This is a genomic window from Sphingomonas daechungensis (genome assembly GCF_039543105.1).
GTDB classification, from domain to species: domain Bacteria; phylum Pseudomonadota; class Alphaproteobacteria; order Sphingomonadales; family Sphingomonadaceae; genus Sphingomicrobium; species Sphingomicrobium daechungense.
In genome coordinates this window covers 145,605-201,015 of the sequence record NZ_BAABJC010000001.1, presented here as the reverse complement: position 1 = coordinate 201,015, position 55,411 = coordinate 145,605, and the positions used below count along the sequence as shown (strand labels likewise).

The following is a 55,411-nucleotide window of genomic DNA, read 5'->3' as shown; positions in this document are numbered from 1 at the left end:
CATCCACCGGGTTCGCGGCACTGCGGTTTTCCTGTCGACCTCTCCGAATTCTGTCCCGTCGGCCCTGCTTCACAATCTGAAGCACAACCAGGTTCTCCACGAGCGAGTCCTGATTCTCAACGTGAAGGTCGAGGACATCCCGCACGTCCCGCAGAAGAAGCGGATCGAGACTCACAAGGTCGGCAACTGGTTCTACAGCGTGATCCTGCACTATGGCTTCATGGAGGAGGTCGATATTCCCGCCGATCTTGCCAACGTTCAGACCTGTGGCGAGCCGTTCAACATGATGAGCACGAGCTTCTTCCTCGGAAGGCAGAAACTGATCGCGACAAAGGAGCATCCCGGAATGGCCCTTTGGCGCGAGCGGCTGTTCGCCTGGATGATGAAGAGCTCCGAAAGCGCGATGGAATTCTTCAAGCTCCCGACCAACCGCGTCATTGAGCTTGGCAGCCAGCTGAGGATTTAACGGAGCGCCTTATTCGATCGCGACTGCGGAGTGCGTGTAGGTGATCTTGATCCTTACCCACTCGCCGATTAGCGGGCGGCCGTTCTTGATCGGAGGCTTCACCCGGAACTGCCAAGCCGCCTGCCGGACCGCGCTCGCGAGGTGTGAGCCGCGCGGGTAATTCTCCAGCTCGATGCAATCGTCGACGCGGTTTTGCGGGAGCGTCTTGCAGGCGATCAGCCCGTAGCCGTCGGGCGCGTTGGGCGGGAGGTAGCCGTTGAGCTCCGCGTGCGTCGGCTTGCGGGCCCAGTCGGCGGCGTACATCACGTCCCCGTTCGGGCCTCGGCCGACGGCTTCGGAGTCTCCCTCACCGGATTTGCCGGAACCGGCGCCGCTGTTGCTGACGGTCGGAATGCCGCGGATATCGGCGGCGGCCATTTCCTGCTTCGTCATCGGGATCAGGTCGAGCGGCTTTTCGACGGCGATCGGCGGCTTGATCGGGAGGATGTGCGGAAGCGGCGGGCGCGGCTTCGCGGCCTGCTTCTGCACCTTCGGCTGCGGCGCCTTGCTGGAGGAACTGGGCGATTCGGACAGCGTAACGACGAGAGTATCGGAAGGCTTCAGCGGCGGTCCTCGCTGGATGACGCCGATGCCGAGGAGAACGAACAGAATGACGAGATTGATCGCCACCGCGAGCGCGATGCCCGACGCGCGCTGGCGAAGCGGCGTTTCGTCTTGCGCGGAGCGGAGGCGATAGGAGGACAGGGTCGATGGTCTTGGCTGGTGCGTCGCTGGAACGGCCACTAGCCTGTTCAACCTTGAACCGCGAGTGAAAGCCGCTCTTCACCCGCACATTCCGGCTGCTAAGGGGTGCCGCGTCCTTGCGGGAGGCGGGCGAAGTCATGGCGACCATCAAGTTTTCGGCTGACTGACGCTTGCGGACGATCGTCGATCGCGATTGCCTGCTTGGGCACGGCCTGGCGCTGATCCGCCAGCAGTTTCAGCTGCCTGGCGACTTCCCGGCCGATGTGCTGACCGAGGCGAAAGCCGTCGCGCGGCGGCCGATCGGCGAGCATGCAGACGCGACGCAGGTCGATTTCGTCACGCTCGACCCGGCGCAGTCGCGCGATCTCGACCAGGCGTTCGCGATCGAGCCGGCGGGGAGCGACCTGCTGCTCCACTATGCGATCGCCGATGTCGGCTGGTTCGTCGCGCCGGGCAGCGCGCTCGACCGCGAGGCGTGGGTGCGCGGGACATCCTATTATTTGCCCGACGGGAAGGTGCCGCTGTACCCGCCGATCCTGTGCGAAGGCGCAGTGAGCCTGTTGCCGGACGGCGAAAGAGCGGCGGTCGTGTTCACGGTGCGGGTCGACCCGGCCGGAGAGGCGAAGCTCGACGGGGTAAAAAGGGCGCGCATCCGCAGCCGGGCCAAGCTGGCGTACGAGACGGTCCGCGAGGACGAGCTGCCGGCGGGCTTTGCAGAGCTAACCGACCGGGTCGAGGCGGCGGAGCTGGCGCGGGGCGCGGCGCGGGTCGAACCGCCGGAGCAGGAGGTCGTCCAGGACAACGGCCACTTCCAGCTGCAATTGCGGCCGCAAAGCTGGGCGGAGCGGAAGAACGCGGCCCTGTCGCTGGCGACCAACCTGGCGGTGGCCGACGCGTTGCTGCAGGCGAAGACCGGCCTGTTTCGCACCATGGGCAAGCCGCAGGACTGGGCGGTGAAGCGGCTCCGCCATACGGCGAGGGCGCTCGGCCTCGACTGGCCCAAGCCCGAGAGCCTGGAGCAATTGGAGCGGCGGCTCGACCCCGAACGCCCGGCCGACGCGGCGATAATGCTGGCGATCCGCCGCGCAAGCCCCGCCGCCGGCTACGAGCCGTACCGCGAGGGCGCGAAGCCGTGGCACGCGGCGGTCGCGGCGACCTATGCCCATGCGACGGCGCCGCTGCGCCGGCTCGCCGACCGGTACGTGGTGGAAGCCGCGCTTGCGGTCGCCAACGGACAGCCGGTCGCGGACCCGGGCGTGTTCGAGCGCCTGCCGGACGTCATGCAGAAGGCGGACGCCTTGTCGGGACAGATCGCCCATGCGGTAATCGACCTGGCGGAGGCGGTGGTCCTGACCGGCCGCGAGGGCAGCACGTTCGACGCGGTGGTGACCGACGTGGACGAGCGCGGCGCGCGCATCCAGAGCTGCTCCCCCGCGATCGTGGCGCGGATCAAGACCGACGGACTGAAGCCGGGCGACGCACTCCGCGTCCGCCTGGACAGCGCCGACGCGGAACGGCGCACCGTGCAATTTTCGATAGCGAGCTGACCGAATGGTCCCAATGTTCGCACTGACGGAGTGGTTTTCGCGGGCGGGAAGAGCGCGGCGTCTGCATCCGCGATCTTAAGGCACAGCCCTGGCGCTGTAGGACAGCGAAAAGCGAGGGCGGGTTGGGAAGCGCAGTGCCTTCATCGTAGAGAACGCGATGCCGTTGTGAGATGACAGCGCAAGTTCTGATCGAAACGTGCAGCTAATTCACTGATCCAGGAAGCTCCGCATTTTCCGGCTCCGGCTCGGATGCTTCAGCTTCCGCAGCGCCTTCGCTTCGATCTGCCGAATACGCTCGCGAGTAACCGAGAACTGCTGCCCGACCTCTTCCAGGGTGTGATCGGTATTCATGCCGATGCCGAAGCGCATGCGAAGCACGCGCTCCTCACGCGGGGTGAGTGACGCCAGCACGCGGGTGACGGTTTCCTTGAGGTTCGACTGAATCGCCGCGTCCACCGGGATGACGGCGTTCTTGTCCTCGATGAAATCGCCGAGGTGGCTGTCTTCCTCGTCGCCGATCGGCGTTTCGAGGCTGATCGGCTCCTTGGCGATCTTCATCACCTTGCGGACCTTTTCGAGCGGCATCGAAAGGCGCTCGGCGAGCTCCTCCGGCGTCGCTTCGCGGCCGGTCTCGTGCAGGAACTGGCGGCCCGTGCGGACGAGCTTGTTGATCGTCTCGATCATGTGGACCGGGATGCGGATGGTCCGCGCCTGGTCGGCGATCGAGCGGGTGATCGCCTGCCGGATCCACCAGGTGGCGTAGGTCGAGAACTTGTAGCCGCGACGGTACTCGAACTTGTCGACCGCCTTCATCAGGCCGATGTTGCCTTCCTGGATGAGATCCAGGAACTGCAGGCCGCGGTTCGTGTACTTTTTGGCGATGGAGATCACGAGGCGGAGGTTGGCCTCGACCATCTCCTTCTTCGCGATGCGGGCCTCGCGCTCGCCCTTCTGCACCATGTTCACGATGCGGCGGTATTCGGGGAGCGAAGTGCCGACCTGCTGCGCGATCGCGCTGATGTCGGTGCGGATGCGCTCGACGCTGTCGGCTTCGGCGGCGGCGAAGGCGGCGAACTTCTTGTCGATGCCGGCGGCGCGGTCGAGCCAGCCGTCATCGAGCTCATTGCCCGTGTAGCTGTCGAGGAAGGCGCGGCGGGGCACGCGGTGCCGCTCGGCCAGGCGCAGCATCTGGCCGCCGAGAGCCATCAGGCGGCGGTTGTGGCTGTAGAGCTGCTCGACGAGATACTCGATCTTGGCGCCGTGGAACTGCACGCTCTCGACCTCGGCCGTGAGCTGCTCGCGGAGCTTCTGGTACTTCTTCTCGTCGGCAGCGGGGAATTCGGCGCCGGTCTGGAGAGCGTCGAGGCGCGCGGCCTGGAGCTTCGAGAATTTCTTGAACAGCGAGGTGATGGCCGCGAACTTCTCGAGCGCCTGGGGCTTGAGCTGCTCTTCCATCTGGGCGAGCGAGAGAGCGTTCTCGTCGTCGTCCTCCTCGGCCTGCGGCTTGGTCCGCCGCTCGACCATGTCCTCGTCGTCCTCGTTCGCGCCCTCTTCGGGCTCGTCGGCGACGTCTTCCTCTTCCTTGATGGTGGGGCCGGCGGTCTTCTCGCTGATCTCTCCGCCTTCGCCGCCTTCCTCGCCTTCCTCGCTCTCCGCGATCTGCTCGGCGGTCGGACCCTTCGACAGCATGGCTTCGAGATCGAGGATCTCGCGCAGCTGCATGCGACCTTCGTTCAGGGCGTTCGACCAGTCGATGATGGCGTTGAAGGTCATGGGGCTTTCGCAAAGGCCCCAAATCATGATGTCGCGGCCCGCCTCGATGCGCTTGGCGATGGCGATTTCGCCCTCACGGGAGAGCAATTCCACCGCGCCCATTTCGCGCAGGTACATGCGGACCGGGTCGTCGGTGCGGTCGACGGCTTCCTTCTTGGTCGCGGCGGCAGGGCGGGGGCCGCCGTCGTCGAGGGGATCGACCTCGTCCTCGGCGGAATCCTCTTCCTGCTTGTCCTCGTCGTCGTCCGAGGCCTCGTCGTTCTCGACGACGTTGATGCCCATGTCGTTGATCGCGGACATGATGTCCTCGATCTGCTCCGAGGACATCTGGTCCTGGGGAAGGGCCTCGTTCAGCTCATCGATCGTGATGAAGCCGCGCTTCTTCGCGCGGGCGATCATCTTCTTGATCGACGCGTCGTTGAGATCGATCAGCGGTGCATCGCCGCTGTCCTGCGTCTCGGTGTCTACTGCTTCGTTTTTCGCCATTTGTGCCGCCGCTTAGTCACTGCCGGCGAGAGACGCCAGCCGCTCCTTGATTCCCTCACGCTCGGAGTGCAGCCGGAGCTGCTCCTCAAACGCATCCTCTTCGCCGTCCTTCAACCGCTCGGTCGCAGCCGCAAGGGCCGCGCCGATCTCCCCGTCCGCCATCAACGCGTCGATGGCGATCCCGAGGTCGCGCACAGCCCTTTCGGGCGCCGTGTCGCTTCGGGTGAAGGAAAAGGCCATTGTCCCAGTCCTGCGCGCTCGCTCGAGGTCCGGCGCAGTTCCACTGTCGCGCAATATGGTAGCAAGTCGCTCTCGATCAAGCTTTTCCCCCGAAACTGCCGCATCGACCAACTTGTCGCGCAGGCGGGCGAGGGGCGTTCCGGCGATTGGCAGGGACGCGAGCTGCTCGCAATGGTCCTGCAAGCTTTCGGGAAAATTGGCGAAACCGATGATGAGGGCGCGGGCGTGCTCGTCATCAATGCCGCCGCGGCTGATGCGCTTCATGACATCGCCGGGGCGCTTTTCGGGGGGCACGAAGCGGCCGCCTTGCTTCTTCCACTCGCGCCGGGGTGCGGGCGAGAATTGCTGCTGCGGGCGGACGAGCTCGTTGAAGCGGCGGAGCCAGTCCTCGCGGTAGAGGCGCGACAGGGCCTGGTCGCGGATGGCCTGCGAATGCTCGATCAGGCGCTGCCGAAGGCCGGCGCGGGCTTCGGGCGTCGTGAGAGGCTGGGCGGCGAGCTCGTGGCGCCAGAGGCGATCGACCAGCGGCTCGGGCTCGGCGAGGAGGCTTTCGAGGGCTTCGCGGCCGCCGCTGCGGACGACGTCGTCGGGATCCTGCCCGGCGGGAAGCTCGACGAAGCGAAGCGTGCGCTCGGGGGCGAGGAGCGGCAGAGCGCGGGAAGCGGCGCGGATGGCGGCCTTCTGGCCGGCGCTGTCGCCGTCGAAGCAGAGGATCGGGTTGGGATCGAGCCGCCACATGCGTTCGAGCTGGGCTTCGGTGACGGCGGTGCCGTTGGGCGCGACAGCCTCCGCCACGCCAGCGCGGTCGAGGGCGATGACGTCCATGTAGCCTTCAACGACGATCAGGCGCCTGGCCGAGCGGGTGGCCGGGCTGGCGAGGTCGAGGTTGTAGAGCGTGCGGCCCTTGTCGAAGAGCGGCGTGTCGGGCGAGTTCAGATACTTCGGCTCGCCTGCGCCGAGGATGCGGCCTCCGAACGCGATCACTCTGCCGCGCGCGTCGCGGATGGGGATCATCAGCCGGCCCCGGAAACGGTCGTAGGTCTCGCCGCCCTTGAACTCATTGGGGTCCGGCTTGATGAGCATTCCGGTTTCGACGAGCTTGTCCTCGCCGAGGTGCAGTAGAGCGCTTTTGAGCTTGTTCCGCCCTTCTGGCGCGAGGCCGATGCCGAAGCGGGCGACCGTTGCGGGTCCGATGCCGCGGTTCTTGAGGTATTCGCGCGCGTCGGCGCCGTCGACGCCGGCGAGCTGCTCGGCAAACCACTTCTGGCATGCCGCCATGACGTCAGTCAGCGAGGCGGTGCGTTCGGCGCGCTCGCGAGCCTGGGGATCGGGAGCAGGGACTTCGAGTCCGGCTTTTCCGGCAAGCTCCTTCACCGCATCCATGAAGGGCAGTCCGCGGGCGTCTGTCAGGAAGCGGATGGCATCGCCGTGAGCTCCGCAGCCGAAGCAATGGTAGAAGCCCTTTTCGTCGTTGATGGTGAAGCTGGGTGTCTTCTCGTTGTGGAACGGGCAACGCGCCTTCCACTCGCGACCGGCGCGGAGCAGCTTCACCGACGGCGAGATGATCGCCGACAGCAAAGTCCGGGCGCGAAGCTCGTCGAGAAAGGCTGGACTTAAACTCATGGACGGCGGGATTTTTCTCGCATTCGACTCGGCGCGCCGCAAGCGTTTGCGACGGAATTATCCACAAGTGCGAGTCGGCGCTCAGGGACGGATTCCCGCGGTGAATTTCTGACCGCTCCCGTAACGACCGGATTCTGAACGATTCATTCCGCTGAGAAATGCGGCGAAACAGGGTTAATCTTTCCTTGTTCCGGCGACCGCAAAGGAGAGATCGCAGGCCGGGACATTTTGAGGGGGGAAATATCATGATCAACAAGGTCGGCGGGCTTGCCCGCGTGCTTTACATACTTCTCGCAATCGTGGCGGCTTTCGTTCCGCTCGGCGGGCTGAATGTCGCGTTGGTGCTTCTTGTACTCGGCCTGATCGCCGGGCTTTCCATGCCGCGCGAAAGAATGGTGCTCGCGGGAGTCATCCTGATCGCGCTTCCGATCGTCGGAACGGCGCTTGGCACTTTGCCGGCGATCGGCGCTCAGCTGGCGGCAATTACGGTCAATCTGCAAATAGCGCTGGCCGGTGCAATGGCGACGGCAATCGCGATGCTCTGTTACGACCTGGTGATGGAAGGTGTCGGCGGAATGACCGGCACCGGTGCGGCCACTGGCGGAAGCGCCGCGGCGGCCAACTAGAAAGAACGATCCAACTGAGGCTCCGTCGCACTCCTGCGGCGGGGCCTTTTTCTCAGGCGAGCGCGGCGCGGACCATGGCGCTGGCACGAGCGGGATCGATCTGGCCGGCCAGCCGCGCTTTGACCTCGCCCATCACCTTGCCCATGTCCTTCATCCCCGATGCGCCCGTCTCGGCAATGATTGCCTGGATGGCGGCACTGGCCTCATCGTCGGTCATTTGCTTGGGCAGGAATCGCTCGATAACGGCGATTTCCGCCTCTTCGGTCGCGGCCAGCTCCTCGCGATTGCCCTTGCGGTAGAGATCGGCGGACTCACGCCGCTGCTTGATCATCTTCTGCAGGACTTCCGTCACGACCAGGTCGTCGTCGGGGGTCGAGCTCGACGTGCGCAGCTCGATATCGCGGTTCTTGAGAGCCGACTGGATGAGGCGAATCGTGCCGGTCGCGGCCTTGTCGCCGCCCTTCATGGCGGTCACCAAAGCGGTCTTGATGTCGTCGCGGATCATGCGGAGAGCACTAGCTGTGGATTTTGGCCCTTACCAGCGTTGACCCGGCGCGCATATGTGCCTAGCGGAAATGCCTTAGCGACATCGCTGCAAAACTCTTGACGGAAGGCTCTTTCGCCCATGGCCGACGCTCGACCCTTGTCCGCGCCTCAACCGAAGGGCGCGACGGGAGTCGTGGTCTTCGCCGATGGCCGGGTCGTCTGGGGCAAAGGCTTCGGCTCAGAGGGCGAGCAGGTCGGCGAGCTGTGCTTCAATACCGCCATGACCGGATACCAGGAAGTGATGACCGATCCTTCCTATGCGAAGCAGGTCATCGCCTTCACCTTTCCGCACATCGGCAACGTAGGAGCCAATGACGAGGACGTCGAGGCGGCGGACGCGCACGCGCTGGGTTGCCTGGTGCGCGAGGTCGTCACCGAGCCGAGCAACTACCGCGCCAACGAGGGCTTTGCGGACTGGATGCGCAAGTATGGGCGCATCGGCATTTCCGGCGTGGATACGCGGGCGTTGACGCGCCTCGTGCGGCAGGAAGGCCCGCCGACGGTCGTCATCGCGCACAACGCCAATGGCGAATTCGACGTCGAGCGGCTGCAGAAGTTGGCGGCGGACTGGCCCGGCCTCGAAGGCATGGACCTCGCCAAGGACGTCAGCAGGCTGCAGGTCGAGCGTTGGACGGGTGGCCGTTGGCAGTGGGGCGAGGGCTATGAGCTTGGCGGTGAGGACGAGAGTCGGCCGCACGTCGTTGCGGTCGATTATGGCAACAAACGCAACATCTTCCGCAACCTTGTTGAGGCCGGTGCCCGGGTGACGGTAGTGCCGGCGACGGCGACCTTCGACGAGATCATGGCGCACAAGCCGGACGGATTCTTCCTGTCCAATGGGCCGGGCGATCCGGCAGCGACGGGCGAATATGCGGTGCCGGTGATTCGGCAGATGCTGGAGACGAAGAAGCCTTTGTTCGGCATCTGCCTTGGCCACCAGATGCTGGCGCTCGCGGTTGGCGGGAAGACGAGCAAGATGTTCCAGGGCCATCGGGGCGCCAATCATCCGGTGAAGCGGCTGTCGGACGGGCAGGTCGAGATTACCAGCATGAACCACGGCTTCGCGGTCGAGCGCGAAGGCCTTCCGGAGAATGTCCACGAAACGCACGTGTCGCTGTTCGACGACAGCAATTGCGGGATCGAGTTGACCGACCGGCCGGCATTCAGCGTGCAGTATCACCCGGAGGCGAGCCCGGGGCCGATGGACAGCTTCTACCTGTTCGAGAAGTTCGTCGGGGCGATGAAGTGAGCAAGACGGCCGCGGCGATCATAATTTGTGCTTTTTGCATCTCTTGCGAGCCGGCGCCGGCAACGAAGATGACGCTCCATGACTTCCGCCAAGCCGAGTTGGACAGGATTGCGGATAAGTGCGGGATTGCTCGAAATACGTTCGATTTGCGCGGCGATGAAGAGCTGCACATGAAGCCGGACGTGAACGAGGCCTACGAACGCGTAGATTGCGCTCTGCGTGGAATCAACGAGAGCAAGATCCCGTTCAAGTTGGGCCTCGTGGGGAACGAAGCCTACATAACTGGAAACGTGGCTCTCGATGGAAATGTCGAATGATCTGGGGTCGCCGGTCATTGGTATGCGCTGGCGTCACCATGTCTCTGAGTGCTTGCGCTACCGCGCGTTTTCACACGCAGGCCGAGCTAAACGACGTCGGCCAGAGCTGCGGTCTCGCGCTTGGTGAGCTATTCCAGGATGAGAGCGAAAAGCGGCTTATCTTCCTGTTCCGTCCGGACTCCACCCCTCAAGAGCGTGACTGTGTCGCCAAGTTCGCTCGCAAGAACGGGCTGAAGGCCGTCTTCGTCAACGCCGTCAACTTTCCAGCGAGCTGATGCCAAAACGCACCGACATAAACTCGATCCTCATCATCGGCGCCGGCCCGATCGTCATCGGCCAGGCGGCCGAGTTCGACTATTCGGGAAGCCAGGCGGTCAAGGCCCTGAAAGAAGAGGGTTATCGGGTCATCGTCGTCAATTCGAACCCGGCGACGATCATGACCGATCCGGAGCTGGCGGATGCGACGTACATCGAGCCGATTACGCCGGAATTCGTCGCAAAGATCATCGAGAAGGAAAAGCCGGACGTCGTCCTTCCAACCATGGGCGGGCAGACGGCGCTGAACACGGCGCTGGCGCTGGCGAAGGACGGGACACTGGAGCGACTGGGCGTCGAGCTGATCGGCGCGAACGCCGAGGCGATCGAAAAGGCCGAGGACCGTCAGAAGTTTCGCGATGCGATGGACCGCATCGGGCTGGAGAGCCCGCGATCGGCGATCGTGCACTCGATGGATGAAGCGGTCGCGGCGCTGGAGCAGGTCGGGCTACCGGCAGTCATTCGACCGAGCTTCACGTTGGGCGGGACAGGCGGCGGCATCGCCTACAATCGCGAGGAATATGAGGCGATTGTCCGCGGCGGGCTCGAAGCCTCGCCCACCACCGAGGTGCTGATCGACGAAAGCCTCGTCGGTTGGAAAGAATATGAGATGGAAGTCGTGCGCGACCGCGCCGACAACGCCATCATCATCTGCTCGATCGAAAATATCGACCCGATGGGCGTCCACACGGGCGATTCCATCACCGTTGCGCCCGCACTGACGCTGACCGACAAGGAATATCAGCGGATGCGGTCAGCATCGATCGCTGTCCTCCGCGAAATCGGCGTCGAAACAGGCGGTTCCAACGTCCAGTTCGCGATCAATCCGAAGACCGGGCGAATAGTCGTGATCGAGATGAACCCACGCGTTTCGCGGTCGTCGGCGCTCGCATCCAAGGCCACCGGCTTCCCGATCGCCAAGGTCGCGGCCAAGCTGGCGGTTGGGTATACGCTCGACGAAATCAGGAACGACATCACCGGCGGCGCGACCCCGGCGAGCTTCGAGCCGACGATCGATTATGTGGTGACCAAGATCCCGCGCTTCGCATTCGAGAAGTTCGCGGGCTCGCCGGCGCTGCTCAGCACCTCGATGAAGTCGGTGGGCGAGGTGATGGCGATCGGCCGCTCGTTCGCCGAGAGCCTGCAGAAGGCGTTGCGGGGGCTCGAGACGGGTCTGTGCGGGCTGGACCGCCTAATGCAGTACGACGGGGTCGATCCGGTCGTGATCGAGAATGCGCTGGCCAAGGCGACGCCCGACCGGCTTCTGGTCGCAGCGGAGGCGCTTCGCCAGGGCTTCACGGTCGAACGGATCGCGCAGATCGCCGGTTTCGACCCTTGGTTCCTGCAGCGGCTGCAGGAGATCGTGGATGCGGAGGCACAGGTCCGGCGCGATGGCTTGCCGCAGGATCCGGCGGAGATGCGCCGGTTGAAGGCAATGGGCTTTTCCGATGCGCGGCTGGCGCAGCTGGCGCTCCGCTCGGCGCGTGTCGACCGCGAGATGAGCGAGATGATCGCCGGCGGTTCCGGCATCATGCACGACGCGCTGAAGCACATGACCGGCGGCGTAACCGAGGCGGAGGTGCGCGCGCACCGGCTGAAGCTTGGCGTTCGTCCGGTTTTCAAGCGCATCGACAGCTGCGCGGCCGAGTTCGATGCGGCGACGCCTTACCTCTATTCGACCTATGAGGCGCCGCTGTTCGGCGAGCCGGAGGACGAGGCCGAGGTTAGCGACCGCAGGAAGGTCATCATCCTGGGCGGCGGACCAAACCGTATCGGCCAGGGCATCGAGTTCGACTATTGTTGCTGCCACGCCGCCTTCGCGCTTGGCCGCGACGGGGTTGGGCTGGAGACCGTCATGGTCAACTGCAACCCGGAGACGGTTTCGACCGACCCTGACACCTCGGATCGCCTCTATTTCGAACCGCTGACGGCGGAAGACGTGCTGGAAATCGTCCGGCGCGAGCAGGGAAAGGGGGAACTGCTGGGCGTGATCGTCCAGCTTGGCGGGCAGACGCCGTTAAAGCTGGCGGCCGACCTGGGAGCGGCGGGGATTGCGATCCTCGGCACCAAGCCGGATTCGATCGACCTCGCGGAAGATCGCGAGAGGTTCGCGCAACTCGTTGACAAGCTTGGGCTCAAGCAGCCCGCGAACGGTCTTGCCCGTAGCCGCGAGGAAGCGATCCAGGTGGCGTCGCGCATCGGCTATCCGGTGCTGCTGCGTCCGTCCTACGTGCTTGGCGGGCGCGGCATGGAGGTCGTCGAGGGGCCGGAGCAGCTCGACCATTACATCGCGACCGCCGTTGCCGTGTCGGGCTCGAGCCCTGTGCTGATCGACCGCTATCTTCGCGATGCGATCGAGGTGGACGTCGATGCCATATCCGATGGGGTCGACGTCGCGGTGACCGGCATTCTGCAGCACATCGAGGAGGCTGGTGTGCACTCCGGCGATAGCGCCTGCTCGATCCCGCCGCGCAGCCTGTCCGATACGGTCGTGAGCGAGATTGAGCGGCAGGCGCGGGAGTTGGCGCTGGCACTAGGCGTGCGGGGCCTCATGAACGTGCAGTTCGCGGTCAAGGACGACGAGGTCTACCTGATCGAGGTCAATCCGCGCGCCAGCCGCACCGTGCCGTTTGTTGCGAAGGCCATCGGGCGGCCGATCGCGAAGATTGCGGCGCGGGTGATGGCCGGGGAGGCGCTTGCCGACCAGGGCACCATCGATCGCGATATCGGCCATGTCGCCGTCAAGGAATCGGTATTTCCCTTCGCGCGCTTCCCCGGTGCCGACCCTGTGCTCGGACCAGAAATGAAAAGTACCGGCGAAGTCATGGGAATCGATAGCGAATTCGACCTTGCATTCGGCAAGGCCTTGATCGCAGCCGGGATTGTCCTGCCGAACAGCGGGACGGCATTCGTGTCGGTGAAGGATGCCGACAAGGACAACATCGTTCCGGCAGTCGAGAAGATGATCGAGCTCGGCTATTCGATCATCGCGACCGGCGGCACCGCCGACCACCTGTCGTCGAAGGGGCTGGCGGTCGAGAAGGTGAACAAGGTTGCGCAAGGGCGGCCGCACATTGTCGACAGGCTGATGGACGGTGACGTGCAGGTAGTCTTCAACACCACCGAGGGCTGGCAGTCGATGAAGGACAGCTACTCCATCCGCTCGACGGCGCTGACGCGTAAGGTGCCTTATTTCACGACTGCTGCCGGAAGCCTTGCAGCCGCGAGGGCGATTGAGGCGTTGAGGGGGCACGCGCTTGAAGTCCGCTCTCTCCAATCCTATTATTCTGCCTCCAAAAACTGACAACCACCTGACAATCCGCCTGGCATCGCGAACCCTGAGACGGGCGCGGCGGGCGGCGTTTTGAAAGAGGAAAGGCCGAAAACAATGGCGAGTGCCGAAAAGGTACCGATGCTGGCCGAAGGTCATCGCAAGCTGAGCGAGCAGGTTCGTCAGCTGAAAACCGTGGAGCGCCCGGCGGTCGTGGAAGCGATCGAAGCGGCTCGCGCGCATGGCGACCTCTCCGAGAACGCCGAATATCACGCCGCCAAGGAGCGCCAGGGCCAGATCGAGGCGATGATCGCCGACATCGACGATCAGCTCAGCCGGGCAATGGTGATCGATCCGACCACGCTTTCCGGCGACAAGGTGGTGTTCGGTGCCACCGTCACCCTCCTCGACGAAGACGACAAGAAGGTTCGCTACCAGCTTGTCGGCCAGGTCGAGGCGGATGCGAAGGATGGGCGGATCAGCTACAACTCACCGCTCGGCCGCGCCCTCATCGGCCGTCAGGCTGGCGAGGAGGTCGAGGTCTCGACGCCATCGGGCGATCGCTACTACGAGATCAAGAAGATCGAGTTCCTCTGAGCGGTTCCGCGCTGATGCGCTACCCACGCACTGCTACCGCCGTTATTTCGATCGTCACGGTCGCCGCCTGGCTCCTTGCTGAGCTGGTCGATCCGAACGGCAGTGTCGATCTGCTGCTTGGTGTCATCCCCGCACGATTGAGCGAAGTCGTCCAGGTCGCATCGCCGGTGCCCGCGTGGTTGACGCCGCTGACGGCGACACTTGTGCACGGCGGACTTCTCCACGTCGCGGTCAACGTGCTGATGCTGGTGTGGTGCGGGACGCAGGTCGAGCGGGTACTGGGCCTCTGGCCGATGGTGCTGCTTTACGTAGTTGGCGCCTACACGGCCGCGATCGCGCAGTGGATGGTCGCCCCGCTTTCAACAACCCCGATGATCGGCGCCAGCGGTGCGATCAGCGCCGTCATTGGCGCTTTCGCCTTGAGCTTCGGTCAGCAGAAAAAGATTGTCGCGTCGCCAAGCCTCAATCGGTCGCTCAATGCCCTGTGGCTGCTCGCGGCGTGGATCGTCCTGCAGGTCATGAGCGGAATGCTCGCCGGAACGCAGGGCTACCTGCTGGCGACACCAGCGCACATTGGCGGGTTCATCGCCGGATTGCTGCTTCAGCGCCCGCTTCTGCTTTGGCGTTACCGGAACGCCTAAGCCGCTGAGGCCGTGCTGCCGTCGCTCTCCGGTTCGAGCAGCCGGTGGAGGTGGACGACGACGTACTTCATCTCTGCATCGTCAACAGTCCGCTGGGCACGGCCGCGCCAAGCCTCTTCGGCCTCGGCATAATTATCGAACAGGCCGACAAAATCGATTCCGTTCAAATCGACGAAATCCAGGCCGCGCGGATCTTTCACGCGACCGCCGAACACGAGGTGAAGCTTGCTCATCGGCGGGCCGCTAGCAGGATTCGGGCCTTATGCGAACCGGCCTCAGGGCCTCATTCCTTGCCGCGGACGCTACCGATCGCGGCCTGACCTGAGGCCTTCGCGGCATCGCTGAACCCCTGGAAGATGGAGCGGATGGTGTCCGATCCCTTTTCGCGGGTGAGACCGAGCTCATCGAGCCTGCCCTGGCCGGCGTCCTTGGCGGCCTGCACCGCGACACGCGCCGTCTCCCTGGCGCGATCGGTGACCGGCTTCAGGAGTCGATCCTCGGTCCGCGTCCTCGGCAGGAGTGCCGCGATGGCAGCCCCGGCAGCGAGCCCGGCCGCGAGCACGAGTAGCGGGGCCTCTTCGAGAGATTCGCCGGCGCGACGCCCGGCATTGCCGACGCGATCGCGGGCATTCCCATAGGCTTCGATTGCGCGTTGCCGAGGAGTCGAACGCTCCGTTTCGACGCTGGAGCGATTGTCCGTCATGCACTTTTCTCCGTGGATTGGGTCTTGGACGCGGTCTTTCGGTTCGTCTTCTTGCGGACGCCCTTGGTCATCTTACCCGCGAGGTCGACCAACGGTTCCCTCGCGAGGAACAAGGCGATTGCGGCCACCACGCCGGTCACGGCAACGGGCCGCTTCCGAACGGCGTCCACAGCAGTTTCGGCGAGGTCAGCGCCCTTGTCCTTGGCATCTTGCCACACGTTTGAGGCGAGCGTGCCGGGACTGACGCGGTTCTGTAGGCGCTGGGCCGTGTCCATCAGCTGGGACCGGGCACGTTCCGCCTGCAGCTTGGCCGCTGTCATGTCCGTGGTCTCGCCGATCATAGATCCCGCCGAAGACGCATCATGCCGTACCAACCGAGCCCGCCTGCAATCGCCGCGAACAGAAGGCAGGCCACCAGCCCGCCAGCCAATGGGCCGATGAGAGTGGCCAAGCCATTGGCGATTCCGACAACGAGGGCAACGAACGCAGCCAATGCGAACAACACGGCCACCCCGAACAGGATCGCCGGCAGCTTGAGGGCATTGGCCTTGGCCGCAGCGATCGCTTTGACATAGTCGAGTTCCGCCAGGGCATAGGCCTTGCCGTCCTCGATGAGCTCATGGACGAGCAAACCGATCGGACGATCGCTGTCGTCCGTGGCAGGATCATGATCCGACGGCGTCTTAAGCACCTTAGCCTTCTTCGTTCTCATTCCGGGTGCTGAAGCCGGACTTCAGCAGTCGGGCGACCACGAAGCCGACGATGGCAGCGCCCGCGACGGCGATGCCGGGGCTGTTGCGGACAAAGTTGCGCGTATCCTCGATCAATTCGTCGGGGTTCTTCGACGCGATATTGTTGGCGGTGCTCTCTATCGCGGAGGCTGCGCGGCGCGCATAGTCGCCATACTCCTCGCCTAGACGCTCATCGAGGCCATCGGCGGTATCGCCGACCAGCTTGCTGACGTTGGAAAGGGCCTCGGCGGATCGCTCAAGCCCCTGGCTGACGAACCCGCGAGCGCGGTCGCCGGCCTCATCGGACAAGCGCTCTCCGCCGTCGCGCAGCCGCTTACGCAGATCGGTTGAGCCGGTGTCGCGAGTCGCCGGCACTTGGGTATCAGTCAACAATTCGTTCTCCGTGCTCAATTCGCCGCCATCCGATGCTCCGGCGATGATCGTGTCGGTGCCTTCCGGAAGGTCGGTCCTGTTGTCGCCCATTGCGAGTTCTCCTTTTCCAACCTCAACCCTGCAGCCTCTGTGTCGTTCCTGTGCGCCAAGCTGAAAGTTGCACGGCCCGACGCGCCGGATATAGGTGCAGCGCGCACCTAAATCATTACGCTTCCGCAAGAAGGATTTCCATGACCGCTATCGTCGACGTCCATGCCCGCCAGATTCTGGACAGCCGTGGCAATCCGACTGTCGAGGTTGACGTCACTTTGGAAGACGGGAGCATGGGCCGGGCTGCCGTCCCTTCGGGTGCCTCGACCGGTGCCCACGAGGCGGTTGAGCTTCGCGATGGCGACAAGAGCCGCTGGGGTGGAAAAGGCGTCGAAAGGGCCGTCCGGGCGGTCAACGGAGAGATCGCCAATGCCGTCGTCGGGATGGAAGCCGAGGACCAGGCCGATCTCGACCGCACGATGATCGACCTCGACGGGACCGCGAACAAGGCGCGGCTGGGCGCCAACGCCATTCTGGGCGTGAGCCTGGCGGCGGCCAAGGCGTCGGCCGATGCGCTGGGCGCGCCGCTGTACCGCTATGTCGGCGGGGTCAGCTCGAACGTATTGCCGGTGCCGATGATGAACATCGTCAACGGTGGCGCTCATGCCGACAATCCGATCGATTTCCAGGAATTCATGGTCATGCCGGTCGGCGCTCCGACCTTTTCGGAGGCGCTTCGTTGCGGCACCGAGATCTTCCATGCGCTGAAGGCCGCACTCCACAAGGCAGGACTGGCGACGGCCGTCGGCGACGAGGGTGGATTCGCCCCGAACATCGCGTCGGCGCGCGAGGCGCTCGATTTTATCCTCAGGTCGGTCGAATCAGCGGGCTACAAGCCCGGGAGCGACGTGGTGCTGGCGCTGGATTGCGCATCGACCGAGTTTTTCAAGAACGGCAAGTACGAGCTCGAAGGCGAGGGACGGAGCCTCAGCCCGATGGAAATGGCGACGTATCTCGCTGAGCTTTCGGATGCCTATCCGATCGCTTCCATCGAGGACGGGATGGGCGAGGACGACATGGAAGGATGGAAGTATCTGTCCGACATGATCGGTGATCGCGTTCAGCTCGTTGGCGACGATCTTTTCGTAACCAACGTGAATAGACTCGCACAAGGTATTGAAAACGGGATCGCAAATTCGATTCTCGTCAAGGTCAACCAGATTGGGACTCTGACCGAGACCATAGATGCCGTCAGGCTTGCGCAGACGTCCGGGTATACGGCGGTGATGTCGCACCGTTCAGGCGAAACCGAGGATTCGACGATTGCCGACCTGGCGGTCGCGTTGTCCTGCGGGCAGATCAAGACTGGCAGCCTGGCGCGGTCGGACCGCACAGCCAAGTACAACCAGTTGCTCCGGATCGAGGAAGAGCTTGGCGATTCAGCGCGTTACCCGGGGATTGCGGCATTGAAGGCATACAAGCCGGCCTAATCCACAGGATTATCCCCCAAAGGGTTCTTTTCTCTTGCCTTCATGACTCCATCGTGATTCTTAAGACCGATGGGTGGGGGTCAACGCAGTTTCGGCTTGATGCGTAGGGTGTTTTGGCCCGCGCTTGCGCTGATCGTTGTCGGCAATTTTGCCGGCTATGCTGTTGCCGGCCCGAATGGCCTTCTCGCATGGGGCGGGTATCACCGCGACCTTCAGTCGAGAAAGGCCGAGCTGGCCCGCCTCGAAGCGGAAAAGGCGCAACTTCGGCACCGCTCCGCTTTGCTCGACCCGCGCAAGGCGGATCCGGACATGGCGGACGAGCTGGTCCGCCGCGATCTCGGCCTGGTCCGGCCTGACGAGGTCATCGTTCCGCTGAATTGACGGCGGCAGCGCTCTTCCTTCTCGGTGCGTCATTGTTTGGTTCGACGCGCCTGCCTCCGGTCGATGAATGCGCGGCCGACCCATCTTTCGTTGCCTTTCGCAGCGGCGTGATCGCTGCAGTTGAAAAGCGAGACTTCGATGGCTTGATGCTGCTGGTCGACGACCGCGCGCTGGTGGATTTCGGCGGCGGCGAGGGTAAGGACGCCTTTCGTTCTGCCTGGGAGTTGGGCTCCGCAGGGCAAAGCAAGGTCTGGGACGAGCTGAAAGAGGCGCTGTCGCTCGGCTGCGCGCTTCGGGAAAGCGTGGCGGTTGCACCGTCATTCCCGTCGCAGCTCGATCCTGATGCCGACATGTTCGAATCCGCGCTCGCGGTTCATCCGGGCGCGCTGGTCAGGGACAAGGACGGTAAAGCGCTCGGCAAGCTTGATTGGGAGGTGGTCACGGTGATCGAGCTTCCCGAGCAGGGCGATGCCCGGATTAAGCTTGCGGACGGGCGCGAGGCCTATGTCGCGCCGGGCGATCTTCGCAGCGCGGCCGACTACCGGCTGACGATGGAAAGGAAGTCGGGCGCTTGGAAGATCACGGCCTTCGTTGCCGGCGACTGACGCCATTGCCGCTTGAAGCGGTGCAACCTATAGACGCGCCGCTCATTCGATTGGCGCGATAAAGAGGATCAAGCGTGGCGCGTTCCGCAAAGTCTGTCCCGAGCAAGGGCGAGGGGCCGAAAGCCGCTGCAGGCGCAGCACCGCAAATTCCGAACCGGGAGCGTCCCCAAGACCCCAAGCGTTTCAAGGCGACAAAGGACCAGCTGCTTCAATTCTATCGGGAGATGCTGCTTATCCGCCGCTTTGAGGAGCGCGCGGGACAGCTCTACGGCCTCGGCCTGATAGGCGGCTTCTGCCACCTCTATATTGGCCAGGAGGCCGTCGCGGTCGGGCTCCAGTCGGCAATGACGGTCGGCAAGGACAGCGTCATCACGGGCTATCGGGATCACGGCCACATGCTCGCCTACGGCATCGATCCGAAGGTGATCATGGCCGAGCTGACGGGTCGTGCCGCGGGCATCTCCAAGGGCAAGGGCGGCTCGATGCACATGTTCAGTGTCGAGCATGGCTTCTACGGCGGCCACGGCATCGTGGGGGCGCAGGTTTCGCTGGGCACCGGCCTGGCGCTGAAGCACCAGTACAGCGGCGATGGCGGCGTCTGCCTGACCTATTTCGGCGACGGCGCGGTCAACCAGGGCCAGGTCTACGAGAGCTTCAACATGGCTCAGCTGTGGGACCTTCCGGTCATCTACGCGATCGAGAACAACAAATATGCGATGGGGACGAGCATCGAGCGCTCGTCTTCGGAGCCGCTGCTCTACAAGCGAGGCGAGAGCTTCCGGATCCCGGGCATCCAGGTCGACGGCATGGACGTGCTGGCGGTCCGCGGCGCGGCCGAAGTTGCGCTCGAATGGACGCGCAGCGGCAAGGGTCCGATCATCATCGAGTTCCTCACCTATCGCTATCGCGGCCATTCGATGTCCGATCCGGCCAAATACCGGACCCGCGAGGAGGTCCAGGACTATCGCGAGCATCACGACCCGATCGACCGCGCCGCCAAGGAGCTTGAGACGATGGGCGTGACGGAAGAGGAGCTCAAGGCGATCGACAAGGAAATCAAGGACATCGTCGTCGAAGCTGCCAAGTTCTCGGAGGAGGCGCCGGAGCCCGAGGTCAGCGAATTGCATACCGACGTGCTGGTGGAGACCTACTGATGGCGACCGAGCTCAAAATGCCGGCGCTGTCGCCGACGATGGAAGAGGGCACGCTCGCCAAGTGGCTGGTCAAGGAAGGCGACGACGTGAAGTCGGGCGACATCCTCGCCGAGATCGAGACCGACAAGGCGACGATGGAATTCGAGGCCGTCGACGAGGGCAAGATCGCCAAGATCCTCGTTCCGGAGGGCACCGACGGTGTGAAGGTCGGTCAGCCGATCGCTCTACTCGCCGCTGACGGGGAAACCGTCAGCGACACGCCCGCGCCACCGCCTGCCCCCGAAACAGCACCGGCGCCCGAGCCGAAGGATGCGGACGAAGTCGATGTTCCGGCTTCGCAGCAGGCGGAGGGACTGCCGACGCCGCACGTGTTCGACACGGCCGCTCGCGACCTGGTTGCCGATGTCGCCAACACCGTGGACGAGCCGGAAGTGCCGGAAGGGACACCGCTGGTCAGCACTACGGTCCGCGAAGCCCTTCGCGACGCGATGGCCGAGGAAATGCGCCAGGACGAACGGGTGTTCGTGATGGGTGAGGAAGTCGCTCAGTATCAGGGCGCATACAAGGTCACCCAGGGCCTGCTCGACGAGTTTGGACCCAGGCGGGTGATCGATACGCCGATCACCGAATATGGCTTCGCGGGCCTTGGGTCGGGCGCCGCGATGGGCGGCCTGAAGCCGATCGTCGAGTTCATGACCTTCAACTTCGCGATGCAGGCGATCGACCACATCATCAACTCGGCCGCGAAGACGAATTACATGTCGGGCGGCCAGATGCGCTGTCCGATCGTGTTCCGCGGCCCGAATGGTGCGGCGGCACGGGTCGGCGCGCAGCACAGCCAGAACTACGGTCCATGGTATGCCAGCGTTCCCGGACTGATCGTGATCGCGCCGTACAGCGCGGCAGATGCCAAGGGTTTGCTGAAGGCAGCGATCCGTAGCGAGGACCCGGTTGTCTTCCTCGAAAACGAGCTGCTCTACGGCCAGCATTTCGACGTTCCGCAGATGGACGATTACGTCCTGCCGATCGGCAAGGCGCGGATCGTTCGACCGGGCAAGGACGTGACCATCGTCAGCTATTCCATCGGTGTTGGCGTGGCGCTGGAGGCGGCGCAGGAACTGATGGGGCAGGGCATCAACGCCGAGGTCATCGACCTGCGCACCTTGCGCCCGCTCGACAAGGCGACGGTGCTGGGAAGTCTCAAGCGTACGAATCGCCTCGTCGTCGTCGAAGAGGGCTGGCCAACCTGTTCGATCAGCTCCGAGATCATGGCGATCTGCATGGAAGAGGGCTTCGACGACCTCGATGCGCCTGTCATGCGGGTAACGGATGTCGACGTGCCGCTGCCGTACGCTGCCAATCTCGAGAAGCTGGCGCTGATCAAGGCATCGGATGTCGTCGCTGCCGCAAAGGCCGTCTGTTACCGCTGACGAAGAGCTAGCGGCGGCGATCGGAGCCGATCGCGCGCTGGTGCTGCGACATGTGCCGGATGACGTCAGGACGCCGCTGGAGGCGCTATTCCAGCTGGACTCCGCGATGGGCGACGTCGTTGCCCGGGCGACGCAGCCGGCGCTGGGCGCTGCCAAGCTGGCCTGGTGGCGCGAGCGACTGGCGGATCTCGACCGCGGAAAGGTGCCTGCCGAACCGAAGCTGAAAATTGCGGCGAGCAGCTTGCTGCCAAATGGCATCGGCGGCGCCAGTCTCGCGGAGCTCGAGGATGGCTGGGCGACCCTTCTGGAGGAAGAAGTCGACCCCGGGCGCGTTGCCGCCAGGGGCAGCCTGCTGTTTCAGCTCTCCGGCCAGCTGTTGGGAGGCGACGATGCGCTGCTTGCAGAAGCGGGCGCCCTCCATGCCCTGGTCTCGGTCGGCCGCCGCGGCGTGCCTGAGTTGCTGATTCACGCGAGAGGTCCCGCAACGCGTCTCAAGGCTCATCGCTTTGCAAGGCCGCTGCGACCGTTGACTTCGCTTGCCAGGTTCGCCGCCCGCGACCTCAAAGCCGGCGCGCCGTTCGAGCCGGAGGGAAGCCCGCCGCGGCTGGCAGCAATGCTCCGCCATCGGCTGACGGGGCGCATCTGACGCGTTGACAGGGCGACGGGCGGCGGCGAGTTTGCCGATGCCGAATCTCCTAGTGTTGAAGGAGTATCGCCTTGGCGCGTTTTCTAGCCGGGGCCGCGGCCTGTTTTTTGCTCCTGACCGGGGCCTTCCTCTTCTGGCAAAGCCGCGCCGCACAGACACCCGAATTTGCAGCGCCGCCGCCGCCCCAAAACCCCGGACCTGGCATGCTGGCGTTGCCGAAGCCGCCAGAGGCCACGGCGAAGAGCCGCGAGGAGAAGCGCTTCTCCCGAGCGGACAAGGACAAGAATGGTAGAATTGAGCGGGAGGAAATCCTCGGAAGCCGGCGCAAGGCGTTCGCCAAGCTCGACACAAACGGCAATGGCACACTTTCGTTCGAGGAGTGGGCGGTGAAGTCGATCGAGAAGTTCGGCGTCGCCGACAAGGATCGATCCGGGTGGCTGACTTCGGCCGAATTTGCGACGACTGCCCCTCCTCCGCCGAAGAAAAAGCGCTGTTCGTGTTAATTCCGTCTTCAACCCGACGTTACTGGCTTGAGGCGGCCTGAAATGCACCTATCGCCCAGGCATGCAGTTGACGTCCGTAACGTACACAAGTCTCGCCCGTGCCAATCTTCCCCAAGCCGAACTTGAAACCATCCAGGAGTTGTCGCGCGCGCAGAATCGCGCTGCCGATATCACCGGACTGCTGGTCTTCAATGGAACGCATTTCCTGCAGGTCGTCGAAGGGCCGGAACGCGCGATCCAGGGCCTGATCGATCGACTCCGCCAGGATCCGCGCCATTCCGGATTTGAGATCCGTGATCAGCGCAAGGTCGTGAGCCGCAGCTTCCCCGACTGGCAAATGGAATTGATCCAGGTCGCGCCCAGCCTGTTCGAAGCGAGGGAAGCGATCGTCGATTGTCTTCCCGATACGGTCTCGGACGTGATCCACATGCGCCTGCTGCGCATGACCGAGTTGATCTCGACGATCAGCTTCCAGAACTAGACCGGCTCGACGGCACGCTGCCCGGCCTGCCAGGCCGCAAACCTCTCGCGTGCCCGGTCGGTATAGGCCTTCTTGCGGTCGGCCTTGCGGAAGCGTTCCGGGAGCGGCGGCATCAGGCCGAAATTGACGTTCATCGGCTGGAAGCTCTCTTCGTCAGCGCCGCCGGTGATGTGATTCAGCAATGCCCCAATCGCGGTCTCGGTCGGAAGCGGTGGCAGTGTCTCGCCGCGTAGCTCGGCAGTCGCGAACCGGGCGGCGATCAGGCCGACAGCCGCACTTTCCACATAGCCTTCGCAACCGGTGATTTGCCCGGCGAAGCGGATGTTTGGCTTCGAATTCAGGCGAAGCTGCTCGTCGAGCAGGCGAGGGGAGTTGATGAAGCTGTTGCGGTGGATGCCGCCGAGGCGGGCAAACTCCGCGTTCTCCAAGCCCGGAATGGTACGGAAAATGCGGACCTGCTCACCATGCTTCAGCTTGGTTTGAAAGCCGACCATGTTCCACAAGGTGCCAAGCGCATTGTCCTGCCGCAGCTGAACGACAGCATAGGGCCAGCGCCCGGTGCGAGGATTGTCGAGCCCGACGCCCTTCATCGGGCCGAAGCGAAGAGTCTCGACGCCACGCTCGGCCATGACTTCGATCGGCATGCAGCCTTCGAAGTAGGGGGTGTCCTTTTCCCAATCCTTGAACTCGGTTTTCTCACCATCGCGGAGCGCCTGGACGAAGGCCTCATACTGCTCCTTGTCGAGCGGGCAGTTGATGTAATCCTTCCCGCCCTTGTCCCAGCGCGCGGCCATCCAGCAGATGTCCATGTCGACGCTGTCGCGATGAATGATCGGGGCGATGGCGTCGAAAAAGGCGAGGGCCCCTTGTCCAGTCTCCGCCGCGATGGCTTCGGCGAGCTTCGACCCGGTGAGCGGCCCGGTAGCGAGGATCGTGGGGTGACCAGGTAGCGCGTCGACTCGTTCCCGGACCACGATGATATTGGGATGACCGGCAATTGCCCGGGTGACTTCGAGAGCAAATGCGTCGCGATCCACTGCCAGCGCGGATCCCGCGGGAACGCGGTGCTGATCGGCAGAGCGCATGATCAGCGAACCGAGTGTGCGCATCTCCTGGTGAAGCAAGCCGACGGCGTTGTTCTCGGCATCGTCCGACCGGAAGCTGTTGGAACAGACCATCTCGGCGAAGCGATCGGTCTCATGCGCAGGTGTCGTGTCGCCGCCGCCCCGCATTTCGGATAGGCGGACCTTCAACCCGGCTTCGGCAAGCTGCCACGCCGCTTCGGAACCGGCGAGGCCACCGCCGATGATGTGAATATCGAAAGGCATGCGGGCTGTTAGTCCTCATCCGAGGCGCTATCCAGTCGATGATGCTTGCCACATTGCTTTTGGCCGCTGCGGCCCAAGATGCCACGCTCTCGGCAAACAATTATGCTGTCGACGAGGTCATGCCCGCTCACCTCCCGGCCGTGCTGTGGTCGGACGAGTTCAATGGAGCGCGGCTCGACAAGGCCAAATGGAGCTTCGACACCTCCCGCAACAAGGAGGGTTGGTACAACAAGGAGCTGCAATATTACGCGGCCGACCGTCCGGAGAATCTCCGGCTTGAGAACGGTCGCCTCGTCATCGAGCTTCGCAAGGACCCGCAGCTGATCCGGAAGCGCCCGGACTGGGGCAAGCAGAAGTACAGCTCGGCCAAGATCGTCACCCGCGGAAAGGCGGCCTTCAAGTTCGGCTTCTTCGAGGCGTCGGCGAAGCTGCCGTGCACGCGCGGAAGTTGGCCGGCGTTCTGGATGATGCCGCAGGGATCAGCGCCCTGGCCCGACGGGGGCGAGATCGACATCCTCGAACATGTCGGGTCACAGCCGAACGTGGTCCACGCGAACCTGCACACCGGCCTGTTCAATCACACGAAGGGCACTGGACGCGGCGCACAGAAGGCACTTCCGACCGCCTGCAGTGCATTTCATCGCTACCAGCTTAGCTGGACGCCGGATGCGATTACGATCGGCGTCGATGACCGTGCCTACATGCGGGTCAGGAACGACCAGCCCGGCGTACGGGGAGCCTGGCCGTTCGACACGCCCTTCTACTTGATCCTCAACCTGGCGATGGGGGGCGATTGGGCCGGGGCGAAAGGGCTGGACGACGAGGCTTTGCCGCAACGTTTCGAGGTCGATTACGTTCGGGTCTACGAGATGGCGCCTCCGACTACGGACGGGAAAGAGTGAGATGAAAATCTTCACGATCGGATACGAAGGCGCGACGGTCGGGGAATTCCTGGAGGCGCTGACGCAGGCCGGTGTCAAGCGAGTGATCGACGTCAGGGCAGTGCCCAATTCGCGGCGGCCAGGCTTTTCCAAGACGCCGCTTCGAAATGCATTGGCGGACGCGGGGATCGACTATGTTCACCTGCGTGCTCTGGGAACGCCGGCGGATGGCCGGGCGGCGGCCCGGGCCGGCAAACAGATGGAGCTGGAGCGGATCTATGCGGGTCAGCTTGAACTGCCCGAGGCAATTGCCCAGGGCGCGCAAATGGCTGGGCTGGCGCAGGAGGAACCGAGCGCGGTGCTCTGCTACGAGCGCGACCCGGCGGGATGTCATCGAAGCTTGTTGCTGGAGGCGGTCACGCCAGGCGCTGAGGTGGTGCACCTCTACGCCTGACGAACACCGGTGCGCGTCAAGCTGCGCTGGATACCTGGAACGTCACCGCCCAATTGCCGACCGAGCCTTCGACCCGGCCGTAAGGGTTGACGGTCAGATGGAATTGCTCGCCCGTGTCGCGATTGATGCCGACCAGGTGGGTTGTGCCGGTGTCGTCCGTCGTCTCCGTAAAACGGCCGATCTGGCGCGCCTGGTCATTGCTGATCGGCTTGACGGTTCCGTCGTGGCCAATCGGAGTGAGGCCCAACGCAACTGCGACGATCGTCGTCATCATGGTCATTCTGATCTCCCTTTTTGGGCAGCGGTGCGCTGCGGGGAGGTCTCTTCAAGAACCATGCCAATTCGACGCGCAGAGGGAAGAGGCCGACAGATCGGCGAACGGCGGGGCAAGCGGATGGGACGAGGTGCTATATAATGGTAATACACCCCATCCTAAGCAGGCGGGGCGGCCTCACCGACCAGGAGCTCTTCGATGTCGGGAATCGGGCGGTCGGTCATTTCCTTGTTGATGGTCATGACCACGCGCTTTTCGACTTCCTTGTGAAGGCACTTCTTCAGGACGCCGAGCGCCTTCGGTGGAGCGATGATGGCGAGCGTGTCGAAGTCATTGCGAAGCGCGCGCTTCTTCAGCTCCTCCGCGGCGTCCTTGATCCAGCGGTCCTCTTCCTGCTGGTGAAAGTCGGTCTCGCCCATTGCAGGACGGAACGTGTCGGCGCCCCCGGAGGACATCCGCACGGCAGCTGTGCCGGGGCCGTCTGTCTTGATGTCCCGATCCTTGCGATCCTCACGCCGGTCATGCGCTTCGGTCCGAAGGTCGATTTGGTTCTGGTCTCCGTGATTGCGAAAGAACAGAACTTTCGTGCCATCGGCAACAAGGACGAGCGCATTGTGGGGAAGGGCCATTCAGGTTCTCCTTTGGACTGTCCAAAGCGAACGCGAAGCGCCCAAAAGCCGTTCCCACGGCTCACCGCAAGTCTGAACGCCTAGGCGCTACTCCGCACCGGGCTCGGGATCGGCGGGCCGTTCGAGCTCGCTTTCCCCGATCACGGCGCCTTCCTCCGGCGCCTTTTCGTCACCGCCGTCAAGTTCGATCTCATCCTCTTCGCTCTCGTCGATCTTGGCGACGCCGACGACATGCTCGTTTTCAGCGACCTTGAAGATCGTGACACCCTGCGTGTTGCGCCCGGTGATGCGAATGTCGCCGACGGTCGTACGAATGACCTTGGCCTGATCAGTGATGAGCATCAGCTGCTCGCCCGGCTTGACGGGGAAGCTCGCGACGACGGGACCGTTCCGCTCACTGGTGATAATGTTGATGATCCCCTGGCCACCGCGGTTCGTGCGGCGATATTCATAGGTCGACGTCCGCTTGCCGTAGCCGTTCTCGGTCACGGTCAGCAGGAATTGCTCCTTGTCGGCAATTTCCGCCCAACGCTCTTCCGAAAGACCCTCGGGGCAGCATCCACCGCGCCAGGTCGGCGACTTGAGATAGGCGTCGCGTTCCTCCTGCGTGGTGCCGGCACGGCGGAGGATCGACATCGAGATCACCTCGTCGCCGCCAAGCAAGCGGACACCTCGAACGCCGGTCGAGGTCCGGGACTGGAATTCGCGAACGTCGGTCGACTTGAAGCGGATCGCCTTGCCGTTGCGCGTGGCGAGGAGGACGTCGTCATCTTCGCTCAACAACTCGACGGCGATCAGGCGATCGCTCGGATCCGCCTGCTGCTCGTCGCCGTCGTCGCCGCTATCGGCGCCTTCGACGGCCGAGGTTCCGAAGCGCATCGCGATCTTGCCGGCTGTCGGGATATTCGTGAACGCGGCCATGCTGTTGCGGCGAACGGTGCCGTGCGCGGTCGCGAACATGATGTGCAGGTCGCCCCACTCATTCTCGTCCTGCGGCAGCGGAAGAACGGTCGAGATCGTCTCACCCTCCGCCAGCGGCAGGAGGTTGATCATAGGCCGGCCCTTGGTGTTCGGCCCGCCTTCGGGCAGGCGCCAGACCTTCATGCGGTAGACGCGGCCGAGGTTCGAGAAGAACAGCACCGGATTGTGAGTCGAAGTGACGAAGAGCGTGGTGACCGCATCCTCGTCCTTGGTCTGCATGCCGGCGCGGCCCTTGCCCCCGCGCTTCTGCTCACGGAACAGAGCCAGTGGAGTGCGCTTGATGTAGCCGGTCATGGTCACGGTCACGACCATGTCCTCGACCTCGATCAGGTCTTCGTCCTCGATGCCTTCGGCAGCGGGGGCGAGCTCGCTCATGCGCGGCGTTGCAAACTCGCGCTCGACCTCGTCGAACTCCTCGCGCATCACCTCGTAGAGTCGGACGCGGTTGCCGAGGATTTCCAGCAGTTCGCCGATCGAGTCCGCCAGCTCCTTGAGTTCCTTGCCGATCTCGTCGCGGCCGAGTGCCGTGAGACGGTGCAGGCGAAGCTCGAGGATCGCTTTTACCTGCGCTTCGGAGAGCTGGTAGGTGTCCGACTTGCCTTGCGGCTCGACGGCCTCGACCAAGGCAATGTAGGGACGGATCTCCGCCCCGGGCCACTTCCGATCGAGCAGCTTCTCGCGGGCTTCGGCGGGGCTTGCCGACCCCCGGATCAACTTGACGACCTCGTCGAGATTGGTGACCGCGACGACCAGGCCGAGCAAGATGTGCGCCCGCTCGCGCGCCTTCAGCAGCTCGTACTTCGAACGGCGGGTAATGACCTCTTCGCGATACTTTACGAAGCTTTCGATGATGTCGCGGAGCGTGAGCGTTTCCGGGCGTCCGCCGCGAATCGCCAGCATGTTGGCCGGGAACGACGACTGGGCCGGCGTGTGCCGCCACAGCTGATTGAGGACGACGTCGGGAGTAGCATCGCGCTTCAGGTCGATGACGATCCGGACGCCTTCGCGGTTGGATTCATCGCGGATGTCGGAGACACCTTCGATGCGCTTGTCCTTGGCGGCTTCGGCAATCTTCTCGACGAGGCCGGACTTGCCGACCTGGTAGGGGATCTCCGTCAGGACAATCGAGCGCCGATCGCCACGGCCTTCTTCGACCTCGTAGCGCGAGCGCATCATGATCGAGCCGCGGCCCGTCGTGTAAGCGCTTCGGATGCCGGACTGGCCGAGGATGAAAGCGCCGGTGGGGAAATCCGGACCCTTCACATGCTCCATCAGACCTTCGGAGCTGACGGTCGGATCGTCCATATAGGCACGGCATGCCGCCAGAACCTCGCCCAAGTTGTGCGGCGGGATGTTCGTGGCCATGCCGACCGCAATGCCGCCGGCGCCATTGACCAGCAGGTTGGGGAAACGGGCGGGGAGGACCTGCGGTTCGCGCTCCGATGCGTCATAGTTCGGCGTGAAGTCGACTGTGTCCTTGTCGATATCCGCGAGCAGGAAGTTGGCGACCTTGGCCAGCCGCGCTTCGGTGTAGCGCATCGCCGCCGGAGGATCCGGGTCCATCGATCCGAAGTTGCCCTGGCCGTCGACCAGCGGAACGCGAAGCGACCACGGCTGCACCATCCGGGCCAATGCGTCGTAAATCGCGCTGTCGCCGTGCGGGTGATACTTACCCATGACGTCACCGACGATGCGGCTCGATTTGCGATAGGGTCGCCCGGCGACATAGCCTGCTTCCTGGCAGGCGTAGAGAATGCGACGATGGACCGGCTTCAGGCCGTCGCGCACGTCGGGCAGCGCCCGGCTCACGATCACGCTCATCGCGTAATCGAGGTAGCTGGTCTTCATCTCATCGACGATTGAGATGGGAGCGATATCGCTAGGGTCTGTCGGGCCGGTCAGTTCTGCCGGCGGTTCGGTGGCCAAGTCTGATGATCCTGTAGGTCTGCTGATGCGGATACGCAGGGGAATCCGCCGCTTTGCACGGCGGTGCCCCCCAGATAGGAAGGCCTAGCCCGATTTCCACCCGCGCGCCAGAGCGCGCGCGTACGCGCGCGAGGCTTTGAGCGCAGATCCTGTGGACAGAAAATAGAAACGGCCCGGTCTCTGGAGGGTGACCGAGCCGCTTCCGAGGTGGGTCCCGCCAGTTCCTGAGGTGTCGAAGCCAAGGGAGGTGGCGAGACCCAATATTCGATTAGTCCATTTCCGGACGGGAAAGACCTTATCCGAAGTTAGCAGCGGCGCGCCCGGCGGCCGGTTCAACGAGAATTCAGTTGGCCTCGTACAGCGGTCTTGGCGTTCCATTCGCCTGGGTTTATTGGCCCCGGCGCAGCAACGCGCCGCAAGGACGGCGCACGGGAGAGCAATAGTGAAATCGACTACTCTGGCGCTTGGTGCCGTACTCGCCGCTTCGACGGCACTTTCAACATCGGCTTACGCCCAGCGTGAAGGCTACGGCTCCAGCGCGCCCCAGCAGATGCCGCGCACCGCCGGCGACAAGGAAAACGAGCAGAAGCAGCCGGCCAAGGGCGGCACCGCGACCGTCCAGATCGGCGACAAGAAGGTCAAGATCTCAGCGGCGTTCGCCAAGGCCTACCAGGAGCTGGTGACGGCCGTTGATTCCAACGATACGGCAAATATTCCGGCGAAGGTTGCCGCGGCGCAGGCGGCGGCTCAGTCGCCCGATGAGCGGTACCTGACTTCGCAGGCGCAGCTGAAGGCTGGCGTTGCGAGCAAGAATTACGCCGAGATCGCGACCGCCCTCGATGCGCTGATCGCTTCGGGAAGGCTCGACCAGCCACAGTTGGCGAACTTTTACCTGAACCTCGGAAAGGCGAGATACAATCTCAAACAGTATCCGCAAGCCATTGCAGCGTATGAGAAAGCTCAGCAGCTCGATCCGGCGAATGGAGAAGTCGGGGCGCTCCTGGCCCAATCGCGCTCCGCGGGTGGAAACCCCGCCGAAGCGGTGGCAGCATTGCGCCAGAGCATTGCGCAGCAAAGTGCCAACGGCGGAAAGGCACCCGAGGCTCTGTACAGGCAGGCCCTTTCGCTCGCGTACAAGGCCAAGCTGCCGGTTTCGTCGGAGCTGAGCAGGCAGTGGGTCGCGGCCTACCCGGCACCGGGCAACTGGCGTGATTCCGTCGGCATCTACCGGAACCTGAATACGGTCGACGAAGCCGGTACGCTGGACCTCTATCGGCTGCTTCGCGCGGTCAATGCGATGAAGGATGAAAGCGACTACGATCGCTACGCCTATCTTGCGCTGATGAAGGGCTATCCAGGCGAGGCCAAGGCCGTTCTTGAGGAAGGCGTTGCCGCCAAGGTCGTCGACCTCGGCAAGTCGCCGTTCAAGGAAGAGATCGCCGAGGCGAAGACGAAGTCGGCAGGCGAGGCCTCCGGCCTCGATGCGGCAGCGGCGAAGGGCCTGAACGCTGCGACGGCAAAGGTTGCCGTTGGAAACGCGGACTTGCTCTACGGCTACGGCCAGTATGCCAAGGCGGTCGAGATCTATCGGGCAGCGTTGAAGAAGCCTGGAGCCGACGCCGGGCTCATCAACCTGCATCTTGGCATGGCCCTGGCCCGTGCCGGCGACAAAGCTGGGGCGACCGCGGCATTGAATGCCGTGACCGGACCTCGGGCTGAAATCGCCAAGTACTGGCTCACCTACGTCGGGACACTGGCGTAAGAGGATGGGAGGGGCGCCGGGAAACTGGCGCCCTTAATCCCTTGGAATTCTGACGTTTGCCCTGTCCCAAATCGGGATGGTTAAGCATCTGCCCCTTCCGTACGAACGCGCGCCCGTGAACGGTGGGCCCACCGGTCGTGAAGGAAGCGGAAATTAGTGCGGTTCGATGATCGCCTGAATACGGTGCTGGCGCAGCCCGCGTCCAATGCGCACGACCGCGCCGTCCGCTGGCGCCAACTGGTCGAGCTTCTGGCGCGCTCTACCGACCTTTCGACCCCTCTCGCCCAGCGGGCGCTTGAGGTCATCCTGTCCGATGCGCCGAGCATTGAGCAACCGCTCCGTGCCGCCGCCGCGCGTGCCGTAGCCCGGCCGCAGCTTCCCGTTGCACTGGTCATTTTCTTCGCGAGCGACACTGTGGCCGTGTCCGCACCGGTTCTTGCGTCCGCCGGACTGCAGCCATTTCAGTGGAAGGATGTGCTGGCGACGGCTAGCCCCGACAGCCGGCAGTTCATCCGATCGCTTTATCCGGCGCTTCCTGCTTGGGGCGCAGCACAGCCGGCGCCGCCGCCGCCTTCTCCCGTGGCTCCCCCGGTCGACCTCGAGCCCGAGACGCTGGCGGTTTCCACGGACGAGGCCGTGCCTGAACCCGTTCACGAACATGACGTCGAACAAGAGCCGGTACCACGGCCGGAGCCAGATCCCGCACCGACTGTCCCGCAAGCGCAGATGCCGCCAATCCCGTCGATCAGCGAGGTCCTGGCCCGGATCGAGCATCTTCGCGAGGAACGGCAGGTCAATCGCGCCCAGTCGTATCCGGCGATGAGGGCAGCCTTGCCACCGGTCGCTCCAGTCGAGGGCTCGCCGCCGCTCTTTCGATGGGAGTGTGGCCCGTCCGGGGAAATCGGCTGGGTCGAAGGTGTGCCAAGGGGACCCCTGGTCGGGCGTTCGCTTGCGAGCCCGCAGGAGCACAACGGGGTCGACCAGCGCATTCAGCGGGCGTTCTCGGTCCGGGCGCCGTTCCGCGATGCGATCATGACCGTTTCGGGCGAGGGGCCCGCCGCCGGGGAATGGAAGCTGAGTGGGGTGCCGGCGTTCGAACCGACCGATGGCCGTTTCGCGGGCTACCGGGGAGTCGGAGTGCGGTCGATGGACCGCATTGCGGAAGAGGTTGTTTCTGCCGCCGAGGAGCCGCTCGACGAGGACGCCCTCCGCGAGCTGATCCACGAACTACGCACGCCGCTCAACGCGATCATTGGCTTCGCGGAAATTATCGATGGCCAGTATCTCGGTCCGGCCGAGGAGCCCTATCGCGAACGCGCCGCAGAAATCGTGGCCCAGGCGAGGTTGCTGCTCTCGGCGATCGAGGATCTCGATATTGCGGCGAAGCTTCGATCCGCCACCGCTCTTGAAGGCTCGACCGATCTCAATGCCCTCCTGACCCGCCTATCGGAGGAATTGAAGACTCGGGCGTCCGAGCGCCATGGCCTCACCGAGGTCCATCTCTCCCGTATCCCCGCGATCGCCACCTTCGACCAGAACGTACTGGAGCGGCTGATGCGCCGGTTCTGCTTCGCGCTGATCGACGTGGTCGAGCCCAAGGAGAAGCTGACGATCGCGCTCGACTGCGACGTCGGCCAATGCCTGGTGACGATGAATCGCCCGCAAGCTCTTCGCGGACTCAGCGAAGCGCAATTGTTCGGCCGGCTTGAGGATGGCGCGGACGTGCTTGCTGCGGGCTTTTCGCTGAAACTCGCTCGGGGGATCGCACAGACGGCGGGCGGCGACCTTCGCGTAACCGGAGAAAAGCTCGCCCTCGTTCTGCCGCGCCGCCGAGGCTAGCTTGCGCCGGACGCGCGCCGAGCGCTAACGCATCGCAACCGGTGAGGGCCTGTAGCTCAACGGTAGAGCCGGCCGCTCATAACGGCTAGGTTGGGGGTTCGAATCCCTCCGGGCCCACCACATCTTTGATCAAGCATCGAGCCCCGGCCGCGGGGACTTGCGACCGAGGCTCGAACTGCGAGCGGACTAGGTCGCCCGCGTTCCTAATCAGGCTGCGAGGCGGAGGGTTTCTCCCTTGGCCTGGCTCAGCGAGCTTTCCCGCTGCTCGGGGCTGATCGCGAGGCCATCGGCTGCGACGAACTCGGGCTCGATGCCAATGAAATTGAACACGCCGCGCAGATAGGTCTCGAGATGCTCGAGCGACGAAGCCGGCGAGCTTTCATGATAGAAACCGCCGCGGGCGAGGGCGATGATGACGCGCTTGCCCTTGGCGAGGCCCTCAGGTCCGCTGGCCGTGTACTGGAAAGTCTTCCCGGCGACGATGATCCTGTCGATCCAAGCCTTGAGCTGGGTCGGCAGCGTGAAGTTATACATCGGGGCGCCGATGACGATCGTGTCGGCAGCCAGGAATTCGTCGAGAACCTCGGTGTTTGCGAACGCATCGAGCGTGAGGTGCGGGAGTGGGTCGGAGGCCAGGTCGCGATAGATCACGTTCGCTCCCCACTGTCCGGCCTTCAACTGCTCGACGATCGAACGGCTGATCGCGCGGCTGGCACTGTTTTCGCCGTTGATGCTGGCGTCGAGATGCAGGATGGTCACTATTGCCTCCTAAGTATGGATTTGTTACCGAGGCACCCTAAATAACTACAGCAGAATCGCCCGCAAGAACGCACTTTTTTGTTTTGGACGAACAAATTTGTGAGCCGGGAACATGGAGGTGACCGACCGATGAAAGACCCTTCGAATCCAGTTTGCCGGACCATCAGCACCTTGCTTTCGCGCATTGGCGACAAGTGGACCGTGCTTGTCGTGCAGACGCTTGGGGACGGGTCGAAGCGGTTCAACGAGCTTCGGCGCGAAATCCCCAGCGTGTCGCAGCGCATGCTGACGCTGACGCTTCGCAACCTGGAGCGCGATGGATTGGTCAATCGCACGGTCACTCCGACGATTCCTCCGCGCGTGGATTACGAGCTGACCGAGCTCGGCCGATCGCTGCAGAAGCCCATTTGCGGGCTGGCTACCTGGGCGACCGAGAATGTGGAGGCGATCCACCTGGCGCAGGCGAAGTTCGATGCCGACCACGATCGCCGTGATGCGGCTTGATCGAACGGCTCTGGCAGCTTTGTCGATCGCTTACTACTAGGGCACCCGTTCGGAACGGGGAGTCACTGTAGATGAAGACAATTGCGGCAGCCGATGTCGGAGGGACGCACGCGCGCTTCGCGCTGGCGTCAATCGATGACGGCCGCGTGGTTCATCTCGGTGAGCCGGTCACCGTGAAGACCAGCGAGTTCGCAAGTTTCCAGCACGCATGGCAGGAATTCGGTCGCCGGATCGACCAGCCACTTCCGAACGAGCTCTCCATCGCCTTCGCCGGCCCGGTCGGCGGCGAAGTCTTGAAGCTGACCAACAATCCCTGGGTGATTCGGCCAGCGTTGATGCACGAGCGGCTCGGCGTCGAGCGCTTCGTCATCGTCAATGACTTCGCGGCGATTGCCTATGCGGTCGCCGGTCTGGATGGGTCGGCTTACCGGCACATTTGCGGGCCAGAGGCCGATCTGCCCACGACCGGCGTGATCTCAATCGTCGGCCCCGGCACGGGGCTCGGCGTGGCCAGCCTCCTCAAACGTGCGGACGGCTATGACGTCATTGCGACCGAAGGCGGCCACATCGACTTCGCGCCTCTCGATCCGCTCGAGGACAAGATCCTCGATCACCTTCGTGCGAATTATCGCCGGGTGTCGGTCGAGCGGCTGGTTTCGGGCCGCGGCCTTCTCAACATCTACGAAGCGCTCGGCACGATCGAGAAGAGACCGTACACGCTGCGCGACGAGAAGGACCTGTGGACCGCAGCCCTTGCGGGCACCGACACGCTCGCCGCAGCTGCGCTGGACCGCCTGTGCCTGGCCTTCGGAGCCGCGGCCGGAGATTATGCGCTGGCGCAGGGAGCACATGCAGTCGTGCTCGCCGGCGGGCTGGGCTTGCGACTGGTTGATTTTTTGCCGCGTTCCGGTTTTCGTGACCGCTTCATTGCGAAGGGCAGATTCGAGCGGATGATGGACGAAATGCCGGTCAAGGTTATCGTCCACCCGCAACCGGGCTTGTTCGGTGCAGCCGAGGCGTTCGCAAGCAACCATGGTGTGATCGAATCCGAGCGCTGATGTTGAGCACCAGCACGCTTTCCGACCGCCGAGGTCTGATTGCCTTCATCATAGGCGTAATCGCCGTCACCGCTGGCGTCCTGCTTCATGCCCCGATGTTCTGGATGGGCCGGAACATGCACTTCATGCTCGTGGGCATGCCGATGGGCAGCGACATGATCTTCGGCATGTTCCTGATCGTGGCGGGCATTGCCGTCGCCGCTTACGGCCTGCTTCCGAAGAATGTATCAGGCATCCTGTCGGCGTCGCAGGACATCGTCGTCTCTCCGCCCGAGGATGCGCCGCTGTCGAGGGCGCACTGGATGCTGATGGGCGTTCTGGTGATCGCTCTGATCATCGACATCATGAAGCCGGCCAGCCTCGGCTTCACTATCCCCGGCATGGTCAAGGAATATGACGTTCCCAAAGCGACGGCGTCGCTGGTTCCGTTCTTCGCGTTGAGCGGTACGGTCGTCGGCTCGGTCGTGTGGGGCGTCATCGCCGACATCTACGGCCGCAAGGCCTCCATCCTGCTGTCGGCCGTGATGTTTGTCGGCACGTCGATCTGCGGAGCGATGCCATCGCTCTACTGGAACATCGGTATGTGTTTTCTGATGGGCGCGGCCGCAGGCGGAATGCTGCCGGTGACCTACGCACTGCTGGCCGAGATGATGCCGAGCAAGCATCGCGGATGGAGCCTGGTGCTGGTGGGTGGCCTTGGTGCCGTTGGCGGATATTTCGCGGCGAGCGGGTTCTCGGCGCTTCTCCAGCCTTACTTCGGCTGGCGAATCCTGTGGCTGCTGAACCTGCCAACCGGCCTTTCTCTCGTACTCCTTGGCGCCTTCATTCCCGAGTCGGCGAAGTTCCTGCTCGCGCGCGGGCGCCGGGAAGAAGCGCGGCAAGTCATGGCGCGCTTCGGGTCAGAAGCCCGCTCGACCCGCGCGGCCGAGACGGTTGCCCTGGCCAAGGGATCGTCCGTCGCGCTCACCGGCCGTGCCTTCTTCGGGAAGCTGTTCGCGCTCAGCCTCGCGGCAGTTTGCTACGGCCTGGTCAACTTCGGATTGCTGCTCTGGCTCCCGGCCGACCTTGTCGCACGCGGCTACAGCATGGAGCTCACCAGCAGACTGCTTGCTGAATCGGCGCTTATCGCCTTTCCGACCGTGTTCCTGGTCGCCTATTTCTACAGCCGCTGGAGCACGAAGTGGTCCGTTGTCGGCTCGATCGGAGTGACATTGCTCGGACTAGCCGGCGTTTTGTGGCTCGAATTCACGGGGCAGGGAAGCCCGGTATTTCCCGTCGCCTTGCTCATCGTCGGAACGAACGGACTGGTGGCGATGCTGCTTCCGTACGCGGCGGAGAGCTTCCCTTTGAGAATCCGCGGTCGGACGACCGGGACCGTGGCCGCTTGCACCAAGGCGGGCGGGATGATTGCCCAGTTCCTGGCCATCCTGGCGCTGGTGCCGCCTCTGGACGTCGTCTCGCTGATCATTATCGTTCCCACGATCCTGGCGCTGATCCTGGTGGCCGTGTTCGGCAAGGAGACGCGCGGTCGGGATTTGCGCGACCTCGATCCCGACGGGCACACGTTTGCCGCGACGGGAGTGTAACGATCTGTTTGGACGCTTTCCGGCAGAATAGTCCGGAGGGGATGCAGGGGAGCCGTCGATGAGCCGCCAAGCGCATCTGGTTTGGGAAATAGGGGCCGCGCTGGGAGAAGGTCCCGTCTGGGTCGAGCGAGACCAGGCTCTCTGGTTTGTCGACATCAAGAAGCGGCAAGTCCACCGCGTCGATCCGGAAAGTGGCGATCAGCAAAGCTGGGAAGCGCCTGCCCAGGTGGGTTTCGTTCTTCCTGCGAAGGGCGGAGGCTTCATCGCCGGCTTGCAAGGCGGCCTGCACCACTTCGATCCGAAGAAGGGCACGTTCAGCCTTCTGGTTGCGGTCGAACCGGACATGCCGGACAATCGGTTGAACGATGGTGTGGTCGACCCGGTTGGGCGCCTATGGTTCGGGACGATGGACGATACCGAGCGATCGAAGACTGGTGCCTTCTACTGCTACTACCGCGGCAAGTTGATGCGGACGAACGTGGCCAACATCTCGATCACCAACGGACCCGCGATCTCTCCTGACGGCAAGATGCTTTACTGGGTCGATACGCTGGGCGGCACCATTTCGGCCTGCGAGATCTGGGGAGATGGGCAGCTGGGCCCATCGCAGCTGGTCGTCCGGATCGACCCTTCCGAGGGCCACCCGGACGGCCCGACTGTCGACAGTGAAGGCTGCATATGGATCAGCCTGTTCGCGGGGTGGGAAACGCGGCGCTATTCGCCCGCCGGCGAATTGCTTGAGCGAGTTCGATTCCCGGTCGCGAACATTACCAAGATCGCGTTTGGGGGAGCCGATCTTCGGACGGCTTTCGCGACGACGGCAACGCATCTGCTCAAGCCCGAGCAACTGGACCAGCAACCGCTCGCGGGGTCCGTCTTCGCTTTCTCTGCGGGCGTTACAGGCATCGCCTGCCCCTTGGTCGAGGACTGAGGAGCGTCGCCGCAAGCGTTGAAGTGGTCGGGGAGACAGGATTCGAACCTGCGACCCTCTGCTCCCAAAGCAGATGCGCTACCAGGCTGCGCTACTCCCCGACGGCGGGCCTGCTAGACGAAGGGTCGCGCAGGGACAACCTCGCTATTGATGATTGCCGTCGTGGCCGTCGTTATCGCGGCTGACATTGACGTCGACATCGACGTTCCCGACCTTGTTCTGGACTTTGTCAGCGGCTTGGTCGACGTCATTGGCGATCATCCCGCCGATGTTTTCGGCCGTGTTGCCGATGTCCGCCGCGGTGTTCTCGGCCACATCCTGGTTGAACGAAACGGTGGTCGAGTTGTCATCCTTGCTGACCTGGCAGGCGCCGAGCAGAAGAAGCGGTATTGCAAACAGAATTCGCATGGGATCCTCCCTTTCAGGGTCTCAACGCCGTTTGCCCCGTTTCGGCTCCGGCTCAATTCCGCCGGAGAGCGTTGCCAGCATCGCAGTGTAAGCCGCGACATTCTGGCGGAGCGCCTCGGGATCAATCTTGTCCAGCGTGTCATCAGGCGTGTGATGAAGATCGAAGTAATGCGTGCCGTCCTGGCTGAGGCCGACACCCGGCATCCCTGCATTGAGCAAGGGCTCGATGTCGGAGCCATCCGCCTTGTCGAGTGAGCCCGGGACGATGCCCAGCGGAGACAAGGCCAGCTGAAGCGCCTTGCCCTCCGCTTCACGGTCCTTGCCGAGCTTGCTGTCCACCTTCCAGATGCGGTCGGCGCCGAAATCGCTTTCGGCGATCGCATAGTGCGGCTCGCTGCCGTGCTTCTTCTGATAATCGAAGCCGCCGAACAGGCCGACCTCCTCCGCACCGAACCAGACGACGCGGATGGTGCGCAACGGCTTGCCAGCATCCATGATCCGCTTCGCGGCAGCCGTGGTGATTGCGACGCCGGACGCATCGTCGATTGCCCCGGTTCCGAGATCCCAGCTGTCGAGATGGCCGCCAACCAAGAGAATGGGGGCCTTGGAATCGCGCCCCGGGACTTCGGCGATAACGTTTCCGGATTTGCCTTGAGTGACCTGCGAGACAAGCGTCAGCCGCATGGTGACCGGCTTGCCGCGCTTCAGGATGCGCTGAAGCTGTTCGGCATCAGGGATGCTAAGCGCTCCGGCGGGAATGGGCTTCACTCCGTCTTCAAACCGCTGGACGCCGGCATGCGGGTTGCGGTGATAGTCGGTACCGATCGAGCGAACGATGATTGCGATCGCACCTTTCCGGCTCGCGACTGATGGGCCCTGCCGGCGTGGTGCGCCGAAATAGCCGTAGCTCGAGCCGTCCTGCGTGCGTGGCATGGCGTGCGACACGAAGACGATCTTACCGCGAACGGTCTCGGCTGGTGCCGCTTCGAACTCCGCCTCGGAATTGAAGCCGACCACCTCCCCAGTGATCCCTTCGCCCGGCGTCGATGCGCTGTTGCCGAGCGCTGTCACCACCATCTTCTGCGGAAAGGGTCCAAGGATTTCCGCCGCCTCCCGGCCACGGGTCCAGACCGGCATGTCGAACGGCTCGATGCGGACGTTGGAAAAGCCCATTGCGGTGAGCTTGCGGACCGCCCAATCGCGAGCCCTTGCCTCGGCCTCCGTGCCGGCCATTCGCTGGCCCACCTCGGTCGTCAGACCTTCAACGATGTCCCAGGCATAGTCGTCCTTCAACGCGGCATCGCGGAGGCCGGAGACTTGGGGAGGCACAGCCTGAGACAAAGCTGGAGCGGCAGTCGCGAGCAGAAGCGCGGCAATGAACGGATTACGCATGGGCATTGCGTAGGGCAGGGAGCCGGGCGAAGTCACCCCGGCGTTCGATAAAAAGCGCGCCCAAATCCATCAAAGCAGCCTCAGTTGATTGCCCTGCGGTGGTTGGAAAAGGTCGCGCCGGAGCCCGAACCTGGACTGCGGCAGGCCGTATTTCTTCGCGGCTTTCTCGAAGCGCGTCCGCAGGAGATCGGCCCATGGACCCTGACCCTGCATTCGGCTGAAGAAATTGGGATCGTTGTCCCGTCCTCCGCGAAGGGACTGGATGGTTGCCATGACCTTCCCTGCACGGTCGGGAAAATGCTCGTCGAGCCAAGCACGGAAGAGGGGTGCCACCTCGTGGGGGAGACGGACCGGGAGGTAGAAGCCGCCGCGAGCTCCGGCCTTCGCTCCGGCCTCGACTAGAGCTTCCATCTCGTGGTCGGTGATCTGGGGCACGACCGGGGCGATGGCGATGTGGCAAGGAACGCCCGCATCGTTGAGCGCCTTGATCGCGGCAACGCGCCGGTGTGGAGCGGGGGCCCTCGGCTCCAGCGCCCGAGCCGTCTTTGGGTCGAGTGACGTCACGGACAGCGCCACGGACACGATCCCAAGCTCACCCGCGGGCTTCAGCAGGTCCAGGTCCCGCAGCACCCGGTCGGACTTGGTAGTGATGGAGAAGGGGTGCCGCGTCTCGACCAGCAACTCGATGAGCGCTCGGGTGATTCGCCATCGTTCCTCGATTGGCTGATAGGGGTCGGTGTTCGTCCCCATCGCGATTGGAGCGCAGTCGTATCCGGACCGCGACAAGGCCGCATGAAGAAGCTGCGCTGCATTGGGCTTGGCGAACAGCCGGGATTCGAAATCTACGCCAGGCGAGAGGTCGTGAAAGGCGTGCGTCGGCCTCGCGAAGCAGTAGATGCAGCCGTGCTCGCAGCCCCGATAGGCGTTGACCGATCGGTCGAAACCGATGTCGGGCGACTTGTTGCGGTTCAGGATAGACTTGGGATGTTCGATCGTGACCGTCGTCCGTCGCTTCGGCACGCCGTCTAACGCCTCAACCGAATCCAGCCATTCTCCTTCCGTCAGCCGCTTCTGGAGATTGAAGCGCGTCGGGATTGGATTGCGCGTCGCTCCGCGCCCCTTGATCGACTCGATTGGCATGTCGCGAAATTACGCCGCACGCCAGAACGAAACAAGAACAAAGACTCAGGGTTCGCCGGCGGACCGGAGTTCAGAAGCGGCGGCCAGATTGGTCTTGGCGGTCGGAAAGGCCGGCCAGCGATGCTGGACCAGTGCGTCGAGCGTCGGCGTCTCTGCGCCCGCTATCCCTTGGTAAACCCACAGGTTTCGAAGAACTGCCGGAACGTAGTAGCGGGTCTCCCAGTAGGGGATGGATTCAATCCAAAGCAGCGGGTCGGCGGGAGCCATATAGGCCCAGCGCGCTACGGGCAGCGGTCCGGCGTTATAGGCAGCGATAATCTTCGGAAGCTGGCCCTGGGTGGCTGAAGACGACCGCATCGCTTCAATGAAGCTCTGGCCGTATTCGATGTTCGCGGTCGGGTCGTAGAGGCTCCCGGCATCGTAGCCGTTGCGCCGGGCCATGGCATTGGCGGTCGTCGGCAGGACCTGCATCAGGCCAACGGCGCCGGCGGGGCTGACCACGTCGGTGCGGAAGTTCGATTCCTGCCGCATGTGTGCGAGTGCGAGGGCCGGGTCGATGCGCCAGCCATTACGCGGCATCCAGCGCGGGACAGGATAGCGATCGACCGCATCGACAACGGCGCCATACTGTCCATTGTGAGCGAGCCAGTATTGCGCCGACGGAAGGTCGAGCTTGCGGGCCAGCTCGATCAACGCGTGATGATCCTGGACCCGGCCGATTTGGGCCTGGTGCTCGATCAATTCCTCAGCGAGCCAGGGCTGGCCGATGTTTCTCAGCTCTTCCGCGCGCCGGACGTTGGGCAGGTTGGCGATACGGCTGATGCCGTTGTGAATATCGGGCGGCAGGCGGCGATCGACGCCTAAAGTCTCGCGGGCGAGCAGGCCGTAAAAGCTTTCAGGCGAGTTGGATGCCAGCCGGAGCAATGGAGCAACTGCTGCAGGCCTGCGGCACATCTGCTCAGAACGTGCGGCCCAGTAGTAGCCCGCGGCGGAAAGCTCGCGCTGCTGCGCCCGGCTTCCCACTTCTTTGAATGAGAAGGAGGCTGCGTTGCAGTCGTTGAGCCGCCACGATGCAAGGCCGGATACCCAGGCCGATTGGCTTGCCCAATCGCCCGTAGCGCCTTGCCGATAGGTATCGGCCACTCGTCGCGCGTCGGTATCGCGGCTGATCGAGTAATATGACCATGCGACCCGCTGTCCCGCTTCGGCGCGTGCTTCATAGCTGAGCGACGGAGCGGCCTGGATTAGCAGCAACTCGGCATTGACCGCGTCGTCAGCCTTGATCAGCGGATCGAGCTGCGACCGAAGCTGATCCGCGGCGGGCTCGCCAGCGACGGCCTTCGCCTTCATTCGGCTGGGCGAATTGCCGAGCCAGGTGACCGGCTTCTTCGCGACATAATAGGGATAGTTCGTCATCCCCCGCGTCAAAGCGAGGCGCGATAGCTGCTCTGCCTGCGGCAAATCCGGAGCTTCGGCGAGAAGCGCCTGGATTTGGCCAAGCGATACGACGGGCGAGCCTTTGGCGGTGTAGAGCTCTGCCTTGGCGACAGGCGTCAGGGTGTCTTGAGGGAGGGCGACGATCCCGGCTTGCGCCTCAGCCCAACGGCCGCCGCGGATCGCCGAGAACACCTCGGCCCAATTGCGGGGCACGCGAATTGCTACGACGGGGGCCGGCGGTGAATTCGTGGTTGGAAACGGAGGCTGGACGACCAAGGACCCTGGAGGGGTGGCGTTCGGACTGATCACAGCCGGCGATTGCTGGGTACTGGGTACCGGAACGAGGATGGCAGGAGGGCTGACCGCCGGTTGAGCCGGCAGCGGAGCGAGCGGGTCCGACGCCTGGCCCTGCGTGGCCGCTGCCGCGGCTGCTGCAAGAATTAGGTGGATGCTCAAACTTCGTCCTCCATCAGAAGCAGAAGGTCGCCCCACGCGAGTGCCTTGTTCGATGGCCGGTCGAGCAGGAACCGCGGGTGGAACGTGGCTACCGTGCGCACCCCTTCGATTTTGTGAACGTGGCCGCGGGCTGCCGCCGCGGGCTTGCCCAAAAGTGCCTTGCTGGGGCCATCTCCGAGCAGGAGAAGTCTCTTGGGCTTTGCGAGTGCGATCTGTCGCCGGGCAATCGCCGCGCAAGCTTCCAGCTCCGCCGCCGTGAGGCGCGATCCGGGAGTATGAACGCAGGAGATGTTTCCGACATACGCCTGCTCCGCGTTGAAGCCGATGGCTGCCAGCATTCGTTCGGTTAGTTCCCAAGCAGGCCCAGCGATCGGCTGGCCCTCCGCCACGTCTTCGGCCGACGGCATGTCGAACAGAAGCATGATCTCGGCCGCCTCCGCCCCAATGGGAAGCACTCGACGCGAATGGGCTTTCGCAAATGGTAGAGTGGGAGTTTCACCGAGCCAGGATCGGAATGCGTCAAGGCTGGCGGGTACTTCTTCAATGGATTCAGATGCGTCAATGACGTGCGCCTCCGGCGTGGAAGCGGCCGCCGCGCCCAGCCACGCGCGCGGCTGCTCCTGAATTGCGACATCGACGCCAGCTTCCAGCCACCAGCCAAGCACGCTGGCAGCCTCGGCCGCGCTCAAACGGTCGTGCTCCCCACCCATGCCACGGATTCTCCACTAGCATTGACGGCGCGGTCAAGGAAAAGCAGGGCTGTCGTGGGCGAGGCGCCCTGCCTGTGCGACGAGGGGAACGATGAGCGAACGCGAATCCATGGCCTATGACGTGGTGATCGTCGGCGCGGGGCCTGCCGGCTTGTCCGCCGCGATCCGTCTGAAGCAACTTGCCGCCGAGGCCGGGCGCGAGATCTCGGTCTGCATCCTCGAGAAGGGCAGCGAAGTCGGGGCACACATTTTGTCCGGTGCGGTAATCGACCCCAAGGCCCTCACTGAGCTCATACCCGACTGGAACGACAAAGGCTCGCCGCTCACCGTCCCGGTCACTGAAAATCACCACTGGGTCCTGTCGAAAACCGGCAAGTTCGGCATGCCGCATGTCGCCTTGCCACCGTTCATGCGGAACAAAGGGACGTACACCCTCAGTCTTGGGAATTTCTGCCGCTGGCTGGCCGGGCAGGCCGAGGAACTCGGCGTCGAGATTTTTCCAGGATTTCCGGCCGCCGAAGTGCTGTTCAACGAGGACGGCTCGGTAAAGGGCGTCGCGACAGGCGACATGGGCCTTGCTCGCGATGGCTCACACCGTCCGGACTACCAGCCAGGTATGGAACTGCATGCCAAGTACACGTTCTTTGCGGAGGGTGCCCGCGGCAGTCTGACCAAGGAACTGACCCGCATATTCGGGCTGCGTGATCAGTCCGGACCACAGGTTTTCGGTCTGGGTGTCAAAGAGTTGTGGGAGATTCCTGCTGACAAGCATAAGCCTGGACGAGTCATTCATTCGCAGGGCTGGCCCCTGGATGACGCCTGGGGCGGCGGATTTCTCTATCATCAGGAGAACAACCAAGTCGCCTTGGGCTTCGTGGTCGCCCTCGATTACTCGAACCCTTATTTGTCGCCGTTCGAGGAATTCCAGCGCTGGAAGACGCATCCGGCCATTCGCGCCGAAATCGAAGGCGGCCGTCGACTGTCGTACGGCGCCCGCGCCATTAATGAGGGGGGCTGGCAAGCCATTCCCCAGCTCGCTTTCCCCGGCGGCGCCCTGATCGGATGCTCGGCCGGGTTCGTGAACGTGCCCCGGATCAAGGGCACGCACACGGCGATGAAGTCGGGGATGCTGGCCGCCGAGGCCGCGTTCGACGCGCTCTGCAAGGACCGGTCCAGTGACCTTCTCGAAGCTTACGAGCCCTCCGTCCGCTCCAGTTGGATCGACAAGGAATTGCGGATGGTGCGCAACGCCCAGCCCGCGGTAGCGCATTTCGGCGGCCTGCTTGGGACGCTTTATGCGGGTTTCGACATCTGGTTGGGCCAGTTGGGCATTCGACTGCCCTGGACGCTGAAGCACAAGGCCGACAACACGACGCTTCGTAGGAAGAGCGAAGCCAAGAAAATCGACTATCCGAAGCCGGATGGCGTGCTGACCTTCGATCGTCTGACATCGGTGTTCCTGTCGAACACGAACCATGAGGAAGACCAGCCCGTTCACCTGACGCTAAAGGATGCGACCGTACCCGTGGACGTGAATTTGGCGCTCTACGACGGGCCCGAACAGCGTTATTGTCCGGCGGGCGTCTACGAGTTTGTCGAAGAACCGAACGGAAAGCCCCGGCTGCAAATCAATGCCCAGAACTGCGTCCACTGTAAGACCTGCGACATCAAGGACCCGACCCAGAACATCAACTGGGTCACCCCGGAAGGCGGCGGAGGGCCGAATTACCCGAACATGTAGGGTCACCACCGTCGCGCTGGCGCTGATCGCTTCAGCCGCGTCGGCGCCTGCTGGAGCCGTTGCCACTTCGAATGCCTCCCGAATCTATCTCGAAGGTCGGGCGGCGGCGATCGATGGCAATCATGCCCGATCCGCGCAGCTCCTTGCCCAACTGGCGGACACGAACCCGTCGAGCCAGCCAGTGGTCAGGGAAGCGCTGGCCCAGGCGATCAGCGCCGGCGACATGAAGTTGGCACTGAAGCTCGTTGGCAGCCTTCCTGCGGCAAGTACGCCGATCGAAGCGCGCATGTTGCAGGTTGCCGAGGCACTGCGGTCCAACGACAACAAGCTCGCGCTCGCTCTGCTGCGGCAACCGACCGAGGCAGGAGACGTCGGATTTGCTGGGCCGTTCCTCGAGGCATGGGTCGAGGCCGATGCGGGCAACGAGGCAAAGGCGATTGCGGCCTTGGACGGCGTGGCTCCAAACAACCTGCTGGCTGCCCTGGAACCCGAGAACCGCGCTCTCATCCTGATCAAGTTCCGCCGAACCGCACAAGCTCAGCCGTTTATCGACCAGGCCTTGAAAGGCGGCGGCATCCGCTCGCTCCGCATGCGTCTCGCTTTCGCGGACGCCTTGGTTGCCGCAGGAGACAAGGATCGGGCCCAGACGATCCTTCAGGGCTTGAACAGGGGCGCCGCACCGGCCGCGGAAAAGGTCCTGCAAGGCAAGTCGTCGAGCATTCGCATCGACAATAGCCGGCGGGCATTTGCCGAGTTGCTCGATTTCATCGCCGTCGAATTCGACCGTATGCGCAACGAGAAGCTTCCTGTGTCGTTCGCGCAGGTCGCTCGTTACGCTGCGCCCGAGAGCAGCGCGACGGCCCATACGCTCGGCCTGATGCTCGGCCAGCGTGGCCGTGCGGATGAAGCAATTGGGGTTCTCCGGGGGATCCCGGCTGCGGATCCGCTCGCGGCCCAGGCCCGCGATACGGAGGTGCGCTCGCTAGTCAGTGCGGATCGGGATGCGGAGGCCCTCCAGGTCGCGCAGAAGTCCGCTTCCGCTGCGAACGCTGGGGTGAGTGATTACGCCCGACTTGGCGACGTCCTCTCCAATTTGAAGCGCTATGAAGAGAGCGCCGGTGCGTATAACCGCGCGGTCCAGATGCTTGGCCCCAATGCCAAACCCGAAGAGCGTTGGCCGTTGCTGTTCCTCGAGGCGACGTCTCTGGAGGAGGCGAACCATTGGCCGGAAACGCGCGATCTCCTTGGCCAAGCGCTTGCCCTCGCTCCGGACCAGCCAATCATTCTGAATTTCCTGGGTTATGCGAAGCTGGAACGTGGCGAAGACCTCGACACGGCCGAGGCGATGATCCGCAAGGCCAGCGCGCTTGCTCCTGACGATGCTTCGATCACGGATTCGCTCGGCTGGGCCGTTTTCAAGCGCGGGAGGACAAAGGAGGCGATCGAAATCCTGACCCGCGCCGCGAAGGGCGATCCGGCACAGGCGGAGATCCACGAGCATCTTGGCGACGCCCTCTACAAGGCCGGCAACAAGTTCGAGGCGCGTTATTCCTGGTCCGCAGCGCTCATTACTGCGGAGAATGATGACGCGGTCCGTCTCAAGGCCAAGCTCGACAATGGCCTGACTCCGGCGAACGCCGCGCCTTGACGGAATATTGCGAGCCGGCGCCGGCAAAGCTCAACCTCGCGCTGCATGTTCGTGGCAAGTTGCCCGACGGACGCCACCGGATCGAAACGATCTTTGCCTTCTGCACAGATGGTGACGAGTTGTCCGCCGCTGACGCCGACAACTTGTCTCTTGATGTTCGAGGCCCATTCGCCGGCGATCTTGGCAATCCTGCCGATAATTTGGCTCTTCGCGCCGCCAACGCGCTTCGTGAGCATGCCGGGACCGATCGGGGCGCTAGGCTTACGCTAACCAAAAGTCTCCCAGTCGCATCAGGCATTGGTGGAGGATCGGCTGACGCGGCCGCCGCGCTTCGTTTGCTGACGCGATTGTGGAGCATCGATCCTGCGCATGCGAGTGCCGTTGCGCCTGGCCTCGGCGCGGACGTCCCTGCCTGTTTGCTAAGCATGAGTGTCAGGGGAGATGGGGCGGGGGATGAGCTGGTGCCCGTGGACGCAGGCGTCAGCGGCACACCCGTTCTGCTCGTGAATCCGCGGGTTGAGCTCAAGACTGCCGATGTATTCGCAGCTTGGAACGGGGAGGATAAGGGCCCTCTCGGCGATTGGCGCGCAGGCAGGAATGACCTCGAGGTGGCCGCCATCGAACAGGTGCCGCTCGTTGGGACGGTCCTGGCGTGGCTCTCAGTTCAGAACGGCGTCAGCTTCGCACGAATGTCGGGGAGCGGTGCGACTTGTTTCGCCCTGTTCGAAAGCGAGGATGCCAGGGATCATGCCGAAATCGCCGTCCCGCGGGAATGGTGGCGGCTGGCGACCTATCTGCGCTAAGCGCGCGCAGGATGACTTGCAGACCGATCCTGACGACGGAGGCGATGATCGCCGCTGAGAAGCGTGCGATCGACGCGGGAACTCCGGTCGAAACTTTGATGGAGCGCGCCGGGGCTGCCCTCGCCGAAGCAGCGTTCGGATTTGTTGGGAAGATGCCGGCGTTGATCCTCTGCGGACCGGGGAACAACGGCGGAGACGGCTATATCGTTGCCCGCCATCTTGCCGAACGGGGAGTGGCCGTTCGCGTTGCCGCGAGCTCCGAGCCGAAAAGCGAGGCTGGGAAGTGGGCCCGTGGGCGGTGGCCTGGTCAGGTGGAGATACTGGGGGGAAGCACAGATCCTGCGCCTCTCGTCATTGATGCTCTATTCGGAACCGGACTCAGGTGTGGACTAGAGGCTTCTCTACTAGAACAGTTTTCCAGACTGAACCGAGGCGCTCAAACACGCATCGCGTGTGATGTGCCAAGCGGTGTCGACAGCGATAGCGGCGTAATGCTGAGCGAGATTCCAGACTTCGACATGACGGTCACGTTCGGCGCTCTCAAGCCCGCCCATCGGTTGATGCCGGCAATGCAAAGGTGCGGACGTGTCGTCCTTGCGGATATCGGGGTCGCTGCGGGAAGCGATTGGTCGGAAATCGGCCGCTCGGCTTTGCCGCAGATCGATCCTGAGGCGCATAAGTACAGCCGCGGGCTGGTCCACCTGCTGGCAGGGAAAATGCCCGGCGCGATCGCCTTGTCAGCTAAGGCGGCGGCTCGTTCGGGTGCGGGTTACGTCCGTGTGAGTACCTCGCGATCGATCGAAGGCCTGCCGTACGCCATCGTCCAGACCGATATAGGTCAAATCAATGACGAAAGGATCGGCTGCCTTGTCGTTGGGCCGGGGATGGGAGACTTGCCGCAGGTTCTGAGTCTGGCACTCACTTCTCATGCACCGAAGGTCATCGATGCGGATGCCATCGCGCAGCTGGGCGAGCCGGAACGGCTTCGAGAACAGGACGCGGTCTTGACCCCGCACGAGGGCGAATTCGTGCGACTGTTTGGAAAGCTCGAAGGCTCGAAGGCGGAGCGGGCTCTCGCGGCCGCCCGGCGTTCCGGGGCCGTGGTGGTCTACAAGGGACCGGATACGCTCGTCGCATCGCCAGATGGGCGGCTAGGCTTTGCGCCTCCCGCCCCGACCTGGCTGGCATCGGCTGGAACGGGCGACGTGCTGTCGGGAATGATTGGAGCTCTGCGGGCACGCGGCATGGCTGCGTTCGAAGCGGCTTGCGCGGCCGTTTGGCTCCATGGTCGCGCCGCGGAGATCGCGGGTTCAGGCATGATCGCCGACGACCTGGTCGAAGCAATTCCGAGCGCGTTCGACCACCTGAATGACTGAGACCGTCATCCGCATCGCTGCACGGGGCGATGGCGTGACCGACTACGGCTCCCACGTTCCCTTCGCAGCTCCCGGTGATATCCTTCAGGAGGACGGCGCCCTGAGGCATGGGCCGCACCATCAAGTGCCGCCATGCCGTCACTTTCCGGAATGCGGCGGATGCCAGCTTCAGCACGTCGACGACCAGGCTTACCTGCAGTATTTGGTCTCCCGGGTAGAGACGGCGCTGGCTCAGCACGGTCTCGCCACCGATATCCGCGAACCGCATCTATCCGCGCCGAACAGCCGGCGCCGTGCGAGCCTCCGTACGCTGATGACGGGGCAGGGCGCCGTGATCGGCTTCAACGCCGAGAAGTCGAACCGCATCGTGGACATGCGCGAATGCCATATCCTGCGTCCGGAGCTGTTCGCGCTGGCCGCCCCTCTTCGAAAGTTGCTGGGAGGGTTGTTGCAGCCCCGGGCTACGGCTGAGGTGCAGATGACGCTGGTCGATCGCGGACTGGACCTGCTCCTGAAGGGAGTGGAGCCTGAAGGGTATGAGGCAATGGAGGCGCTCACGGCATTCTGCGAGCGCCACGGGCTGGCACGACTGTCAATCGATCAGGGATTGGGCCCGGAGACGCTCTACGAACCCGTTCCTGCAACGGTCACGCTCTCCGGAGTTGCCGTTGGATTTCCGGTCGGCGGCTTCCTTCAAGCTACCGATGACGGGGAGAACGCGCTCGTTGGCGCTGTTCTAGAGGCTACCAGCGAGCCCGAGCGAACTGCGGACCTGTTTGCGGGGCTGGGGACATTCGCACTAGCGCTTTTAGGCAAGGTTTATGCCGCAGAGGCTTCGCGTAATGCGGTTCTGGCTCTCAAGAGAGCCGCTCCGCATATCGCTGCGGAGCATCGCGATCTTTATCGGCGGCCACTCGACGCCGCGGAACTCAGTGCTTTTGACGCCGTCGTCCTCGATCCGCCGAGGGCGGGCGCTGAACAGCAGGTCGCGGCTCTGGCGAAATCCGCAGTGGCCAAGATCGCCTACGTCAGCTGCAATCCTGCGACCTTCGCCCGGGACGCGAGATCGCTCGTGAACGGCGGCTACCGGCTCGAATGGCTGCGACCTGTTGGCCAATTCCGCTGGTCGACCCATGTCGAGCTTGCAGCCGCTTTCACTCGCTAGAGGATCCCGCAGTCGTGCAGGATGCGTGCACCAGCGTGCACGGTCAGGCCCAGCAGGCAGAACGACGACAGGGCAAAGCATGTAAAGCGGTAGAGTACGACGTTTACGGTCGCCTGGATGATGCTGTGGAGCACTCGTAGCCCAACGTAGCCCCAGGCGAGCCAGACGTTGATGCCATAGCCCATATCCATGAGCGCGAGGGTCAACGCGATCGCATAGAAGATCGTCGGTTGCTCCATCAGGTGATTGTAGTTGTGGGATTTCCACTGGACATCGTCGGGAAGGACGCCGTCCAGGTTAGCGCCTCTGCCTCCGCGGCGCGCCGTACCTAACGTAATGCCAGCCTTCCGCATCGCCGGGATGCGGGTGAGCAGCATCCAGAACATGACGATCAGCGTCCAGGCGACGAGTGCCACCACGGGCGCGAGTATCGGGCTGTAGTGCATGAAAAAGCCTCCCCTGTTTCCAGGGGAGGCTGCTTCAGTTCGTTACGGTTGGCAATCTTTAGTCGAAGAGCTTGGCGAAGCGGCGCTTCTCGCGGTTGCGCCACGCGCCACGGTGCCAGGCGTCCGACGCCAGGAGCGGAAGGACGCTGGTCGCCTCGGCAAACACCATCTGCTCCATCGCGGTCGAGACCTTGCCCCAGCTCGCCGCTTCCTGAAGCGTCGAGGAGGAGCACGCGCCATCGCGGACGTCAGCGACGGTGATCTGCACGGCATATTTGTGGACCTCGACGTCGTCATGGCCGAGGATCTCGGCGCAAACGACGGTGTCCTGCGTGAAGTTCTTCGGAACGCCGCCGCCGATCATCAGCAGGCCGGTAGTGCCCGCCTTGATCTTGATGTCGGTGAGTTCACGGAAGTCGGCGATGGCGTCGAGCACCATGTAGTGGCCGCCCCGCTTCATCGCGTCGACCTGATGCTTCACGAGGCCGAACCCGGCTGAGCTGTCCACGAACGCCGGGCAGAAGATCGGCACGTCATGCTCGTAGGCGAGCTGGACGAGGCTGCCCTGCTTCTTGGCGTTACCCTCGCTCAGCCACTTGCCCATCTCGCGGATGAAGGCGCGGCTGGAGTAGGCGCGCGGCTCCAGGCTGTCGGCGATCTTGCCGATCGTGAAGTCACAATCCTGCAGCTGCTGCTCATCGATGTACGTGTCGTAGATGCGGTCGATGTAAAGCGACCGCAGCGTATCATCGTCAGGGATTTCATTGGCTTGGTAGTGCTTGTGGCCAAGCGCTTCGAAGAAATCCATGTCGACGATCGAGGCGCCGGTAGCGACGATCGCGTCGACCATGTTGGACTTCACGAGTTCGGCATAGAGATCCATGCAGCCGCCGGCCGAGGTCGAGCCCGCAATCACCAGGATGATCGAGCAGTCCTTGTCCTCCAGCATCTGGTTGTAGATGCCCGTAGCGCGCGAAAGATCGCGGCTGGTGAAGCTCATCTTGCCCATCGAATCGATGATCGGGCGGGCGTCGAACTTGGTGATGTCGATGTGCTCGATCGGCGTCGCGAGAAGCTCGGCCTTGCGCGTGTCGTTGATGCGCTCGGCATCCTGAACCTTGTTCAGCGTGTCGGTCGTCATGTCATGCTCCAATGGTTGCCGCGCCTATAGGCTCGACATCGGAAAAGGGCATGTCGTTTTGTTAGCGGGGGACAGCCTCACCCCATTCCCCGCCTACGCGAGCAGGAGAGGAGGGTTCCTTACAGCGTCACCACGTTCGATTGAGCGAGCTGGCCGCCGTAGAGCGTCGCCATCGGCTCGTCCTCGACGATCTCGGTGCGCTCGGCGCCGAAGCCGTTGAAGGCGGTGCGCATTGCGCAGCCATAGGCGCCCAGCATTCCGACTTCGATGTAGTCGCCGGCAGCAACGTCGCCCGGAAGCTGGAACGGTCCCGTCATGTGGTCGAGGTCGTCGCAGGTCGGCCCGTAAAAGCTGAAGTCCATCGGGCGAACCGGCGTCTCATGCTCCGTCACGAGCCGGACCGGGTAACGCCAGCCGATGTGCGCCGCGTCGAACAGGGCGCCATAGGCACCGTCGTTGATGTACAACTCGCTGCCACGGCGCTTTTCGACGCGGACCAGCAGGCTCGCATATTCGGCGCACAGCGCACGGCCCGGCTCGCACCAAAGCTCCGCCGAATAGCTGATTGGCAGCGCTTCGAACGTCGAGTGGATGACGTCGAAATAGGCCTCGAGCGGCGGGGGCTCCATGCCCGGATAGGTCGACGGGAAGCCGCCGCCGACATCGACGATGTCGACGGTGACCGCCGCTTCGACGATCGCGTCACGAACGCGGCCCATGGCTTCAGCGTAGGCGGCAGGCGACATCGCCTGGCTGCCGACGTGGAAGCAGATGCCGAGCGCGTCGGAGGCCTGGCGAGCGGCGAAGAGCAGTGCCTTCACGTCTTCGGCCTGCGCACCGAACTTCGCGCCGAGGCTGAGCTTGGCGTGCTCGTTGTTGACCTGGAGCCGGACGAGCAGGTTGAGATCGGTCGCCGCCGCGCCATCCTTTGACGTCGCCTCGACGATCTTCTCCAGTTCCTCGAGCGTGTCGAGGCTGAAGGTCTTCACGCCATGCTCGAAATAGGCCTCGGCGATCGCCTCGGCGGCCTTCACCGGGTGCATGAAGCAGAGCACAGCCTCGGGCAGCGTCTCGTGGACCAAGCGAACCTCGCCGATCGACGCGACGTCGTAGTGAGTGACGCCTTCTTCCCACAGGATCTGCAACAGCGACGGCGACGGATTCGCCTTCACCGCGTACAGCGACCGCCCAGGGAACTTGTCCACGAAGAAACGTGCCGCGCGGCGCGCAGCATGCGGGCGGAGAAGCGTAACCGGCTGAACCGGTCGGCTATTTGCGATGTCGGCAACCGGGTTGCCGAAAGGGGCGGCAGCTAGCCCCAGCGCGCGATGATGCTTGTGCAACTCAAGGGACCTCCAACTGGGTAGTTCGACGAAAGAGCTGCCTTGCGGTTGGAAGTCCCATGGGGCAGCGGGAGCGCGATATATGTAGGGGGTACCCTCAAGTAAAGATTTTTCGGAAGCCTTAATTCGCGAAGCGGAACTTTTGTCGCCGTTCTGCAACGGTTGAACGAAACAGCAAGGAAATCAGAGAGTTGAGCGAGACGGAGAAAGTCACTCGAGAGGACGTCATCACGGCGGGCAAGCGCATTGCCGGTTCGATTGAACGCACGCCCTTGATCGAATCCGAGGTTCGGGGGCAGCGAATCTGGCTCAAATGCGAATGCCTGGAGACCGGAGGAGCTTTCAAGCTGAGGGGTGCAAGCAATCGGTTACTTCAGCTTTCCGAAGACGAACGACAGCGCGGCGTGGTCGCCTTCTCGTCGGGAAATCATGCGCGGGGTGTGGCGATCGCGGCCAGACGGCTGGGGATTCCGGCGATCATCGTCATGCCGAAAGACGCTCCGGCCGTGAAGGTCGAGGGAACGAGAGCCGAAGGCGCCGAGATCGTCTTTTTCGACCGTTATCGCGAGAGCCGCGAAGGAATTGCCGCTCAAATCTCGGGCGAAACCGGCGGCACGGTCGTTCCGAGCTTCGACGATGTGCACATTGTCGCGGGGCAAGGGACGGCGGGGCTCGAGATCCTCGAGCAAATGCCGACGGCGCCCAAGCGCATTATCGTGCCGTGCGGCGGTGGAGGATTGGCGTCAGGCATCGCATTGGCTTGCCCGGAGGCGGAGATCGTCATCGTCGAGCCGGAAGGCTGGGACGACATGAAAAACTCGCTGGCCCAGGGGAAAATCGTCCCGGTGGGAGTCGATGCGCCCGCGACCCTCTGCGATGCGCTGCAAACGCCCCACGTGTCGCCGATCACCTTCGGAATTCTGCAGGATCGGCAAGTGAGAGCGGTGACCGCCAGCGAAGGCGCTGTCCGGGACGCTGTACGATGGGCGTGGGAAAAGCATCAGCTCGTGGTCGAACCGGGTGGTGCGATCGCGCTGGCGGCACTGCTGTCAGGCGAAATCGCGTCCGTGGAAGGAACCGTTGTCGTTCTGTCGGGCGGGAATATCGATCCAGTGCTCCACGCACAGATCGTGGCAGAGCAGGCTTAAGCCGCTGCGGTCTTGTACTCTCCAGGTTCGAGATGAACCGGGCTGCTGCGTTCGACCGCGCGAGTAAGTTCCTCAAGCTCGGCCGCCAAGGTCTGTAGCTCAGCAGCGAGAACCTTGGGATCGGTCTTTGCGACGCCCTCCGACGCTTCCAGCAGGGTCTCAAGCATCATTGCGATGCACGGCAGGATCGTTTCCTCGATCTTGTCGAATGCCTCTTCGAGGCGCGCCTGCTGCTCATTGGTCGGCATGAATGGCGTCATGCACTCGCAGCGGTTAAGCCTTAGTGAAACGGGAGCAGTGAATTGCAGGGATTTGGTTCGGCGGCATTGGCGATCACGATGATCGCAGCTTTCCTCCTCGCGATCGGCGGAGTGAAGCTGGCCATGGCCAAGCCGACCAGATGGCGCGGCGCCCTCATGCTGGTCGCCGCGGCCGTGCTGGTCGGAAACGTCCTGATCTGGACGATTTAGCGCTTGGTGATCGCAGGCGCCGGCTTGTCGGTCGCCAGCCGCATGTCGAGATAGTCGTCGACGCTCTTCATCAGCAAGTCGAGCTCGTTCGCAAAGAAGTGGTTCGCGCCTGGGATCGTATCGTGATGAATGGTGATGTGCCGCTGCGTACGCAGCTTGTCGACGAGCTTTTGGACGGCGCTTGGCGTCACGACTTCGTCCGCCTCGCCCTGGATGATGATGCCCGAGGAGGGGCAGGGCGCGAGGAAGCTGAAGTCGTACATGTTCGCCGGCGGCGCGATGGAGATAAAGCCGCGGATTTCCGGGCGGCGCATCAAGAGTTGCATTCCGATCCACGCGCCGAAGCTGACGCCGGCGATCCAGGTGGTCTCCGCTTCCGGATGTATCTGCTGCACCCAATCAAGGGCGGAAGCTGCGTCGCTGAGTTCGCCGATGCCGTTGTCGAATGTGCCCTGGCTCTTGCCGACTCCGCGGAAGTTGAACCGCAAGGTTGCGAAGCCGCGCTTCACGAAGGTTTGATAGAGCAATTGCACGATCTTGTTGTTCATCGTGCCGCCCGCTTGCGGGTGCGAATGCAGGATCATCGCTACCGGTGCGCGCGGACGTGTGCCGGGGTGAAAACGACCTTCGAGACGGCCGTCCGGCCCTGGGAAAATAACTTCAGGCATGAATGTTTTGTAGCTCGCG

General features: G+C 63.5%; 56 protein-coding genes and 2 tRNA genes (1 of these 58 running past the window's edge). 33 read left to right on the top strand and 25 right to left on the bottom strand.

Going from position 1 to position 55,411, the window contains the following annotated elements; genetic code table 11:
* On the top strand, positions 1-466 hold the 3' end of the coding sequence (locus tag ABD928_RS01025; protein WP_425569650.1) for a potassium transporter Kup. Its footprint begins 1,445 nt before the window's first position; only the last 466 of its 1,911 coding nucleotides appear in the window; its start codon lies off the left edge, out of view; its stop codon occupies positions 464-466.
* A gap of 9 nt (positions 467-475) precedes the next feature.
* Here ABD928_RS01025 and ABD928_RS01020 read toward each other — a convergent pair whose 3' ends face one another.
* Complete coding sequence (locus ABD928_RS01020) at positions 476-1,249, bottom strand: hypothetical protein (RefSeq protein ID WP_187714101.1); 774 nt, start codon at positions 1,247-1,249, stop codon at positions 476-478.
* A 131-nt stretch (positions 1,250-1,380) separates the two neighbouring features.
* Here ABD928_RS01020 and ABD928_RS01015 point away from each other — a divergent pair, with 131 nt between their 5' ends.
* Positions 1,381-2,757 carry an RNB domain-containing ribonuclease gene (locus ABD928_RS01015; RefSeq protein ID WP_187714100.1) on the top strand — a complete coding sequence of 459 codons (1,377 nt, stop codon included), beginning with the start codon at positions 1,381-1,383 and terminating at the stop codon, positions 2,755-2,757.
* A gap of 207 nt (positions 2,758-2,964) precedes the next feature.
* Here the strand turns inward: ABD928_RS01015 and rpoD are convergent, their stop codons facing one another.
* Together rpoD and dnaG are read right to left on the bottom strand one after the other, a co-directional pair.
* Entirely contained in the window at positions 2,965-5,016 is a 2,052-nt protein-coding gene (rpoD, locus tag ABD928_RS01010) for an RNA polymerase sigma factor RpoD (protein ID WP_187714099.1), read from the bottom strand.
* Positions 5,017-5,028: 12 nt separating this feature from the next.
* On the bottom strand, positions 5,029-6,879 hold the full coding sequence (dnaG, locus tag ABD928_RS01005) for a DNA primase (RefSeq protein WP_345165230.1): 1,851 nt from the start codon (positions 6,877-6,879) through the stop codon (positions 5,029-5,031).
* A 245-nt stretch (positions 6,880-7,124) separates the two neighbouring features.
* Between dnaG and ABD928_RS01000 the strand changes: the two genes are divergently transcribed.
* A complete protein-coding gene (locus tag ABD928_RS01000; RefSeq protein ID WP_187714098.1) occupies positions 7,125-7,505 on the top strand; it encodes a hypothetical protein in 381 nt (126 codons plus the stop codon).
* Positions 7,506-7,557: 52 nt separating this feature from the next.
* On the opposite strand, the gene ABD928_RS00995 is transcribed toward ABD928_RS01000, so the two are convergent.
* On the bottom strand, positions 7,558-8,010 hold the full coding sequence (locus ABD928_RS00995) for a GatB/YqeY domain-containing protein (RefSeq protein WP_345165227.1): 453 nt from the start codon (positions 8,008-8,010) through the stop codon (positions 7,558-7,560).
* Positions 8,011-8,130: 120 nt separating this feature from the next.
* Between ABD928_RS00995 and carA the strand changes: the two genes are divergently transcribed.
* The 6 genes from carA (at position 8,131) to ABD928_RS00965 (ending at position 14,441) form a co-directional block, all read left to right on the top strand.
* The gene (carA, locus tag ABD928_RS00990) at positions 8,131-9,300 is read left to right on the top strand and encodes a glutamine-hydrolyzing carbamoyl-phosphate synthase small subunit (protein WP_345165224.1); all 1,170 of its coding nucleotides are present in this window, start codon (positions 8,131-8,133) and stop codon (positions 9,298-9,300) included.
* A 68-nt stretch (positions 9,301-9,368) separates the two neighbouring features.
* Positions 9,369-9,617 (top strand): hypothetical protein, encoded by a 249-nt coding sequence (locus ABD928_RS00985; protein ID WP_187714097.1) that lies wholly within the window; start codon positions 9,369-9,371, stop codon positions 9,615-9,617.
* Positions 9,614-9,892 carry a hypothetical protein gene (locus ABD928_RS00980; protein ID WP_345165222.1) on the top strand — a complete coding sequence of 93 codons (279 nt, stop codon included), beginning with the start codon at positions 9,614-9,616 and terminating at the stop codon, positions 9,890-9,892. The genes ABD928_RS00985 and ABD928_RS00980 overlap by 4 nt, the downstream gene beginning before the upstream one ends.
* A complete protein-coding gene (carB, locus tag ABD928_RS00975; protein ID WP_345165220.1) occupies positions 9,892-13,236 on the top strand; it encodes a carbamoyl-phosphate synthase large subunit in 3,345 nt (1,114 codons plus the stop codon). The genes ABD928_RS00980 and carB overlap by 1 nt, the downstream gene beginning before the upstream one ends.
* Before the next feature lie 84 nt (positions 13,237-13,320).
* Positions 13,321-13,800 (top strand): transcription elongation factor GreA, encoded by a 480-nt coding sequence (greA, locus tag ABD928_RS00970; RefSeq protein ID WP_187714095.1) that lies wholly within the window; start codon positions 13,321-13,323, stop codon positions 13,798-13,800.
* Between the two features lie 14 nt (positions 13,801-13,814).
* Positions 13,815-14,441 carry a rhomboid family intramembrane serine protease gene (locus ABD928_RS00965; protein WP_187714094.1) on the top strand — a complete coding sequence of 209 codons (627 nt, stop codon included), beginning with the start codon at positions 13,815-13,817 and terminating at the stop codon, positions 14,439-14,441.
* Here the strand turns inward: ABD928_RS00965 and ABD928_RS00960 are convergent.
* The 5 genes from ABD928_RS00960 to ABD928_RS00940 are packed head-to-tail and all read right to left on the bottom strand — an operon-like array spanning position 14,438 to position 16,358.
* Positions 14,438-14,674, bottom strand: coding sequence for a DUF4170 domain-containing protein (locus ABD928_RS00960; RefSeq protein ID WP_187714093.1), 237 nt, complete (start codon positions 14,672-14,674; stop codon positions 14,438-14,440). The two genes, ABD928_RS00965 and ABD928_RS00960, sit on opposite strands and share 4 nt — an antisense overlap.
* A gap of 50 nt (positions 14,675-14,724) precedes the next feature.
* The gene (locus tag ABD928_RS00955) at positions 14,725-15,144 is read right to left on the bottom strand and encodes a hypothetical protein (RefSeq protein WP_345165215.1); all 420 of its coding nucleotides are present in this window, start codon (positions 15,142-15,144) and stop codon (positions 14,725-14,727) included.
* On the bottom strand, positions 15,141-15,485 hold the full coding sequence (locus tag ABD928_RS00950) for a DUF3618 domain-containing protein (protein WP_187714091.1): 345 nt from the start codon (positions 15,483-15,485) through the stop codon (positions 15,141-15,143). The genes ABD928_RS00955 and ABD928_RS00950 overlap by 4 nt, the downstream gene beginning before the upstream one ends.
* Positions 15,482-15,835, bottom strand: coding sequence for a phage holin family protein (locus tag ABD928_RS00945; RefSeq protein ID WP_187714090.1), 354 nt, complete (start codon positions 15,833-15,835; stop codon positions 15,482-15,484). Before ABD928_RS00945 ends, ABD928_RS00950 begins: the two co-directional genes overlap by 4 nt.
* 1 nt (position 15,836) lies before the next feature.
* Positions 15,837-16,358, bottom strand: a complete 522-nt coding sequence (locus ABD928_RS00940) for a hypothetical protein (protein ID WP_345165211.1) — start codon at positions 16,356-16,358, stop codon at positions 15,837-15,839.
* 140 nt (positions 16,359-16,498) lie between these two features.
* Between ABD928_RS00940 and eno the strand changes: the two genes are divergently transcribed.
* The 8 genes from eno (at position 16,499) to ABD928_RS00900 (ending at position 22,988) form a co-directional block, all read left to right on the top strand.
* Complete coding sequence (eno, locus tag ABD928_RS00935; RefSeq protein WP_187714088.1) at positions 16,499-17,788, top strand: phosphopyruvate hydratase; 1,290 nt, start codon at positions 16,499-16,501, stop codon at positions 17,786-17,788.
* Between the two features lie 99 nt (positions 17,789-17,887).
* A complete protein-coding gene (locus tag ABD928_RS00930) occupies positions 17,888-18,169 on the top strand; it encodes an FtsB family cell division protein (RefSeq protein ID WP_223276166.1) in 282 nt (93 codons plus the stop codon).
* Positions 18,170-18,315: 146 nt separating this feature from the next.
* Positions 18,316-18,774 (top strand): SH3 domain-containing protein, encoded by a 459-nt coding sequence (locus tag ABD928_RS00925; RefSeq protein WP_187714086.1) that lies wholly within the window; start codon positions 18,316-18,318, stop codon positions 18,772-18,774.
* A 146-nt stretch (positions 18,775-18,920) separates the two neighbouring features.
* The gene (pdhA, locus tag ABD928_RS00920) at positions 18,921-19,928 is read left to right on the top strand and encodes a pyruvate dehydrogenase (acetyl-transferring) E1 component subunit alpha (protein ID WP_187715877.1); all 1,008 of its coding nucleotides are present in this window, start codon (positions 18,921-18,923) and stop codon (positions 19,926-19,928) included.
* Complete coding sequence (locus tag ABD928_RS00915) at positions 19,928-21,358, top strand: pyruvate dehydrogenase complex E1 component subunit beta (RefSeq protein WP_187714085.1); 1,431 nt, start codon at positions 19,928-19,930, stop codon at positions 21,356-21,358. Before pdhA ends, ABD928_RS00915 begins: the two co-directional genes overlap by 1 nt.
* Positions 21,321-22,004, top strand: a complete 684-nt coding sequence (locus ABD928_RS00910) for an isoprenoid biosynthesis enzyme family protein (protein WP_345165203.1) — start codon at positions 21,321-21,323, stop codon at positions 22,002-22,004. The genes ABD928_RS00915 and ABD928_RS00910 overlap by 38 nt, the downstream gene beginning before the upstream one ends.
* A 203-nt stretch (positions 22,005-22,207) precedes the next feature.
* Positions 22,208-22,507, top strand: a complete 300-nt coding sequence (locus ABD928_RS00905; RefSeq protein WP_345165200.1) for an EF-hand domain-containing protein — start codon at positions 22,208-22,210, stop codon at positions 22,505-22,507.
* A gap of 61 nt (positions 22,508-22,568) precedes the next feature.
* The gene (locus tag ABD928_RS00900; RefSeq protein ID WP_187714083.1) at positions 22,569-22,988 is read left to right on the top strand and encodes a BLUF domain-containing protein; all 420 of its coding nucleotides are present in this window, start codon (positions 22,569-22,571) and stop codon (positions 22,986-22,988) included.
* On the opposite strand, the gene trmFO is transcribed toward ABD928_RS00900, so the two are convergent.
* Positions 22,985-24,316, bottom strand: coding sequence for a methylenetetrahydrofolate--tRNA-(uracil(54)-C(5))-methyltransferase (FADH(2)-oxidizing) TrmFO (gene trmFO, locus ABD928_RS00895; RefSeq protein WP_345165196.1), 1,332 nt, complete (start codon positions 24,314-24,316; stop codon positions 22,985-22,987). The two genes, ABD928_RS00900 and trmFO, sit on opposite strands and share 4 nt — an antisense overlap.
* 38 nt (positions 24,317-24,354) lie before the next feature.
* Here trmFO and ABD928_RS00890 point away from each other — a divergent pair, with 38 nt between their 5' ends.
* Together ABD928_RS00890 and ABD928_RS00885 are read left to right on the top strand one after the other, a co-directional pair.
* Complete coding sequence (locus ABD928_RS00890; protein ID WP_345165193.1) at positions 24,355-25,218, top strand: glycoside hydrolase family 16 protein; 864 nt, start codon at positions 24,355-24,357, stop codon at positions 25,216-25,218.
* A 1-nt stretch (position 25,219) separates the two neighbouring features.
* Positions 25,220-25,651 carry a DUF488 domain-containing protein gene (locus ABD928_RS00885; protein ID WP_187714082.1) on the top strand — a complete coding sequence of 144 codons (432 nt, stop codon included), beginning with the start codon at positions 25,220-25,222 and terminating at the stop codon, positions 25,649-25,651.
* A 16-nt stretch (positions 25,652-25,667) separates the two neighbouring features.
* Here the strand turns inward: ABD928_RS00885 and ABD928_RS00880 are convergent, their stop codons facing one another.
* The 3 genes from ABD928_RS00880 to gyrA form a co-directional block, all read right to left on the bottom strand.
* Positions 25,668-25,931, bottom strand: a complete 264-nt coding sequence (locus ABD928_RS00880; protein ID WP_187714081.1) for a hypothetical protein — start codon at positions 25,929-25,931, stop codon at positions 25,668-25,670.
* Positions 25,932-26,083: 152 nt separating this feature from the next.
* Positions 26,084-26,554, bottom strand: coding sequence for a host attachment family protein (locus tag ABD928_RS00875; RefSeq protein ID WP_187714080.1), 471 nt, complete (start codon positions 26,552-26,554; stop codon positions 26,084-26,086).
* Between the two features lie 87 nt (positions 26,555-26,641).
* Entirely contained in the window at positions 26,642-29,383 is a 2,742-nt protein-coding gene (gyrA, locus tag ABD928_RS00870) for a DNA gyrase subunit A (RefSeq protein WP_425569731.1), read from the bottom strand.
* Positions 29,384-29,903: 520 nt separating this feature from the next.
* Here gyrA and ABD928_RS00865 point away from each other — a divergent pair.
* From ABD928_RS00865 to ABD928_RS00855, 3 genes are all read left to right on the top strand, one after another.
* Positions 29,904-31,223, top strand: coding sequence for a tetratricopeptide repeat protein (locus ABD928_RS00865; protein ID WP_187714079.1), 1,320 nt, complete (start codon positions 29,904-29,906; stop codon positions 31,221-31,223).
* 156 nt (positions 31,224-31,379) lie between these two features.
* On the top strand, positions 31,380-33,062 hold the full coding sequence (locus ABD928_RS00860) for a histidine kinase dimerization/phospho-acceptor domain-containing protein (protein ID WP_345165183.1): 1,683 nt from the start codon (positions 31,380-31,382) through the stop codon (positions 33,060-33,062).
* A gap of 45 nt (positions 33,063-33,107) precedes the next feature.
* Positions 33,108-33,182: transfer RNA gene (locus ABD928_RS00855), tRNA-Ile, on the top strand.
* An 87-nt stretch (positions 33,183-33,269) separates the two neighbouring features.
* Here the strand turns inward: ABD928_RS00855 and ABD928_RS00850 are convergent.
* A complete protein-coding gene (locus ABD928_RS00850) occupies positions 33,270-33,821 on the bottom strand; it encodes an FMN-dependent NADH-azoreductase (RefSeq protein WP_187714076.1) in 552 nt (183 codons plus the stop codon).
* 129 nt (positions 33,822-33,950) lie between these two features.
* Here ABD928_RS00850 and ABD928_RS00845 point away from each other — a divergent pair, with 129 nt between their 5' ends.
* The 4 genes from ABD928_RS00845 (at position 33,951) to ABD928_RS00830 (ending at position 37,900) form a co-directional block, all read left to right on the top strand.
* Positions 33,951-34,325, top strand: a complete 375-nt coding sequence (locus ABD928_RS00845; RefSeq protein WP_187714075.1) for a winged helix-turn-helix transcriptional regulator — start codon at positions 33,951-33,953, stop codon at positions 34,323-34,325.
* 71 nt (positions 34,326-34,396) lie between these two features.
* Positions 34,397-35,383: a glucokinase gene (glk, locus tag ABD928_RS00840; RefSeq protein WP_187714074.1), complete on the top strand. Its 987-nt coding sequence runs from the start codon at positions 34,397-34,399 to the stop codon at positions 35,381-35,383.
* Positions 35,383-36,969: an MFS transporter gene (locus tag ABD928_RS00835; protein ID WP_187714073.1), complete on the top strand. Its 1,587-nt coding sequence runs from the start codon at positions 35,383-35,385 to the stop codon at positions 36,967-36,969. Before glk ends, ABD928_RS00835 begins: the two co-directional genes overlap by 1 nt.
* Before the next feature lie 58 nt (positions 36,970-37,027).
* Complete coding sequence (locus tag ABD928_RS00830) at positions 37,028-37,900, top strand: SMP-30/gluconolactonase/LRE family protein (RefSeq protein WP_345165179.1); 873 nt, start codon at positions 37,028-37,030, stop codon at positions 37,898-37,900.
* Positions 37,901-37,924: 24 nt separating this feature from the next.
* On the opposite strand, the gene ABD928_RS00825 is transcribed toward ABD928_RS00830, so the two are convergent.
* The 6 genes from ABD928_RS00825 to ABD928_RS00800 form a co-directional block, all read right to left on the bottom strand.
* Positions 37,925-38,001, bottom strand: a tRNA-Pro gene (locus tag ABD928_RS00825).
* Between the two features lie 43 nt (positions 38,002-38,044).
* Positions 38,045-38,308, bottom strand: coding sequence for a hypothetical protein (locus ABD928_RS00820; protein WP_187714071.1), 264 nt, complete (start codon positions 38,306-38,308; stop codon positions 38,045-38,047).
* A gap of 21 nt (positions 38,309-38,329) precedes the next feature.
* Positions 38,330-39,700 carry a M28 family peptidase gene (locus tag ABD928_RS00815; RefSeq protein WP_345165176.1) on the bottom strand — a complete coding sequence of 457 codons (1,371 nt, stop codon included), beginning with the start codon at positions 39,698-39,700 and terminating at the stop codon, positions 38,330-38,332.
* Positions 39,701-39,769: 69 nt separating this feature from the next.
* Complete coding sequence (locus ABD928_RS00810) at positions 39,770-40,840, bottom strand: PA0069 family radical SAM protein (protein ID WP_187714070.1); 1,071 nt, start codon at positions 40,838-40,840, stop codon at positions 39,770-39,772.
* A 45-nt stretch (positions 40,841-40,885) separates the two neighbouring features.
* Positions 40,886-42,490 carry a lytic transglycosylase domain-containing protein gene (locus tag ABD928_RS00805; RefSeq protein ID WP_345165173.1) on the bottom strand — a complete coding sequence of 535 codons (1,605 nt, stop codon included), beginning with the start codon at positions 42,488-42,490 and terminating at the stop codon, positions 40,886-40,888.
* Between the two features lie 239 nt (positions 42,491-42,729).
* Entirely contained in the window at positions 42,730-43,443 is a 714-nt protein-coding gene (locus ABD928_RS00800; RefSeq protein WP_187714067.1) for a uracil-DNA glycosylase, read from the bottom strand.
* A 91-nt stretch (positions 43,444-43,534) separates the two neighbouring features.
* On the opposite strand from ABD928_RS00800, the gene ABD928_RS00795 reads away from it, so the two are divergent.
* From ABD928_RS00795 to ABD928_RS00775, 5 genes are all read left to right on the top strand, one after another.
* Positions 43,535-45,184, top strand: coding sequence for an electron transfer flavoprotein-ubiquinone oxidoreductase (locus ABD928_RS00795; protein WP_345165170.1), 1,650 nt, complete (start codon positions 43,535-43,537; stop codon positions 45,182-45,184).
* A 181-nt stretch (positions 45,185-45,365) separates the two neighbouring features.
* Positions 45,366-46,832 (top strand): tetratricopeptide repeat protein, encoded by a 1,467-nt coding sequence (locus ABD928_RS00790; protein WP_345165167.1) that lies wholly within the window; start codon positions 45,366-45,368, stop codon positions 46,830-46,832.
* Positions 46,829-47,635 (top strand): 4-(cytidine 5'-diphospho)-2-C-methyl-D-erythritol kinase, encoded by an 807-nt coding sequence (locus tag ABD928_RS00785; RefSeq protein WP_345165164.1) that lies wholly within the window; start codon positions 46,829-46,831, stop codon positions 47,633-47,635. The genes ABD928_RS00790 and ABD928_RS00785 overlap by 4 nt, the downstream gene beginning before the upstream one ends.
* Positions 47,605-49,011: an NAD(P)H-hydrate dehydratase gene (locus tag ABD928_RS00780; protein ID WP_345165161.1), complete on the top strand. Its 1,407-nt coding sequence runs from the start codon at positions 47,605-47,607 to the stop codon at positions 49,009-49,011. Before ABD928_RS00785 ends, ABD928_RS00780 begins: the two co-directional genes overlap by 31 nt.
* Complete coding sequence (locus ABD928_RS00775; RefSeq protein WP_345165158.1) at positions 49,004-50,176, top strand: class I SAM-dependent RNA methyltransferase; 1,173 nt, start codon at positions 49,004-49,006, stop codon at positions 50,174-50,176. The genes ABD928_RS00780 and ABD928_RS00775 overlap by 8 nt, the downstream gene beginning before the upstream one ends.
* Here the strand turns inward: ABD928_RS00775 and ABD928_RS00770 are convergent.
* From ABD928_RS00770 to ABD928_RS00760, 3 genes are all read right to left on the bottom strand, one after another.
* Positions 50,173-50,622, bottom strand: coding sequence for an MAPEG family protein (locus ABD928_RS00770; protein ID WP_187714064.1), 450 nt, complete (start codon positions 50,620-50,622; stop codon positions 50,173-50,175). The two genes, ABD928_RS00775 and ABD928_RS00770, sit on opposite strands and share 4 nt — an antisense overlap.
* Positions 50,623-50,680: 58 nt before the next feature.
* Positions 50,681-51,763, bottom strand: coding sequence for a 1,9-bis(guanidino)-5-aza-nonane synthase (locus tag ABD928_RS00765; protein ID WP_187714063.1), 1,083 nt, complete (start codon positions 51,761-51,763; stop codon positions 50,681-50,683).
* Positions 51,764-51,882: 119 nt separating this feature from the next.
* A complete protein-coding gene (locus ABD928_RS00760; RefSeq protein WP_345165154.1) occupies positions 51,883-53,106 on the bottom strand; it encodes a type III PLP-dependent enzyme in 1,224 nt (407 codons plus the stop codon).
* 191 nt (positions 53,107-53,297) lie between these two features.
* Between ABD928_RS00760 and ABD928_RS00755 the strand changes: the two genes are divergently transcribed.
* Positions 53,298-54,254 carry a threonine ammonia-lyase gene (locus tag ABD928_RS00755; protein WP_345165151.1) on the top strand — a complete coding sequence of 319 codons (957 nt, stop codon included), beginning with the start codon at positions 53,298-53,300 and terminating at the stop codon, positions 54,252-54,254.
* On the opposite strand, the gene ABD928_RS00750 is transcribed toward ABD928_RS00755, so the two are convergent.
* Positions 54,251-54,514 (bottom strand): hypothetical protein, encoded by a 264-nt coding sequence (locus ABD928_RS00750; RefSeq protein WP_345165148.1) that lies wholly within the window; start codon positions 54,512-54,514, stop codon positions 54,251-54,253. The genes ABD928_RS00755 and ABD928_RS00750 overlap by 4 nt on opposite strands.
* A gap of 42 nt (positions 54,515-54,556) precedes the next feature.
* Here ABD928_RS00750 and ABD928_RS00745 point away from each other — a divergent pair, with 42 nt between their 5' ends.
* Complete coding sequence (locus ABD928_RS00745) at positions 54,557-54,724, top strand: hypothetical protein (protein WP_223276161.1); 168 nt, start codon at positions 54,557-54,559, stop codon at positions 54,722-54,724.
* On the opposite strand, the gene ABD928_RS00740 is transcribed toward ABD928_RS00745, so the two are convergent.
* The gene (locus tag ABD928_RS00740; protein WP_345165144.1) at positions 54,721-55,392 is read right to left on the bottom strand and encodes an alpha/beta hydrolase; all 672 of its coding nucleotides are present in this window, start codon (positions 55,390-55,392) and stop codon (positions 54,721-54,723) included. The two genes, ABD928_RS00745 and ABD928_RS00740, sit on opposite strands and share 4 nt — an antisense overlap.
* Positions 55,393-55,411: the final 19 nt, after the last annotated feature.

What these genes read in the sequence shown, in the direction of transcription:
- ABD928_RS00965 (WP_187714094.1), top strand. Translation starts at nt 13,815, where the DNA reads ATGCGCTACCCACGCACTGCTACCGCCGTTATTTCGATCGTCACGGTC.
- ABD928_RS00925 (WP_187714086.1), top strand. Translation starts at nt 18,316, where the DNA reads ATGCTGCTGGTCGACGACCGCGCGCTGGTGGATTTCGGCGGCGGCGAG.
- ABD928_RS00765 (WP_187714063.1), bottom strand. Translation starts at nt 51,763, where the DNA reads ATGACGACCGACACGCTGAACAAGGTTCAGGATGCCGAGCGCATCAAC.
- ABD928_RS00835 (WP_187714073.1), top strand. Translation starts at nt 35,383, where the DNA reads ATGTTGAGCACCAGCACGCTTTCCGACCGCCGAGGTCTGATTGCCTTC.
- greA (WP_187714095.1), top strand. Translation starts at nt 13,321, where the DNA reads ATGGCGAGTGCCGAAAAGGTACCGATGCTGGCCGAAGGTCATCGCAAG.
- ABD928_RS00915 (WP_187714085.1), top strand. Translation starts at nt 19,928, where the DNA reads ATGGCGACCGAGCTCAAAATGCCGGCGCTGTCGCCGACGATGGAAGAG.
- ABD928_RS00845 (WP_187714075.1), top strand. Translation starts at nt 33,951, where the DNA reads ATGAAAGACCCTTCGAATCCAGTTTGCCGGACCATCAGCACCTTGCTT.
- ABD928_RS00775 (WP_345165158.1), top strand. Translation starts at nt 49,004, where the DNA reads ATGACTGAGACCGTCATCCGCATCGCTGCACGGGGCGATGGCGTGACC.
- ABD928_RS01000 (WP_187714098.1), top strand. Translation starts at nt 7,125, where the DNA reads ATGATCAACAAGGTCGGCGGGCTTGCCCGCGTGCTTTACATACTTCTC.
- ABD928_RS00795 (WP_345165170.1), top strand. Translation starts at nt 43,535, where the DNA reads ATGAGCGAACGCGAATCCATGGCCTATGACGTGGTGATCGTCGGCGCG.
- ABD928_RS00810 (WP_187714070.1), bottom strand. Translation starts at nt 40,840, where the DNA reads ATGCCAATCGAGTCGATCAAGGGGCGCGGAGCGACGCGCAATCCAATC.
- ABD928_RS00995 (WP_345165227.1), bottom strand. Translation starts at nt 8,010, where the DNA reads ATGATCCGCGACGACATCAAGACCGCTTTGGTGACCGCCATGAAGGGC.
- ABD928_RS00910 (WP_345165203.1), top strand. Translation starts at nt 21,321, where the DNA reads ATGTCGTCGCTGCCGCAAAGGCCGTCTGTTACCGCTGACGAAGAGCTA.
- ABD928_RS00940 (WP_345165211.1), bottom strand. Translation starts at nt 16,358, where the DNA reads ATGGGCGACAACAGGACCGACCTTCCGGAAGGCACCGACACGATCATC.
- ABD928_RS00800 (WP_187714067.1), bottom strand. Translation starts at nt 43,443, where the DNA reads ATGGGTGGGGAGCACGACCGTTTGAGCGCGGCCGAGGCTGCCAGCGTG.
- trmFO (WP_345165196.1), bottom strand. Translation starts at nt 24,316, where the DNA reads ATGCCTTTCGATATTCACATCATCGGCGGTGGCCTCGCCGGTTCCGAA.
- ABD928_RS00955 (WP_345165215.1), bottom strand. Translation starts at nt 15,144, where the DNA reads ATGACGGACAATCGCTCCAGCGTCGAAACGGAGCGTTCGACTCCTCGG.
- ABD928_RS00830 (WP_345165179.1), top strand. Translation starts at nt 37,028, where the DNA reads ATGAGCCGCCAAGCGCATCTGGTTTGGGAAATAGGGGCCGCGCTGGGA.
- carB (WP_345165220.1), top strand. Translation starts at nt 9,892, where the DNA reads ATGCCAAAACGCACCGACATAAACTCGATCCTCATCATCGGCGCCGGC.
- ABD928_RS00900 (WP_187714083.1), top strand. Translation starts at nt 22,569, where the DNA reads ATGCAGTTGACGTCCGTAACGTACACAAGTCTCGCCCGTGCCAATCTT.
- ABD928_RS00960 (WP_187714093.1), bottom strand. Translation starts at nt 14,674, where the DNA reads ATGAGCAAGCTTCACCTCGTGTTCGGCGGTCGCGTGAAAGATCCGCGC.
- carA (WP_345165224.1), top strand. Translation starts at nt 8,131, where the DNA reads ATGGCCGACGCTCGACCCTTGTCCGCGCCTCAACCGAAGGGCGCGACG.
- ABD928_RS00980 (WP_345165222.1), top strand. Translation starts at nt 9,614, where the DNA reads ATGATCTGGGGTCGCCGGTCATTGGTATGCGCTGGCGTCACCATGTCT.
- dnaG (WP_345165230.1), bottom strand. Translation starts at nt 6,879, where the DNA reads ATGAGTTTAAGTCCAGCCTTTCTCGACGAGCTTCGCGCCCGGACTTTG.
- eno (WP_187714088.1), top strand. Translation starts at nt 16,499, where the DNA reads ATGACCGCTATCGTCGACGTCCATGCCCGCCAGATTCTGGACAGCCGT.
- ABD928_RS00885 (WP_187714082.1), top strand. Translation starts at nt 25,220, where the DNA reads ATGAAAATCTTCACGATCGGATACGAAGGCGCGACGGTCGGGGAATTC.
- ABD928_RS00930 (WP_223276166.1), top strand. Translation starts at nt 17,888, where the DNA reads ATGCGTAGGGTGTTTTGGCCCGCGCTTGCGCTGATCGTTGTCGGCAAT.
- ABD928_RS00950 (WP_187714091.1), bottom strand. Translation starts at nt 15,485, where the DNA reads ATGATCGGCGAGACCACGGACATGACAGCGGCCAAGCTGCAGGCGGAA.
- ABD928_RS00820 (WP_187714071.1), bottom strand. Translation starts at nt 38,308, where the DNA reads ATGCGAATTCTGTTTGCAATACCGCTTCTTCTGCTCGGCGCCTGCCAG.
- ABD928_RS00880 (WP_187714081.1), bottom strand. Translation starts at nt 25,931, where the DNA reads ATGACCATGATGACGACGATCGTCGCAGTTGCGTTGGGCCTCACTCCG.
- glk (WP_187714074.1), top strand. Translation starts at nt 34,397, where the DNA reads ATGAAGACAATTGCGGCAGCCGATGTCGGAGGGACGCACGCGCGCTTC.
- ABD928_RS00750 (WP_345165148.1), bottom strand. Translation starts at nt 54,514, where the DNA reads ATGACGCCATTCATGCCGACCAATGAGCAGCAGGCGCGCCTCGAAGAG.
- ABD928_RS00780 (WP_345165161.1), top strand. Translation starts at nt 47,605, where the DNA reads ATGGTGGCGGCTGGCGACCTATCTGCGCTAAGCGCGCGCAGGATGACT.
- rpoD (WP_187714099.1), bottom strand. Translation starts at nt 5,016, where the DNA reads ATGGCGAAAAACGAAGCAGTAGACACCGAGACGCAGGACAGCGGCGAT.
- ABD928_RS00985 (WP_187714097.1), top strand. Translation starts at nt 9,369, where the DNA reads ATGACGCTCCATGACTTCCGCCAAGCCGAGTTGGACAGGATTGCGGAT.
- ABD928_RS00890 (WP_345165193.1), top strand. Translation starts at nt 24,355, where the DNA reads ATGATGCTTGCCACATTGCTTTTGGCCGCTGCGGCCCAAGATGCCACG.
- ABD928_RS00905 (WP_345165200.1), top strand. Translation starts at nt 22,208, where the DNA reads ATGCTGGCGTTGCCGAAGCCGCCAGAGGCCACGGCGAAGAGCCGCGAG.
- ABD928_RS00875 (WP_187714080.1), bottom strand. Translation starts at nt 26,554, where the DNA reads ATGGCCCTTCCCCACAATGCGCTCGTCCTTGTTGCCGATGGCACGAAA.
- ABD928_RS00815 (WP_345165176.1), bottom strand. Translation starts at nt 39,700, where the DNA reads ATGCGTAATCCGTTCATTGCCGCGCTTCTGCTCGCGACTGCCGCTCCA.
- ABD928_RS00740 (WP_345165144.1), bottom strand. Translation starts at nt 55,392, where the DNA reads ATGCCTGAAGTTATTTTCCCAGGGCCGGACGGCCGTCTCGAAGGTCGT.
- gyrA (WP_425569731.1), bottom strand. Translation starts at nt 29,383, where the DNA reads ATGAAGACCAGCTACCTCGATTACGCGATGAGCGTGATCGTGAGCCGG.
- ABD928_RS00770 (WP_187714064.1), bottom strand. Translation starts at nt 50,622, where the DNA reads ATGCACTACAGCCCGATACTCGCGCCCGTGGTGGCACTCGTCGCCTGG.